Source organism: Sphingomonas sp., assembly GCF_017745215.1.
GTDB lineage: Bacteria > Pseudomonadota > Alphaproteobacteria > Sphingomonadales > Sphingomonadaceae > Sphingomonas.
This window is the reverse complement of the sequence record NZ_JAGHZV010000022.1, coordinates 1-57,449: the sequence shown is the minus strand read 5'-3', so window position 1 is coordinate 57,449 and position 57,449 is coordinate 1. Positions and strand designations below refer to the sequence as shown.

Genomic DNA, 57,449 nt, shown 5'->3' with positions numbered 1-57,449 from the left:
TTCGAAACCAAATACGACACCTTCGGCGACGCTCGCATCCTCCGAAACGAACTCTACACCGGCTCAAACCAAACCACCTCAGACCAACTCCAATCCTTCGACAAACTCGGCAACATCACCTCCATCACTCACCGCGGCGGCCTCCTTACCGACTATTACGCCTATGACGAGCTGGGCCATCGGCTGAGCGACACCCAGTCATGGACGAGCCCCACCACCGGCAGCGCGGTCGCGAAGACCGACTATGACGCGGCCGGCAGGGTCGTGCGCGAACAAGCCTTCGGCGGCGACGTCACGAGCTACAAATATGAGTGGCTCACCAGCCTGAACAGCGGCGTGCTCGGCGACTATGACGGGTGGAAGAAAACCGTCACCAACGCGAACACGCTCACGACGAGCGAGTCGACCGACTATTTCGGCCATGTGATCGCGCGCACCGACATGAGCGCGACGGGGACGAGCTTCACCTACGACCGCGGCGGGCGCCTGGCCAACACCGCGACGGGATCCGACACCACCAGCTACAGCTGGCTCAGCGCCGGCTGGATCGGCACCGTCACCGCCTATACCCAGGTCAACGCGACCACGACCATCCAGACTTCCGCCTATGACGCGGCCGGCAACAAGCTGACCGAGGCGCAGACGCGCAACGGCAGCTCGATCGAGACCGCGGCGGTCACCTGGGACGCGCTCAATCGCATGACCAGCTGGTCCGAGGCCAATGGCGGCACCGCGGGCTTCGCCGTGACCACCGCCTATGAATATGATCGGACGGGCAATATCCGCCGGTCGCACGGCACCTATGGCTTCTATGGCGACCAGTGGTTCCTCTACGACACGATGAACCGCGTCACCACCGATCGCGGCATCCTTTCGGGCGGCGCCATCGTCCGAGGCACGGCGAACGACGGGACCCCGTACGGAAACGGCGCGAACACCGGCACCAACTACACCTACGACAAGTCCGGCAATCGCATGACGGCCACGCACACCGTGCACACCGTCGTCGATTCGCTGTGGATCGGCGACGACGACGGCGACTTCGGTCACATCAAGAACTTCTACAAGGACCTGAACGTCACCGAGAGCTACAGCTACAACGGCGACGGCACGCTCGCGACGGTCTCGAACGCGACCGACACCTGGACCACGACGACGGGTGGGGTGACCGCCGGCGTGGTCGCCGGCGTCGCCCAGCTCCGTGCCAATTTCTGGTACGACGCGCGCGGCCAGGTGATCCACCAGACCGACTGGAACGGCAACGGCGTCAACGCTGCCTATGACCGCGTGGTGACCTACGACGCCGCCGGGCATGTGCTCACCGAGGTGGTCACCCAGAAGCAGGGATCGGACACGATCTACAGCACGACCACCAACCAATATGGCACCACGGGCACGACGGGGTACAAGCTCGGTGCAGTCACCTATTCGGAGACCGCGAGCCACAAGAATTCGGACGGCACGGTCACTTCGAGCACCACCAACACCTATGCGATGCTCGCAGGCCCGGTGCTCTCGCTGACGCAGTACAAGCCCGACAAGACCCAGTCGACGACCTATACGAGCACCTATTCGCTGACGGCGCTGGGCGTCGTCACCGCGGTGGCGATCGTCGACGGCCGCTCGCGCAACGTGAGCTTCACCAACGACATCAACGGCCAGGTCATCCGCCGCGAGGAAGCGGACGGCAACACTTTGGCGCCGGATCCCTACGACATCTACCTGCGCTTCGCCGGGCGCGAGATGGGGCACGTCACCAACAACGGCACCTTCGAAACCGATTATGCGAGCTCGATCGCCAATCGCCAGCAGGTGCCGGGCACGGGCGCGTTCCAGAACGGCAGCTCGACGCAGGTCAGCTACAATGATTTCTCGCAGAGCGTCTCGCCGATCAACAGCTACCAGCAGGGGAACGGCGGCGGCACCTATGTGGTGCAGGCGGGCGACACGCTGGCGAGCATCGCCGCGGCGACCTGGGGCGACGCGTCGCTCTGGTACAAGATCGCCGACGCCAACGGCCTGAGCGCCGCCTCGGCACTGGTCGCCGGCCAGCGGCTGACGATCCCCGACGGCGTGAGCCGCACGGGCAACAGCGTCTCGTCGTACAACCCCTACGACCCCACCGAAGCACTCGGCAACAACAGCCCGACCACGCCCAAGCCGGCGAAGAAGCCAAAGTGCGGGCTGATGATCCTGATGGTCGTGGTCGCCGTGGTGGTCACGGCGATCGCCACCGCTGGCGCGGCGGCGGCGATCAGCGGCAAAGCGTTCGGCGTGGTCCTGGGCTCGATGCTCGGCAGCGGAGCCGCGGCCGGCGTCACTACGGCGGCGTGGATCGCCGGCGGCGCGATCGGCGGCGCGATCGGCAGCATCGCGAGCCAGGGGTTCGGCATTGCGGTGGGAATCCAATCGAGCATCAACTGGAAAAGTGTCGCGATCGCAGGCATTTCGGGCGCGGTGGGCGGCGCCATGGCGCCAACGGGCGGCAGTTCGTTGCAAGGCGGCGTCGATGCGGCGAACTCGGCGGTTGTGGGCAGCGCGGTGCAGAACGCGGTCAATTTCGCGAACTCGGCCACCGTCGTCAGCGGAGCAGCCCGCGCGCTGAGCACCTTCGGAACCGCCCTCCTGCGCGGCGTCGCAAGCAATGCGATCACGCAGGGCATCGCCAAGATCACCGGACTGCAGAAGAATTTCGACTTCGCCAGCGTGGCCGTGGCCGGGTTGAGCAGTGGTGTGGGCGCTACGATCTCCGGGCAGTTCCATGGTGTGTCGACGTCGCTCCAGCGCGCGGAAGCCGGTCTCATCAGCGGGATGGCGTCGGAGATCGCGGGTGCTGCGGCGCGGTCCGTACTCACGGGTAGCGATTTCGGCGACACTATCGTGGCTGCGTTGCCGGATGTGATTGGGACTACGATCGGCAATTTGCTGATGAATTCCGTCACGACCACGGACGCCGAGAGAATTGCTCGGCAACGTCAGAAAATCGAAAAATTCTACCGAGGAAGGGACGACCTACCCGCTGGCTGGACGGATACAGTGAGCATGCTGGCGACAAGCGTTGATCAGGACAATGGTCTCGTGATCGGCTCTACATGGCGCACTATCTCAAAAGATCCTGAGATGCTGAGCGCGACAGAGGAGTTGTCACAAAGTATCTTCTTGAACGATGGTAGTCAGGAAGGAATTGGAACCTATCTCAACAATCTAGAACCGTTCCTTACTCGCGTTGCTGGGGTGGACAGGTCCACTGCAAGAGCCGTAGTCACTCGACTTCGCTCGATTCCAGTTTTCGAGAGGCCCGATTTACCTGAAACACCGAATTCCATGAAATTCAATGATACAGCAAGTACATCACTTGTAGAACGTGAGTTCCCCGGAGTTACCGTGACCGGAGATACCCACGGCGACATTTGGGCGCTTGGAAGTCGATATCTCGATCCGACGGCGATCTGGGCCGGCAGAGTCGTACGTGACACGCTGCAATTTATCGACGACAGGCCAATTCTCAAATATTCGCTCAAAGCTGCTTCGTGGATCGCCAACCCCGTTGGCAATGCGGTCGGGGTGCTCGTCGACGCGGTGGCAGGGAAGGAGATTCAAGAACTGGTGCAGGGCGCAATGTCGCCCATCATCGCGCGATTCACGGACCGCGGATATTCGGCGGATGATGCGGTCAGCGGCACGATGGGTGTGCTTCTGGCCCTGTCTGCCGGCTATATGGTGGCGAAGGGCTTCGACAAGGGCGTCGACCTGCTGCGGACCGCCCTACCCAATGCGAAGCGAATCGCCGGAGAACTTGTCGCCCTTGCCCGTCAAGCGGGGAAAACCGTTGTCGCCACGGCGAAGACCGCTGCACAAGACGCGAAGGCTGCGGTTCGCGCGCTTAGGGCCAAAATTTTACCGAGCGCCGCAAAGGGAGCGGGGGCCGCCGAAGATGCCTTTTCTCACGGATATACGTATGCCGACAGGGTTCGAGTCCGTGGGGTTCAGGACCCTGTGAGCCATAACTTCCCTTACTCGTTCGATGACGCTATTCTGAAGACCAATCCCATCCCAAAAGCCAACGGTTATAATATCTATCAAATGCCAGGAATTATGGGAAAAAAATCAGGCGTCTTCGAGATTGGCGTCACCAAGAACGGCGTAATTGATCACCGCTTTTTTAGGCCAGACAAATGACCGAACTCTCTCTCGTGATTGACGGAATGCTCTCTGGAACCGGCATCAGAGATGCTGCAAACGGCGGCTATCTGGAGCCCCAGGACGTAGGTTTGTCAGAAGCGTTGGTTCGCAAAATAGGCGCATGGCAATCCGCCTACGAGGACGCGCATTTCCATCAATACGAAGACGAAGCGAGAAATGAAGCTCTCGATCGCGAGGGTTTGGAGATAGTGCGCGCAGTCCGTGCGGAACTTCCCAAAGCTGAAGTCGGATATTTTTCAAGCGCCACTCTATCCGAGATAAAACTGTAGCGGCAATCAATCCCCCGCTTCCTCCACAGAAAAATCTCACCCCCTCCCCCGAGCCGCCTTGCAACCGATCCGCCGATCCGGGATCGTCCGGCCAAGGGGAATTCGGGGTTCCGGGGGGTTTGCGTGGAAGCGGATCGCGCGCTTAATCTGTTGAACGACATGCTGTGGAGCTGCGTGGTGGTCGCAGGGCCCGTGCTCGCGGTCACGCTGATCGTGGGCACCGTCGTCAGCGTGCTCCAGGTCGCGACCCAGCTCCAGGAAATGACGCTGAGCTACGTGCCCAAGCTGCTTGCCACCGCCGTGGTGCTGATCCTGCTCGGGCCGTGGATGATCGCGCGGATCACCGATTTCGCGCGCGGCCTTTATCTCGCGATCCCCGCGCTCGCCTCCTGACGGGCCGGGGCGGATGGGAGACTTCGCCGACCAGGCCGTGGCGACGCTGCTGATCAGCCTGCGCATCACGCCGGTGTTCGCCTTCGCCCAGCCCTTCACGCTGCTGCGCGTGCCCAGAACCGTGCGGACCATGCTGGGGATCAGCCTGGCCGCCTGGCTGGTCGCCGCCTATCCCGGCTCGACGTGGCGGGCACCCTTCTGGGATGCCGGACTGCCGATGGTCGCGCTCGGCGAGCTGTTCCTCGGCCTCACGCTCACGCTCGCGCTCCAGCTGGCCTTCGCCGCGCTGCTCACCGCCGGGCGGGCGATCGACATCCAGGCGGGCTTCGGCCTCGCCGCGCTCGTCGATCCGACGACGCGGAGCCAGATGCCGCTCGTCGGCACGATCCTCGCCTATGCCGGCGGCGCAGTCTTCTTCGCGACCGGCGGGGCCGGCGACCTGCTCGCGGTCTGGGCCGCCTCGGTCGAGCACGTCCCGCTGGGCACGGCTTCGATCGGCGGCGATCCGGCCGTGCTCGGCGACTATATGGGCGCCGTGTTCCTGATGGCGATGGGGCTGGTCGGGATCGTGCTGCTCGTGCTGTTCCTCATCGACCTGGCGATCGCTTTCCTCTCGCGGACCATGCCGCAGATGAACGTGCTCTTCATGGGCTTCCAGGTGAAGGCGCTCGCGATGCTGCTGACGCTTCCGGTCGCGCTGGCCTTCTCGGGTGCGATCTTCGCGCGGCTGATGCGTGCGGCAATCGACATCATGCCGCAGCTGATCTGATGGCCGAGCAGGAGCAGAACCGCAGCGAGGCGCCGACCCCGTTCAAGCTCAAGCGCGCCCGCGAAAAGGGGATGGTCGCGCGCAGCGTCGAGCTCGGCTTCCTCGGCGGCCTGATCGCGCTCGCTGCATTCAGCGCGATCGCGGGGCCCGCCGCGGTGACCCGGCTCGCCCAGCTCATGCGCGTCACGCTTTCCGCCGGCGTCAGCCGCGCGGCCGACCCAGAGCAGGCCCAGGCGATGATCGGCGAGGTCTATTGGGCCGCGCTCAGCCCGCTGCTGCTGCTGGGCGGCACGATCATGGGCGTGGTGATCTTCCTCGAGATCCTCCAGCTGCGGGGACTGATCTTCACCGCCCAGCCGCTCAAGCCCGATTTCAGCCGGCTCAACCCGGCCAAGGGAATCAAGCGGCTCTTCTCGATGCGGATGCTCAAGGAGACGCTCAAGACCATCGCCAAGGCGGCAGTCTATGCCACCGCCGCCTGGCTGGTGCTGCACGACGCCACCTCGCGCTACGCGCCGATCGCGGCAGACGGGGAGCGGCTGGCAAGCGCGATGGGCGCGGCGGGCCTGAGGCTGATCCTGGTGTTCGCGGCGATCGCGCTGGGCTTCGTGATCCTCGACCAGCTGCTGGTGCGCGGCGAGTTCCTCAAGCAGATGCGGATGAGCCGCCGCGAAGTGACGCGCGAGGCCAAGGACCGCGAAGGCGATCCCCGGATCAAGCAGAAGCGCAAGCAGCTCCATGCCGAGTTCGCCAAGCAAAGCAAGGGCCTGGGAGCGCTGCCCGGCTCGGACTTGCTGGTCGTCAATCCCGAACATTATGCCGTCGCGCTGCGCTACGATCCCGAGACGATGACCGCGCCGACGATTTCGGCCAAGGGCCGCAACAACTTCGCGCTCGCGCTTCGCGCCGAGGCGGCGCGCCTCGGCGTCCCCGTGCTGCGCCGCCCCGAGCTTGCCCGCGCGCTGTTCCGCGGCGGCGAGCCCGGGCGCGAGATCCCCACCCATCACTATGAAGCCGTAGCCGCGCTCTACATCGCGCTCCGCCACCCAGCCGCACGACCGGAAGGCACCTGATGCTCGAGAAAATCCTTAACAACCAGAAGGACCTCGCGCTGGTCTTCGCCGCGATCGCGATCCTGGTGATCCTGTTCGTGCCGATCCCGCCCGCCGCGCTCGACCTCGCGATCATCACCAACTTCGGCTTTGGGCTGACGATCCTGCTGCTCACCTTCTATGTCGGCAAGCCGGTGGAATTCTCGACCTTCCCGTCGTTGCTCCTGGTCGCGACGCTCTACCGCCTCTCGCTCAACGTCGCGGCGACCCGGCTCATCCTCACCGGCGGCAATGCCGGCGACGTGATCGGATCGATCGGCGCCTTCGCGGTGCAGGGCAATTTCGTCGTCGGCCTGGTGGTCTTCGCGATCCTCGTGGTGGTCCAGTACATCGTGGTGACGAGCGGCGCCCAGCGAGTCTCCGAAGTCGCGGCGCGCTTCACGCTCGATTCGATGCCCGGCCAGCAAATGAGCATCGACGCCGACCTCAACATGGGGCTGATCGACCAGAAGGAAGCGGTGCGCCGCCGCGAGGGGCTGCAGAAGGAAGCAAGCTTCTATGGCGCGATGGACGGCGCGTCGAAGTTCGTGAAGGGCGACGCGATCGCGGGGATCATCATCCTGCTGATCAACATCATCGCCGGCTGGATCATCGGCGTGACGCAGATGGGGATGGACTGGAGCCAGGCGCTCCAGGCCTTCACGCTGCTCACCATCGGCGACGGCATCGCGACCCAGCTGCCGGCGCTCATCGTCTCGATCGCGACCGGCATCATCGTCACGCGCTCCTCGGCCGACCGGCGGCTGAGCAGCGAAGTCTTCAGCCAGCTCGCCTCGGAGCCGAAGATCCCGCTGATCGTCATGGCGGTGCTGCTCGCGCTGCTGATGCTGCCGGGCATGCCCAAATGGCCGATCCTGGTGATCGGCGGGCTCGCAGCCGCAGGCTGGTGGCGCATCCGGCGGCTGCGCGCGGAGAGCGCCGCGCTCGGCACCGCGGACGACGACGCACCGGCCGCATCGGGCGCGCCGCCGGTGCCCGCGCTCGAGATCCGGCTCGGCGCCGAGCTCGGCAAGGCCTGGCAGCATGAGGAACCCGTTCTGCTCGAGCGGATCGCGAACCTGCGCCGCGTGCATGAGGAAGAGCTCGGCCTCGCCTTCCCCGCGGTCAAGCTGCTCGACGGCGAGGGCTTGGGCACGCACGATTATGAGGTCCGGCTGTTCGGTGCACGCTATGGCGCAGCCGAGCTGTTCCCCGACAAGCAGCTCGCCATCGCCAGCCACGGCACCAACGTGCGGTTGCAGGGCATCGAAACGGTCGATCCGGCGTTCGGCCTTCCCGCCTGCTGGATCGAGGACGCCACCGTCTCGGCCGCCCGCCAGGCAGGCTATTCGATCATCGATCCGATGACCGTGCTCACCACCCATTTCGGCGAGATCGTCCGGAGCGAAGCCGCAACCCTGCTGACCCGCGCGAGCGTGGTCGCATTGCTCGACGAGGTCCGCGGCCGCCAGCCCGGACTGGTCGAGGAGCTGATCCCCAACACGCTGATGATCTCCGACGTGCAGCGCGTGCTCCAGAACCTGCTCGGCGAAGGCGTGTCGATTGCCAACCTCGACCTGATCGTCGAGCACCTCGTTGACCTGGCGCGAACCCAGAAGGATCCGGCCGAGCTGACCGAGCTGGTTCGCCAGCGGATGAGCTACGCGATCTGCCACAAGCTGCGCGGCAGGCATCACGATCTCGCGGTGCTCAGCCTCGACCCGCGCGTCGAGAACCAGATCGCAGCCGCCGTCGGCACCAACGGCGAGCGCGGCGGCCTCATCGTCGACCCGCGGCTCGCCGAGCAAGTGATCCGCCGCCTCTCGCCGATGACCGAGGAGATGTTCCGCCAGGGCCGCGCGCCGGTGCTGCTCTGCGGCGGCGAGGTCCGCCGCCAGCTGCGCAGCCTCACGCGACGGACGATCCCCAAACTGTCGATCCTGTCGGTCGCCGAGATCCCGATGCGGATCAACCTGAAGTCGTTCGATGTGGTGCGGCTGGAAGGCTAGGCGATTTCGAGTCGGGGCGGGAGCCGGGACCGAAAAGTCACAAGAGTCGCAACCCGTCACGGCGATTCCGCTGGCTGATCCCAAGGCATTCAAGGAGCGGCCGGACTTTTCCGGCCGCTCCAGTCAAGCGACTCAATTCCTACATTGCAAGGCGCGGCCCATCGTCGCTCGGCCGTGGGTTCGTTGGCGCCGGACGGCGCCTATCCCAGCCGGGAGGCCATGCCGGCGAGCGACTTGGCGAGCGTGCGGCCCTTTTCGTCCATCGGCATGTTGAGCGCAGTCTCGAAGATCTTCGCCGCGCGCTCCTTGTCTCCCTTGCCTGCCGCGAGCAGCATCGCGGCAAGCGCTGTCGAGAAGCTTTCACGATCCAGGCGGCGTGCAACCGCGGTGCGGCGCGCCGCCTCGTCGACCCGGCCTTCGAGGATGTCGATCACCGCGAGCGAGCCGTGGCTTTCGGCAAAGCTGTCGTCGAGCGCCAGCGCCCTTTCGAACCGGGCCTTGGCCGAAGCCGCGTCGCCCGCGAGCAGATAGGCCCAGCCGGCCGCGATCCACGACCCGAGGTGGTCGCCCCAGATCTCCGCGCCACGGTCCAGCTCGTGTGCGCCGGCGAGCTTGTCGCCGCCGAGCAGCTCGCTCAGCCCGTGCCCGATCAGCGCCCGCGGCGAATTGGGCGACTGCGCCAGCGCCGCGGTGAACAGGCGTGCGGCCGTATCGGTATCGTCGTCCACCATCGCGAGCGTGGCGAGCGTCACCATCGCCTCGGGGTGATCGGGCGCCCTGGCAGCGGTTTCGGCGGCGAGCGCTTCGTCCTCCATGTCGATGGCGAGCGTCGAGACCGCCGCATTCAAACCGCGATGATCGGGGTGACGCGCGAGCAGCGGACGTGCGCGCTCCATCGCCCTATCCACTTCGCCCTTCTCGTGGAGCAGCTGGACCTCGAGTTGCGCGGCCTGGGGCAGCGCCTCGGACGTCGCCTCGTCAAGCGCTTCGAGCGCCTCGTCGAACCGCTTTTCCATGGCAAGCGACCAGGCCAGGTTGAAGCGCACCGGCGGCCCGTCCGCGCCGTTTTCGAGAAGCGCGGCATACCGGCCGGCGGCGTCTCCCCATTGCTCGCGGCGCATCGCCACCAGTCCGGCCAGGTGCTGCAGTTCCGGCGGCAACGGCGCCTGCGCCGAAGCGCGATCGAGGAGGTCGGCAGCGTCGTCGAACCTGTTCTCGGCAAATGCCGCTCGGGCGGTATCGGCGAGCAGGTTCGGGTTGGCCGGATCCTGGGCGAGCAGCGCGGCCATGCGGGCAAAACGGCTCGCGGAATCCGCGATCATGTCGGTCATGCCCTGTCCCCTTTCAGCTGCGCGATCGCGCGCTCCATCAAGTCCGCTCCGCCGGGCGTCTCCGCGATGATGCGCACGACATCGTCGACGATCGCCTGGAGCGGCGCGTCGTTTCCGATCGCTTCGCCGAGCTCCTCGGTCAACAGCCCGCGTACCACGGCGCGGCGCACCTCGTCCTCGCCGAGCGAGTCGAGCGCCGCCAGCGCGCGCGCCCGGTCGATGGGGCGCTCGGAGCGGGCGCGCGCCACGGTCCGGGTCCGCGCGACCGACCGCTCCTTGTCCGTGCGATGCAACTGCTCGCGCAGCAGCAACAGCACCTGGTCGACGTTGCCGATGCGCGTCATCTCAATGCTTCGTCCCACTCGCACCGAACTGGTCGAGCAGGAACGACGTCGCCGACCGTTCGGCCTCGGCCCGGGTTGCGTCGCTGCTCTCGCCACCCGCGAGCGGCGCGCATTCGTCGATGATCAGCTGCATGTCGCGATTGAGCGGCAGATTCTCCTGGTTGACCGCGATGCCCTCGCGCAGCGACGTGATCGCCTGGGCGAATTCGTCGCGGATCAGATGGCGAAGGCCGGCCACGAAATGGCCAAGATAATGGCCCTCCGGCAACGTATCGAGCGGTTCCCAGGTCTTGAGCGCGCGCGCCGCCTCGCCCGAGGTGAGTTCGAAGAAGCCGAGCTGGAAGCGCGCGATCGCGAAGTCCGGCGCGAGCGCGACGGCGCGGCTGAGCGACGCATGCGCCTCGATCGGCCGCCCCGATCCGGCGAGCAGCGAACCGCGCAGGAAATGCAGCCGCGGGTCCTCCGGATAGGCTTCGATCAGCTGGTCCGCGAAGGCGAGCTCGTCCGGGCGGTCGGACTGCATCGCCGCGATCAGCTGCTGGATTTCTTCATCGGAGCAAAGCGTCATATCGTCGTCTTTCCCTAGCGCGCATGGCCGATGCGCGTGCGCAATCGCTTGATCGCGCTCGCATGGAGCTGCGACACCCGGCCCTTCGACAAGCCGAGCATCTGCGCGATCTGAGTGAAGCTTACGCCATTTTCATAGTGATGCCGAAGGATCGCCGCCTCGCGATCGGGCAGGCGCGCGATCTCGGCCGCGAGCAGCGCGTTGAGCTCGCGCCATGCCAGGCTCTCATAGGCGTTGGGGCGATGATCCGCACCGTCGGCGCGATCGATCGTGCCCGTCCCCTCGAGCATCAGCCCGATCGCCAACCCGGCGGCAAGGTCGGCGAGCGCGCGCAGCGGATCCGGTATCTCCCCCTGCGCGGGCGCGAGCGAGCGGGCGCGCTCCGCTTCCGCCCGGCGGCGATAGCCGAATTGCGCACCCAGCTCGCTCATCCGCGACGCGCCGTCGAGGATCGAACCAAGGATGCGGCGCCGCGCGAAGGCGCCGAACGGCGCGCCCCGCAGCGGGTCGTAGCGGTCGATCGCGACGAGCAGCCCCTCATAGGCGAACTGCTCCATGTCACCGAGCTCCATCCCGTTCCTGGCGCGGCTGCGCAGCTGGCGAAGCGCGATCGAGCGCGCGAGCCCGCGGTAGCGCGTGAAGATCTGCTCGCGGCAGCGCACCTCCTTCTCGAACCGATAGCGCCGCCAGAGCGACGCCTCGACCCGAGGCGGGATGATCACCAGGTCGAGCCCGCCCCGCCGCGCTGCGCGCCTCATTTGAAACTGCCCATGACGCCCTGGAGGATCAGGCTCCAGCCGTCGATCAGCACGAACATCAGGATCTTGATCGGGAGCGAGATCGTGCTCGGCGGCACCATCATCATCCCCAGCGCGAGCAGGATGCTCGAGACGACCAGGTCGATCAGCAGGAACGGCAGCAGGATCACGAAGCCGATCGTGAACGAGACGCGCAGCTCGTTGAGGATGAAGGCGGGCGTCAGCTTGAGCAGCTCGACCTGCTCGGGCCGGTCGGGCACAGGCGTCTTGGCGATCGCATAGATCGCCTCGATGTCGCTGTCACGGGTCTGGGCGAGCATGAACGTCCGGAGCGGCGCGCTCCCCTTGTCGATCGCCTCCTCGACGCCGATGGTGCCCGCCATCAGCGGCTTCAGCGCCTGCGCATTGAGCGCCGTGAGCGTCGGCGACATGGTGAAGGCGGTCAGGAACAGCGCGAGGCTGACCAGCACCGGGTTGGGCGGCGTCTCGGGCATGCCGAAGGCATGGCGCACCATCGAGAGCACGATGATGATGCGGATGAAGCTCGTCATGCTGAGCAGGATCGCCGGCACGACCGCGAGCAGCGTGAGAATCACTGCCGTGCGCACGACATCGGTGCCGATCGGGCTCGCCGTCGCGGCGAAGGCCGGGAACGGCACTGCGAGCGCGGCCAGCGCCGCGGCGCGACGAACGAACGGCTTCACTCGGGCTTCTCCGCGACGGGCGCGTCGCGCAGCACGGTCAGATGCTGCTCGGCGCAAAGCACGAGATACTCCTGCCCGTCGCAGCGAAAGAGGCAGACGTCGGCATGCTGGCTGATGCGCCGTGTCTCGACGACGTCGATGCGGCGCGCGGGAGCCGCGGCCGCGGTCAGGCGGCGAAGCGCAGCGAGATCGATCCTGCCGCCGCTTCGCTTCAGCAGCAGCGCGGCCAGACCTGCGATCATCAGGCAGAGAAGCAGCGTCATGACGATGCGGGTGAGCGACAGATTCAGGTCGGAACCACCGCCCAGCCGCTGAGCAAACGCGGGCATCGGCATCAGCAGGAAGAGGATGGGAACGCATGCCCTCAGCCGGGCCATTGCACGATCTCCGTGAGGCGCACGCCGAACTTGTCCCCGACCGCGACCAGTTCACCGCGCGCGACCCCTACGCCGTTGAGCTCCAGCACCACCGTGGCATTGAGCGGCGTATCGAGCCTCACCACCGTCCCGGCGCCGAGCGCCTCCAATTCGGCCACGGTCATCTCCGCGCCGCCCAGGAATGCCCGCAGCTCGACGCCGACATTGCCGATCAGCTTGCTGCTCACCGTCGGCGACGCGACGGCGGCGGTCGGCTGGGCCTGGGCGGACTGGGGGTCCTTCACTTCTTCATCGATCACGCGCTTCATCCAATTGGAGCCTGAACAATCTCGAGTGCCAGCGCGTCGCCGGCCTGGATCACGGTGCAGCGCCCGCGCGCCAGCGCCGTGCCGCCAAGCGCGAGCGGGAGCGGGCCGCCGGTCTCCCGGTCGAGCACCAGCACATCCCCCTGTGCGAGCCCGGCGAGCTCGGCGACCGAGATCCGGCAGGTCCCCAGCGCCGCCGAAAGCCTGACCGGCAGCGATGCGAAGGCCTGGGCCGGGTCGCCGAGCTTCGGGCTCGCCGGCGGCGCGGGCAGGCTCGCGCGGACGAAAGCGGCGAACAATGTCTCGCCGAGCTCGAGCCTGAGCACTGCCTTGCGCTCCGGATCGGCGATCTCGAGCCGCTGCACGGCCTCCCCTTCGCGCCCGCCGCCCTCGCCCGCGCTCCACGCGGCACCACGCGGAAGCTTGAAGATCGCCGCCATGCGCAACTTCAGATCGTCGAGCGCGGCGCCGCCCAGCCGCTCGAGCAGGAGAAGATCCGCGTGCGGCCGTTCCGGGCCCTTGAGCGCGATACCGAGCACGCCGCCGCCCAGCGACGCAGTCGCGCCCGGCGATGCGCCGATCGCCAGCCCGCCCTCGCAGCGATGCCATACCGTCTTGCCGAGTTCCCGCTGCGGCTGGGCGATGCGCGTGAACGCGCCGGCCACCCGCATCGCCCGCGCGGGGAACCAGGCCTGCGACCAGGCGTCGACCAAGTCCGCCAGCGCACCCAGTGCGACGCGGGGCATCGCCGTATTCGCGGGAAGCCAGGAACGCGCCGTCGACATCAGCCCTGGCCCCGGATCCCGAACAGCTGCTGGATCATGTCGTTCGACACGCTGATGATCTGGGACGAGGCCTGGAAGCCGCGCTGGATCAGGATCAGGTCGCCGAATTCCTTCGACAGATCGACGTTCGACGCTTCGATCCGCTTGCCGAGTACCTGCCCGACGCGCGGATCGTCGCTGACCGCGAGCAGCCGCTCGCCGTTGCCTTCATATTCGAACAGCCCGCCCGATTTCTGCTTCAGCCCGTCGACATCGCGGAAGTCGGCGAGCGCGACCGAACCCAGAACCGTCTTCTGCGAATTGGAATAGCCCAGCTCGATCTGGCCCTTCTCGTTGATCGAGACGGTGGCGAGCGTGCCGAGCGCATAGCCGTCGGTCGAGCCGAGGCGCAGCTGCGACGTCGTACCGCCCGAGAAGGAGGTCACGCCCGTCATGTCGAGCGTGACCGAAAGCCCGCTCGCCGTGTCGCTGACCGTCATCGTGCTGCTCAGCGGATCGATCAGCCCGGCGGCATCGAACTTGACCGCGCCCGCACTGCCGACCGCGCTTCCCTTGTCGTCGATGATGGCGATCTTCCAGCTGCCCGTCTCGGCATTCTGGTCGGTGTTCTTGGTGAAGGTCACCTTCCAGACGTGGAGCGTGCCGGCGGCGTCATAGACCTTGATGTCGCTGACGCTCACCGGATCGGCCGTCGTCGACGAGAGGTTGTCGGCGAGCTTGATCGTGGTGGTCTTGTGCGGCGGGCTGTTGCGCATCCCGTCGATCGTCAGGCTGACGGGCTGGTTCGAGGCGCTGAGCGTGGCGAGCCGATAGTCCGTGCCCGAAAGGACGATATAACCGTCCTTGTCGACTTCGAAGCTGCCGGTCCGCGTATAGAGCGTGCGGTCACCGTCGAGCAGCACGAGGAAGCCGGTGCCGTCCACCGCCAGATCGAGGTCGCGGTCGGTGGTGCGGAGCTCGCCCTGCTTCAGGTTGAGCAGCTGGTCGCCGATGCCCACGCCATTGCCGGCGCCGCGCGTGTCGACGGTGTGCGACAGGCCGCCGCCATCGGCCGTCCCGAAGTAATTCTGGAAATTGACGGTCGAGCCCTTGAACCCCGAGGTGTTGAGGTTGGTCACGTTGTTGCTGACCTGTTCGAGGCCGCGCGAATAGGCGTCGAGCCCGCTCAGTCCGATATAGATGGCGCCGAACATCGTCCTAGTTCCCCTGTCTGACTTGCGAGATGCTGCTGATCGAGATGCCGCTGATCGTCTGTTTGTCGCTGGTGACGATGGTGATGCTCGGCACGCCGTCGGCGAAGGCGATCGACGTCACCTTGCCCGAGAGCGTCGTCGAGCCCGCCGGAACGTCGACCGTCGCGCCGAGCAGCGAGGTCGCCTGCGCCGTCGCCTGCGCACTCACCAGCGATTCCAGCTGGTCGTTGGTCGTCTGGCCCTGCTGAATCTGCGAGAATTGCGCGAGCTGCGAGACGAACTGGAAATTGTCCATCGGCTTCAGCGGATCCTGGTAGGTCAGCTGCGTCAGGATGATCTTCAGCAACGAGTCGAAGCCGAGGCCGAAGGCGGTCGTGGCCTGGTCCGACGCGCTGGTCCGGCCGGTCTGCGTCGTGCCGGCGGCTGCGGCCGCAGCGGCCATGGGTGCGATCACGTTCACTTCGCTTCCTCCTCGATCGTCGAACTGGCGCGGGGGCCATGGATGCGGATGCTGCGTGCCGCGAGCCCATGCCGCGAGAGCAGCGCGGCGATCTCGACATGGAGCCGCTCCGCTTGGCCCTCGCCGAGCGACCCGGCGAAGGCGGCGACGTGGAGGCCCCGCTCGAGCTCGTGGACCGCGACCTGGACGGATTGCTCGGCCGCCGCGCTACGCGGACGCGCGCGCTGCTGAAGCGGAGCACCGGGGTCGACCGGGTGGCCGGCCACGATCCTCGGCTGCGACACAACGAACGGGGGCGCGAGGACGAGGCGCGTCGCCAGCCCGCGCGCCGGCTCAGGCGATGCCCGGCTACCGGAGGCAGCGAGCGTCGATCCAGCGAGCGGAGCGGCGGACGGCCGCGTTGCGGCCGGACCGTCCTCCGGGGCAGCGATGGCCGCGGCCGCACCGGCAAGGTCGATTTCCGGCGCGGCAACGGGCTGGACGCGGGAAACGACGAGCGCGGCGCTCAACGCCTGGCCCGGCTCGAAGAAGCCGTCGCGATTGAAGCTGCGCGCGGCCGCCCGCTGCCGCGGATCAGCGACGACGGGCTGGAGCTGGGGCGCATCGGTGAGCGCGGCCGGTAACTCCGGAGTCCCGCTCCCCGGCAACGGAACACCGCCCGCGGGAGGCGACGAACCGGCAGCGAGCAAGGCCGCGAAGTCCTCGCCGGCTTCGACTGCGGGCGCCACGGGGGACTCGCCGCTCACCGGCGCGGGGGGGCTCTGCGACAAGGGACCGATCATGCACGCCTCCAGCGCCAGGTGATCCGATCGGCCTGGGCCTCGAGCGACCGCTCCTCGCGCGCGCGCCGAAGCGCGCGCCGGCTGGCCCGGGCCAGCGTCTCGGCCTGGCGGAGGCGCGCATCGCTTTCACGCCAGGCGGAGGTGCGCGCATCGGAATGTTCCGCCGCGCGCGCCGATGCGCCGCGCGCTTCCACGGTCTCCGCGGCTCGCGCGACCAGGTCGGCGGCGAGCGCACGCGCCAGCTCCGGCGCGAAACCCTCGGCGAGCTGCGCCTGCCAGGCCCCCACGGCCTCGTTCGTCCGAACCTCGGCGCGCCGGGCATCCGCCTCCGCGGCCTGCTGCGCCGCCAGCGCTTCCCCGAGTGCCTGCTGCGCGGCGACGCGTTCTGCCGCCCTCAACGCTGCGATCTGACCGATCGCCCGGCTTCGCGCGCGCTTATCCATGCGCGCCTCTCGGGGCCGATCGAAGCGAGGCGACGGTCTGCGCGAAGGCAACGCAGTCGCCCTGACCTTGTTGCAGGAAGGCCATGAGCCCCGGCCGGGCCGAGATCGCTCGATCGATCTCGGCGCTGGCGCCGGGCTTGTAGACACCGCTCTCGATCATCACCCGGGCCTCCTCATAGGTCCCGAGCAGCGCCTGCGCGGCCTGCGCGGCCTGCGCGTGCGCGTCGGTCATCAGCCTGCCGGCCTGGCGGCTGATGCTGCGCGACACGTCGATCGCCGGGAAATGGCCGCGGTCGGCGAGCGTGCGCGACAGCACGACATGCCCGTCGAGCAGCGACTTCATCGTCTCGACGATCGGATCGTCGACATCGTCGGTCTCGCTGAGCACGGTGAGCACCGCGGTGATCGCCCCGCCCCCCCGGACCGCGCCGCAACGCTCGACCACGCGGGGCAGCGCCGCGAAGACATTGGGCGTATAGGCGCGCACGGTCGGCGGCTCGCCAGAGGCGAGGCCGATCTCGCGCAGTGCCATCGCCAGCCGCGTGACCGAATCCGCCACGAACAGCACCTGCTCGCCCCGTGCCCGCCAATATTCGGCGAGGCACAGCGCGACGTTCGCCGCCCGCGCGCGCATCGGCGCGCTTTCGTCCGAAGTCGCGGCGACGAGCGTGAACCGCTCGGCATCGTCGCGTGCCGATAGCATCCGCCACATCGCCTCGACTTCGCGGCCGCGCTCGCCGACGAGGCAGACCACGCAGCGATCGCACTCGATCTGGCGCACGAGCTGGTCGACGAGGCTGGTCTTGCCGACGCCGCTCGCCGCGAAGATGCCGATGCGCTGGCCGGCACCGAGCGTGAGCAGGCCGTCGATCGCGCGAACCCCGGTCGCGACGATCTTCTCCGGAGTCACCCGGTCGAGCGGCGCCGGCACGTCGCCCGACGCGGGCACGCGCACCGCGGCTGGGATCGCCGCGCCCCCATCGATCGGCCGGCCGAGCGCGTCGATCGCACGACCCGCGAAGGCAGGCCCCACCGCCACTGCGCCGGCGCCCGGGAGCAGCCGGACCCTGGCGGCGCGCCGAACCCGGCGCTGCTGCTGGAGCGGGACGAGGATCAGCCCCTGCTCGTCGACCGCGGCGACTTCCGCGAGGACAGGATCCTGGCCCTCACCGACCTCGCAGAGATCTCCCACGGTGCATTCCGGGCCGGTCGCCTCGAAATGGCTTTGCGCGACCTTGCGGATCACGCCGTGCGGACGAACCAGCGCCGCCTCGCGCAGCCGGGTGATGAAGCGATGCTCGGTCACGCTTCCTCGCCCATCTGCTCGAGCAGCGCGGCTAGCGCCGACCATTGTTCGCGGACATCGATCTCGACCTCGCCCAGGCGGCATTCGATCCGGCAGGCGCCCCCACGCAGTCCCGCTTCCCGCTCTACACTCGCACCGGCGATCAGCGGCAGGCTCACGCCTTCGGGAAAATCGATCGAACTCACCAGCACGCGCAGGACGGCGTCCCTGCGAAGCGCATCGAGCTGGCGCGCAAGCGCCGCCTCGGTCATATCCCGCCAATCGGTGCGGTCCGCGAACAATTTGTCGAGCGCCGCCCAGGCCAGCGCCGGCGCAAGCGCTTCGAGCAGGTCGAGCCGCTTGCCGAAGGCGGCGAGCGCATCCTCGGCGACCCGTTCCAGGAGATCGAGGCGCTCCGCCTCGCGGACTTCGGCGTCCCGCAAGCCTTCGCCGCGGCCCTTTTCATAAGCCTTGAGGATCACGTCGTCCGTGCTCGCCTTGCCCTCGGCAAGCTCGGCCCCAAGGCGCGCGATCTCGCCGCGCAACCGGGCGATCTCGGCGTCGCGCGGATCGGCCGCAGGCACAGGCGCCGGCGCTCGAGGTTCGCGCTCACGCGCCGGCGCGAAAGCCCTGACCGCGCCGGGTGCGCCGGACTTGATCAACGCGCTCACAGCGGAATTCCCCATCGACGGAACCAGCCCGCGAGCGCGCTGGCGAGGCTCCGCGCTTCGATCACCGCGGCGCTCTCTTCGCCGCTGGCGCGAAGCGCGTCCGCGAGGGCCGCACGGCCGGCGACCGTCACTGCCGCGCCCTCCGGATCAGCGATCCGCGCCGCGATGTCGGCCGAATAGGGCGAGGCTTGACGCACGTCCCCCCAACCCGAGAGCCGCGCCCGAATCCGCTCGCGTTCGCGCGGGGTCAGCCGGGCGATGATCGCGCGACGGTCCGCGCCGGGCAGCTTGCCCAGCTCCTCGAGGAGCATATCGAGCCGAGGCTCAGGCGACAGCATCGCCGCCATCCTCGAGGTTCAGCTGCCTGCGGAGTTTCGCCGCGAACGCCTCATGGTCGCGCGCCTCGAGCACCAGCATTCCGCGCCGGCGGAGCAGCCAGACGAGCAGTGCGACCGCCACGAGGATCAGGCTTCCCCAGCCCAGCCATGCGAACCAGTCGAACCGCGGCACGGCGAGCGGCGCGGGCTGCGCAGCCGCGGTTGCCGGCGTCGCCGAACGCTGCACCGGAGCCGGCCCAGGCGCGGCGATCGGATCGACGGGGCCCGTCTGGAACTCAAGGCTGTCGCCCAGCGCAGCGCTCAGCGGCGTCGCCGCGGTGATCGCCTCGCGCACCACCGCCTGATCGTCGCCGCCCAGCGGCACCTCGGTCTCGAACTGCATGCGCAGGCGGAAATTCCGGCTCGGCCCGTCGCCCGAGGGGACCCAGCCATTGTCCGCCGCCTCGCCGCTCGCGGCGGACGACGGCGCGGCGATCGGCATCAGCAGCACGCGCACGGCGAAGTGCAGCCCCGGCAGCTGGCGCTCGACGGCGCCGCGCGCCCTGGCGCGATAGTAATTCTCCACCGCCGAACGCTCATCCAGGTCGGCAGGCCGGTCGAGCGCGGGCTCCGCGGCCACGACCGGGCTGATCACCCGACCAGCCGAATCGAGCACCACCACTTTCGACTGGGGAAGGTCGGGCACCGCCGCCGCGACCAGTCGCTGGATGCCTTCGACGCGGGCCGGATCGGCCTGCTGCCCCGGCTTCATCGCGATGGTGACCGCGGCGGTCGGATCTTCGCGCTCGCCGCGGAACAGGCTCCGCTCGGGCAATGCCAGGTGCACGCGCGCGCTTTCCACGCCGTCCATCTGCACGATCGTGCGCACCAGCTCGCCCTGGAGCGCACGCTGATAGTTGATCTTCTGCGCGAAGTTGGTGAGCCCCATGTCGGACTTATTGAACAGCTCGAAGCCGATCTGCCCCCGCTCGGCCGCGTCCGAGCCCGCGATCGCGAGCCGCGTCGCGTCCGCGCTGCCCTCCGGCACGAGGATCGTCCGCCCGCCGTCGCGGAGCTGGTAGCTCGCGTGCTTCTTGTCGAGCTCGGCGACGACCGCCTGGGCATCGGCCGGGCGCAGCCCCTCCGCCAGCACGACATAGCTGGTGCGCAGGAACAGGAAATAGCCGAGCCCCAGCAGGCTGCAGATCAACAGGAACACGCCGCCCAGGATCAGCAGCTGGCGCCGTGAACCGCGAGGTGAAACGACGTCGTTCATCGGGGGCGCATCACAGCTGCATGTTCATGATATCGCGATAGGCCTCGACCAGCCTGCCGCGGACCTGCATCGCCAGCTCGACCGAGACTCGCGCCTCGGCGAGCGCCATCGTCACCTGGTGGACAGGCACCGAATCGTCGAGCGCGAACTGCTGGACGAGCTTGTCCGCCGCCGCGACCTTGGCGTCGACGCCGTGCAGGCCGTTCATCAGCACCTGCGCGAAGTCCGCGCCGCCCACCGAGGGCGACGCGATCGGCTGCGTCGCCTGGCCGATCTGCATCGCCACCGGATCGGACTGGCCGGCGCCCACCGCCGCGATCGCTTCGATACCGGTCACGAGCCGCGTCCCAGCTCGGCGGCGCGCGTGTACATCTGCTGCGCGATCGACATCGCCGTGAGGTTGGCCTCATAGACCCGCGAGGTCTGGATCAGGAGCGTCATCTCCGCGGCGTGATCGATGTCGGGATACGTCACGAAGCCGTCGCCATCGGCATCGGGATGGCCCGGCTCGTAGACGCGCCGCGTGCCCGCCGCGATCGGCTCGAGCCCCAACACCTCGACCCCCTCGGGCCGGGAGGGAAGCTTGCCCGCGCGCAGCATCGCCGAGAAGTCCGCGGACGGTCCCGAGACGAGCCGCATCGGCTGGAACATGCCACCCGACGCCGTCCGGCTCGTGTTGATGTTGGCCAGGTTCTGGGCGATCACCTGAAGGCGCTGCCACTCGACGTCGAGCCCGGTGCGGCTGATCTCGATCGCGTCCATATCAGCGTCCTCCGTCGATCACGGCGCGCATCAGCGAGCCGCGTCCTTCGAGCACCGAGAGCAGCGCGCCGTAGCGCATCGCGGTCTGCGAGGCGGTCGCGATCTCGAGGTCGAGGCGCATCTCGGTGGCGAATTTGGGCTGCGGCGCGAATTCGGTCTCCGGCTTCACCGCGGCGACCGCGCCGGGTCCCTGCGCCGCGGCCGCGCGGAGGCTCTCCTCGAAGCGGACTCGCACCGGCCGATAGGTCCTGGAGTTGGCATTGGCGATGTTCTGCGCCGTCGCGGCCTGGCGCGCGTCGAGCCCGTCGAGCGCCTTGCCGATCAAGATTGCCGAAATGCTGGGCATTCGCTTGTCGCCTTATTGAACGAGGATGTCTGCGTGGAGCGCGCCCGCCGCCTTGATGGCCTGGAGGATCGAGATGATCCGCCGCGTGTCGACATGCGCGCGTGCGAGCGCCTGGACGAGATCGCCGACCGAGGTGCTCGGGAACTTGAAGGTCCGGTCGCCGACGCCCTGTTCGACGTCGAGCTTGGTGTTGGTGACGACCAGGCTCCCCACATCGCTCGCGAACCCCGAATAAAAGCTCGGCTGCGAAGCCGTCCGCTCTGCGGTGACCGTCACCTTGATGTCGCCTTGCGAGATCACGACGCTCGAGATCGTCACGCCGCCACCGGCGACCACCGTCCCGGTGCGCTCGTTGATCACGATGCGCGTCGCGGCATCGGGCTCGACGGTCAGGTTCTCGAGCGTGGCGACGAAGGCCGTCACTTGCTCGGGCGAGCCATGGAAGCGAATCCGGACCTCGTCCGCGCTCCTGGCCCAGGCGGCGCCATAGCCCAGCCGTTCCCCGATCCGTTCGGCGATCCGCTCGGCAGTCGAGAAGCTAGGCTCGCTCAACAGGAAAGAAAGCTCCCCGTTGGTCTGAAGCAGCGGCGACTCGACGCCCAGCTCCACCGTCGCGCCGCCCTGGAGGACCGCGGTGGTCGGATAGTTGCGCTGCTGCTGGTTCAGATCGGCGTCGAAGCGATAGCCGCCGGTCAGCAACGGCCCCTGCGCCACCGCATAGGTGCGCTGGTCGGGGCCCATCAGCGGCGTCATGATCAAGGTGCCGCCGGCAAGGCTGCGCGCGTCGCCGATCGAAGAGACCGTGGCATCCATCCGATCGCCGACATTCGCCGAGGGCGAAAGCACGGCGGTCACCATCACCACGGCGACATTGCGGCTGCTGATCTCGTCCTCGGTGACCGAGGTTCCCAGCCGGCTCAGCACGTTGCGCAGCGCCTGGCGCGTGACCGCGCTCCGCCGTGTATCGCCGGAGCCGGCGAGGCCGGTGACGATGCCATAGCCGATCAGCGCGTTCTGCCGCCAGCCGGCAAACCGCCCCAGCCCCTTGAGCGGCACTTGCTGCGCCAGCGCAGGCATCGGCAGCGCGAGGAGGAGCGCAACGGCGACAAGACGGGCGAACAGGCGCATCAGAGCAGCCCGAACAGGTTGAAGATGCGGCTGATCAGCCCCGGCTTGGCGCTGCGCGACACGAAACCCTTGCCGTTGTAGTCGATTTCCGCATCGGCGATCCGGCTCGAGAGGATGCTGTTGTCCGCGCCGATGTCCGCGGGGCGGATGCGCCCGCGCACGGCGATGGTCGTGTCCTCGCCGTTCACATGGAGCTGCTGGGTGCCGAGGATGCGGAAGTCGCCGTTGGGCAGCACTTCCTCGATCCGCACGCTGAGCTGCGCGACCAGCCGCTCGCTGCGGCGCACTTCGCCGCGTCCGGTGAAGCCGCCGCCGAAGCCGAGATCGCCCGACTCGTTGAGCGATCCGCCGCGGATGCTGCCCGAAAGATCGGTCGTCTTACGCGCGCTGTTCTGAGTCGCGTTCGAGGATTCGGAGACCTGCGATACGACGACGGTGATCGTGTCTCCCACCGCCGCCGCGCGCCGGTCCGAAGCCATCGCCGCCCAGTTGCCGCCGCTGTACAAATCCTGCGCGGCGGCGGGGGTCGCCGCCGCCATCGCGAGCGCAAGCGCCGAGAGCTTGAGCCCGGTCACTGGCGCCCCTCCACGACATAGCGCACCGCAAACACCTGGCCCGAACCGTCACGCACGAAGAGCCGCCCGCCCGGCCGACCGGCCTGGAGCGCGACCACCTGCCGCTCGATCGTCACCGGCCCCGCGCTCGAGCGCAACGTCAGCGCCTCGCCCTTCCGCACGCCGCCCTCCACCGGCAACGCGACGCGGCCGAGATAGTCGCCCTGCCGCAGCGCCCTCGTCGCGACGGCCGCCGCACTGCCGCGATCGTAGCGAACCGGCGCTCGCCCCTCCGCCTTCCGGCACGCGGCGGGCACGAGCGCTTCGCCCGAAAGCGTCTCGCCCTCGGCGACATCGTGCGCCGCGATGAAGCAGCCGGGCACCGGCGCCAGCCCCATCACGAGCGTCGAAAGCAGATGGGCGACGGCCATCGCTCAGCGCCTCAAGCCATTGGCGATCGCCATCATCTGATCGGCGGCCTGGACGATCTGGGCATTGGCGGCATAAGCGCGCTGGACGAGCATCAGCTGCACCATCTCGTCGGTCAGCGCGACGTTCGACCGCTCGATCCCACCCTGCACGAATTGCCCGGCGCCGTCCTCGCCCGCCGTGGTCTCGCGCACGGGCGAGCCGTCGAGGACTCGATAGAGGCCGCCATCCAGCCGCTCGATCTGCGCGGGGTCGTCGAGCTGCACGAGCTGGAGCTGCCCAAGCTCCACCGGCTCCGCCTGGTCCGGCATCGTCGCGCGCACCGTGCCGTCGGCGGCGATCTCGAGCTTGCTGGCGTCGGCCGGCACGGTGACCGAGGCGCGCAACGCAAGCCCCGAGGCGGAGGCGGCGAGCATACCGTCCTCGTCGAGCTTGAGCGCGCCGCCGCGCCACAACAGCGTCTGTCCTCCCGGACCCATCAGCTCGATGAAGCCGTTGCCCTCGATGGCCAGGTCCATCGCGTTGCCGGTCCGGTCGATCTCGCCGGCCTGGTTGAGCATGAACTCGCTGTCGAGCCGCACCCCGGCCATCGCCGCCGTCTCGGAGCTCGCCGTCACTGGCGCGTCGGGATCGACGCGACTCGCGACGACGTCCGCGAAGCGGATCTGCGAGCGCTTGAACGCCGGCGTGTTCACATTGGTGATGTTCGCCGCGATCCCGTCGAGCGCGCGCTGCTGCGTGCCGAGCCCGACCGCGCCGATCGAAAATGCGTCGCTCATCGCCCGCCCTGCCCGAAGTTCGTGATCGCCCGGCCGATCAGGTCGTCGTAGATCTGCACGAGCCGCGCGCCGGTCTCCGACTGGCGGACCGCGGCCGTGACCGCGACCATCTCGTCGCCGAGCGAGACGTTGGAATTCTCGACCGCACCCTGGCGGAACACGGCGCCGCTCACTTCGTGCATCGCACCTTCAGGCGAAGCGAAGAAGGATTCGCCCACCGCGACCAGCTGCGAGGGGTCGGCGGGCGCATAGACCGCGAGCCGCCCGACCGGTGCTCCCTGGTCGAGCACCGTACCGTCGTCGAGCACCGATGCGTCGGGATGGTCGACCACGAGATCGCCCCCGCCCGCCTGCTGCAGCACATAGCCTTGCGGGGTGACCAGCGTTCCATCCGCCGAGAGTCGGAACTGACCCTGGCGCGAATAGATCATGCCCTGCGGCGCGCGGATCTGGAACAGTCCAGGTCCGCTTATTGCCAAGTCAAATGGATTGTTTGTCGGCTTGATCGATCCTTGATCAAAGTTACGCACAACAGATATACTCGGATCGTAATGATCCGATCCGGTCGATGAATTAATCAAATGCGCGAAGCTGATCTGGCGCTTGAAACCCGGTGTCGAGATATTCGCGACATTGTGCGCGTTGATCTCTAGCCGCTTTTCAGAAGAACACAAAATCGCTGTCGCGGACTCTATAAGCCCCGACATATACCCCCCTGAACTGCCTCCAAAAAGAGACAGATATTCAGCAGAGTCGTCAAGACGCAGAATCAGGATATCCACATCTAAAATTACATCTTCACGTTTTCCGTAATTTATTGAATCCGATCGCGATAATGCTACGACTCATGCGCGGAACGGCTGCCGCCGTTACGGTCAAGCGATTAATCTGGATCCAGGCATTTTTGCCGGAAGCTGAGCAAGCGCGATTAAGTCCATTTTCGAGCTATTTACCGCCTGACCTTGCAGTCTTGCGACGTCAGTCCGGCGCTGCTTCGCGCGACTGGCGCCAGGACAATCCGGCCGCCCGGCAAATCCGCGGTTGCATCGGGGGGCGCTCGCTCGCTTAGAAGAAACGGATGGGCGCCATTCTTTCGCTGCTGAAGACCTTGAGCGCGCGCCGTCAGCGTCAGATCCTCATGCTGCTCTCGGCGCTTCTCCTGGCGACCGTCGCCGAAGTCGCCAAGATCGGCGCGGTTCTTCCGGTCGTCGCTCTCGCGGCGAGGCCGGGCACCGGGGCCTCTCACCTGACGAGTTTCGTCCGGGCGGCCGGGGGTGCGAATCCGCTGCTGCTCGCGTCCGCGCTGCTGATCCTCTTCGCGCTGCTCTCGGTCGCGACTCGACTGGTCCTGGTGTGGCTGACCCACCGCTTCGTCGTGGGCGTGGGCGAGGACATTTCCGAGCGGATCTTCGCGCGCCTGCTCCGCCAGCCTTACGAGGCCTATAAGACTCGCAGCAGCGGCGAGATCCTCGCGGGCTTCGAGAAGGTGCGCGGCCTGCTCTTCTACGTGCTTCTCCCCGCGATGCAGGCCGTGACTGCCGCGGTCGTCAGCGTCGCGATCATCGTCATGCTGCTGGCGATCGATCCGGTGGTGGCGTCGATCGTCGCAAGCGCGATCGGCGGCATCTTCCTGGCCGCGCATTTCGCGACGCGGCGCATGCTCGACGAGAATTCGCGCACGGTCGCCACCATGGCCACCGCCAAGATGAACGTCGTCCAGCAGGCGCTCGGCAATATCCGCGACATCCTGATCGACCGGTCCCAGCCCGTGTTCGAGCGCGACTTTCGCGAGATCGACTCGCGGCTGCGCTGGGCGCAATCGGTCAACATGCTCGTCGCAGCGGGGCCCCGCGCCTTCATCGAGTCGGCGGCCGTCGTCGCGCTGGTCGGCGCCGCGCTGCTCGCGACGGGACGACCCGGTGGCCTGGTAGGCGCGCTGCCGGCGCTCGGCGCGCTCGCGGTCGGGGCGCAGCGGCTGATCCCCTTGCTGCAGCAAGTCTACGCGGGATGGGCGATGGCCGCCGGCAACGTCCATTCCGTCGCGGATGTGATCGCCTTCATGAACCTGCCGACCAGCCCCGACGCCGACATGCCCGAAGGCGGCGCGGTGCCATGGGGCGATATCGTCCTGAGCGACGTATCGTTCGGCTTCGGCGGCGCCTCCCCGGTATTGCGCGGCATCGACCTGCGCATTCCACGAGGCGCGCGTGTGGGGATCGCCGGCGAGAGCGGCAGTGGGAAGAGCACGCTGGTCGATATCCTCATGGGCCTGCTGACGCCCACCTCGGGCACAATCTCCATCGGCGGCACCCCGATGGACGAGGCACTGCGCCGGCGCTGGCAGGCGCAGGTCGCGCACGTGCCGCAGGCCGTCTATCTCTCCGACGGCAGCATCGCGAACAACATCGCCTTCGGCCTCCCGCCCGAGGCAATCGACTTCGATCGCATCGCGGCCGCTGCGGAAGCGGCGCAGGCCGCCGGCTTCATCGCCCGGCTCCCCCATGGCTACGAGACCCGGGTCGGCGAGGGTGGCGCGCGGCTTTCGGGCGGTGAGCGCCAACGTATCGGCATCGCGCGCGCGCTCTACAAACGGGCCGATATCCTCATCCTCGACGAGGCGACCAGCGCGCTCGCGGAAGACATGGAGGCGGCGCTGCTCGCGGCGCTCGATCGCGAGAGCATGACGCTGATCCTCGTCTCGCACCGGCGCTCGTCGCTTCGAAACTGCGATCTCATCGTCCGGATGGCCGACGGCAGGGCGCACGCAAGCTTTTGACTTGGTGGCGTCTTCGCCTGTAACCACCGTCACGTGGATGGGATCGCAGCCAGCTCGGAACGGCCGGAGCCCTCGATCGCTCGATATCTGTATCGCGCTCATGGCGTGACGCTCGCGGTGGACCGCCCGGCACCCAGGCTGTCGCCGCTGCCTTCGCCGGGCCGCGACGAACCGATTTCGCTCGCATTCGGGGCGGTTCCGCTCGCGCTCGATCGTCCCGAGGTGCAGGACGAATATTTCCAGGCGACGGCCCGCTCCTATCTCTTCCGCCAGCCGAAGCAATGGGCGGTGCTCGTCGAAGACGGCCGCGAAGCGCTGTTCGAGGGTGGGCCGGCGCTGAGCGAGGAGCAGTTCTGGTACAGCGCCGTGACGAATGCGGCAGGCGTCGCAGGATATCAGCGCGGTATGTTCCCGCTGCACGGATCCGGCGTCCTGTTCCCGGCAGGGATGGTCGCCTTCACCGGACGATCCGGCGCGGGCAAGACGACGCTTACCGCCGGCCTTGTGCAGCGGGACTATCCGTTGTTCGCCGACGATCTCTGCCTCATCCGGCCCGAGCGCGGCACGTATCTCACCGGCCGCGGCGCGCCCGAGATCCGCCTGCTGCGCGATGCCGCCGAAGCGCTCGGCTGGGACCATGACGATTCGTTCGGCCACCAGCCGGCGCGCGACAAATTCGCCTTCGTCCGCGAACAGTCCCCGATCGACGATGCGCCGATGCTCGCGATCGTCGAGCTCGATTTCGCCGATGGCCCTCCGAGGCTGGAACGGCTGGAGGGCGTGGCGCCTTTCACGGCGCTGGTCGCGGGAATCCGGCTGCGGATGGGGCTGCCGAGCTTCCCACGCGCCCAGCGCGGCCCCGCCTTCGCGCTCGTGACCCGGATGGCCCGGGACATCCCGGTTTATCGCTTTACGCGCCCTCGCCGCTACGAGGCCTTCGCGGCGGGGCTGGACCTGCTCGTCGGCGCCTTCGGGAGATAGGGATGGATCATTTCGTACGCGTGGCGGATATCCCCGCCGCCGAATTCGGCGACGAGCTGGCGGTGATGGATCTCAAGAGCGGCGCCTATCTCACCTTCAACCGGACCGCGGCCGAACTGTGGTCGCTGCTCGAGGTGCCCCGGCCGCTCGAGGCGCTCGTCCGCGAGCTCGCGGCGCGCTACCCCGCAGTCGAACCAGATCGATGCCGGAGCGAAGTCGAGGCTTTGCTGGCGCAGCTCGTCGGCATGGGCGTGGTGGAGCGGCGTGGCGGCTGACCGTGGCCTCGCTGTCGAGGCGGCGCTGGGACGGTTCGCGGCGCATGCCCTGCTGCGGCTGCTGGGTTTCAAACGGCTCGTGCGGACGCTGGGACGCGGCACCGGACGACCGCCGGACCCCCTATTGGTGACACGGATCGCCGCGGCAGTGAACCGGAACGCGAAGGGCGGCGCCAACAGTTGCCTCCGCCGCGCCTTCGCCGCGGCCTGGATGCTGCGGATGCGCGGCATGATGCCCAGGCTGCACTACGGCGTGCGCCGGTGGGAAGGCGAGATGCAGGCGCATGCCTGGCTCGAAGTCGAGGGCCTGCCCGTCGTGGGATATGACCAGGCGCCGGACTTCGCGCTGCTGGCGAGTTTCCCGCCGGACAATCCCTAGGCGTCGCGATCGAGAGCGCCCGGAACCGGCCTTCCCGTCACGATCGAGCCGTGCCGCAGCCGCTCGCGCAGCGAACGCGGCTGCAGCGCATATTTGCGCGCGAAGTAGAAGAGCCGGACGAGGCGATCCGAGCGTCGCCAGTCCCGGCCCATCACGCGCCGGAAACGATCGTGGAAGAAGCGCCGGCGGATCTCGCGGTTGCGCTGCGACCCGGTGATGGATTCCCGATGGATGCGGAAGCCGCTGAGGATCTCGTCGAGCAAGAGGTGGCTGCGGGCATATTGCATCATGTCGAGGAACAGCTCGCTATCCCACGCGATCCGATTGGCACTGTTGAACCCGCCGGCCTGGCGGAACAGCGCGGCGCGGAAGAAGGTGGACTGCTGGCAGATGGTGCAGCAGCCATAGGCATAGGCGCGCGGATGGAAGCGATCCGAAAAGGACCGCCGCACTCGCCGGCCCTGGGCATCGACGATCCACATGTGCCCCGTCACGAGATCGACCCGGGGACCGTCCGCAAACGCCTTCGCGACCCTGGCGATGGTGCCGGGCAGGAGCAGGTCGTCCGAATTGAGGAAGCCGAAGATCTCGCCGGTCGCCGCAGCGAAGCCGTTGTTGAGGCCCTCGGCAGGTCCTTCGTCCGCGCGGTACAGAATCCGGTCGAGGCGGTCGCGATAGCGTTCGATGATCTCCCGCGTCCCGTCGGTGGAGCCGGGGTCGACCACGATATATTCGATGTCCGGATAGTCCTGGTCGAGCACCGATCGCAGCGCCTGCTCGACGAATTCGCGCTGGTTGTAGGCGATGGTGACGATCGTGAAGCGCATCCGCGTCACGGCCCGGCTCGACTGGCTTCCGCCGCATAGCCGTGCGCCGCCAGCCAGTCCCGATAGCGCCGCGTGACGAAGCGACGCAGCCGCGGGTCACCGCGATCCGCCGTCGTGCCGAGATGTCCGGGGTGCAGTTGCGTCTCGTGATCCGCGCCGCCCCCCTCGGGCGGCCGGAGCGCCGCCAGCTGCGCTGCGATCCGCTGCGCCTGCGTCTCGTCGATCGCCGCTCCGATCGCGCGGGCCAGGTGGTGGACCTCGTCGACGGGCGACCGCACCATGTCCTCATAGCGCATCATGTGGATCGCCCGGCCAGTCCAGTCCGCGTGGCTGCGGACATATTCATCGAGGAACCGCCGGACCGTGAGATAGCGGTTGAGCGGCAACATCCGATCGACGAGGCGGCGCAGCGTCGCGGCCCGCCCGTTGCCGAGCCAGCCCATCCGATCGAGCGACCTCACGACGTCGCGCAGGTCGCGGTAGCAGCCGACCGCCAGCGCATCCGGGAAACGGGCCGCGAGGCGATAGCGGTGCAGCTTGACCACATGCGCAGGTTCGGGGCGCGCCGGATCATAGTCCTCGATCCATGCGCCATAGGCGGGTGTGCCGGCCTCGCGCAGGATCGCCCGCACGGCGTTATATTGCCAGGTGCTGCCGGACCGCGAGCCGCCGCCGCACAGGATCACCCTCGCGGTCATGTGAGGGGCGTGTCGCGATCGAAGGCGCGGCGCATCGACGCGGCGAGGCGCCGGTAGAAGCCCGGCGTCAGCAGCTTGCGCAGCCGCGCCGGCTCCCTGATCGCGAACAGGCCGCGCCGCCTGATCGCGGAGGACGCGAGTCCCAAGCGGTTGACCAGCGGATGATCCGCTCCCAGGCGATACCAGAGGAGGATGGCGCGGCGTCTCGCCCAGCCGATCGGGGCGCCCGTCAGCGGCACGCCGAACAGGTGCGCGAACAGCGCTTCGGCGTGCAGCAGGGCCCGCCGCTCGCCCATGGCCTCCAGCCGCTCGCGAACCCCCTGCCACGAAACCACCCCCGCCACTCGCAGCGCGGCGAGATCGAGCATCGTCTTGAGCGGGACATGTGCCTTGTCGCAGCATTCGTCCCAGACGAAGGAATGCGCGATCACCAGGACGGCGTGCAGCGTCCAGTCGGGCAGCAGGATCCGGGCGCCGTCGATCTCGGCCGGCGTCGCGCTGTCGAGCAGCATCGCGGCGGGCAGGTTGCTGCGCCCGTGCCAGCGCGTGACGCGACGGTGCAGCTCGAGCAGGGCCGAACGGGCTTCGTGATATTGCTGGTTCGCATGATGGTGTTCGATCGGCTTCACGCGGTCGAAGCCGATCCGCGCCGCCGCTGCCTCACAGGCGAGATACTGCGCTTCCGGAACCAGCAGGTCGATATCCGCCATGAGACGGAATCCGGGATCGGGATAGATGCCGCCGATCTGCGCCGCCGATCCCTTGAGCAGCAGCGGCGACACCCCGACCGCGTTCATCGCCGCCGCCAGCGCGTGAAGGTCGTCGCGGCGCCGCGCGGCTCTTTCGCGCCCGTACAGCAGCGTGAGCCGGGCATAGGCCGCGGTTTCGGCGGTGAGCCTGGTTTCGCCCAGCAGCCATGCGAGCGCGGGTCCGGTGCCGTAGCGTTCGGTGACGTCGACCAGCGGCGCAAGCCGATCGCGGCCGATCGTCTCGTCCGCGGGCAGCGTCGTGCCCGACACCCAGGGCGCGAAAGCGGCGCCATAGGCCTCGAGCTTGCGCCACATCAGCCGGCGTCCGCCGAGAGAGGTTCGGCCAGCGCCACCGCCCAGCCGGAATCATATTTGCCGCGCCCCTGGGGCTCATAGCGCGCGAGCCGGAAACCGGCATCGCGAAGCTCCGCCTCGATTTCGTCGCGGCTGAAGCGATGCACGAACGTGGGGATCAGGTCGTCGCCGAATTCGGGCGGCGGCCGCCGCAGCAGCCGGCGCATCGCCCTTGCCACGCGATAAACCGTCTTCAGCCGCGTGGCGGGCTCCCGTTCGGTGAAGAAGGACAGCAGCAGGGGCGCATCCGGCGGGAGCGACGCGCGAAGCCCGTGCAGCAAAGCGATACGGCGCGTCCGCCCGACGATCAGCGCATAGGCACTCCATCCGATGATCGCCCCTTCATAGGCGGCCGGCGCCGGAGCCGCGTCGCGCGCCAGCGCGCGCACCGTTCCGGTGGCGCCGTGCCGCGACAGGAAACCCTCGGCGAAGGCGACGAGCGCGGGGTTGCACTCGAAACCGTCGACTGCATGGCCGCGCCGTTCCAGCGCCAGCAGTTCGCGCCCGCCGCCCGCACCGATGACCGCCAGGCGTCCCGCTCCCTGGAAGAACGCGTCGATCGCGAGCGCCTCCCAATCCATGAGGCCGCTCGAATTGTGGCGCTCGCCGTTGTAGCTGGGGTTGGAACGATAATGGAGGTCGTCAACCGCCTCGAAATGGCGAGGCCTGAGCAGCCCAAGCCAGAGGCCGGCATAGGCTCCGTCCAGCGCATGGATGAGCGTCTTCCAGCGGCGCCCCTGCCACAGGTAGAAACGGATGAACGTAGGATGCCCGGCCGGCGTCACGGCGAAGGGCTCGACAGCGCCTGTCGGAAACCGCAATCCCGGACCGCTCCCTCCATAGCGCTCTCCCCCGCCTCCCGCGGCACCGGGACCAGATGCGCCGGAAAGCTCGACCCCGCGCCCGTCCCGCATGGAGGGCGACCCGAAGTTCAGATGGTTTGCTGCGCGGTTTCGAGCTCGAGCCGGATCACTTCGGGCGTGATCCATTCCGGGTCCGCGCGATGCGGTTCTCCCTTCGATCCATCCTCGACTTCGGGGCGAACCAAAGGCTCAGCCATGACACAGCTCCACTTTGCCCGAGACCCGAAATGCAACGCGGCCGCGTTGCCTCGGTTCCCGGACAGAGCCGAAATGGCTTCGAATTATAGCACGCCGCACATGGGCGGCGCCGGATCAGCCGCCCGGGATACCGGTCTGCTGCGCCGTCTCGAGATCGAGCTTGCTGACCTGAGGCGTAACCCATTCCCGGTCGGCCCGCGACGTCTCGATTTCGCGGGCGGCATCGGCTTCGGGGCGGGGGTTTTCGGCCATGTACACGCTCCAATTCTTTGCAGGGGATTCCATAACGCAGCAGGTTCGATCTTTGTTGCGGTGACCGCCGCGGCGCGCAGCCCCGCTCCTTTTCAGTGTGCGAAAAGATAGCGAGTCAGGGTGCGACCCACCGCGGCTAGGCTCTCGGCGCGACATTTGTCGAGCGTGTCCTGCGTGGTGTTGAACCAGGGCGTCGGGCGAGCGTCGATCAACAGGATCGCCGGAATCCCTGCCTGCCAGAAAGGCTTGTGGTCGTCGCCCACTCCGCTCGAACGCGCTCGCCAGGCGAAGGTGGCGGGTGCGACGTTCGCGCCGATCCGCCACATCCGCACGAGTTCGGCGCGGCCCGTTCTCAGCGAATTGGGTTCGGGCTGGAGGCGCAGCCCCTCGCGGCAGACGAGGTCGAGGATCACGACGGCCGCGGGAGGCTCGCGGTAGAAGTCGCCCAGTCGTTCGACGAAGCGAGTCGAGCCGAGCGGCTGCCACCGCGTCTCGCCGCCGCCCAGCGCATAGGCGCCTTCCTCGCCATCGAAGAAGACGAGATCGATGCCGATGCTCCGCGGCCTATCGGCCGCCCCGAGCACGCGTGCAGTCTCGAGCAGCACCGCGACGCCGGAGGCTGAATTGCTCGCCCCGGGCATCGGCGCCTGCGGGTCGACGGGATCGCGGTAGGCGCGGATCAGCGAATCATGGTGCGTGCCCAGCAGGACCCGGCGCTGCCGACCTGGATTCGATCGCGCCACGACATTGACCAGCGGCACCGGAACCCCGTCGTCCCGGACCCACGTAAAGGCCTGGCGATGGAGCTCGAAGCCGCCGATGCGAGCCAATTCCCGCTCGATGTAGGCGATCGTCGCGGCCTGGCCGGGCGTGCCGGGGGAACGAGGCGCATGCGGAAGCAGGGCGGCGATGTCCGCCAAGGCTCGCTCGCCATTCCACGCGGCTTCGGCCCTCGCCGCCGCATCGGCGTGCGCGATCGGGGGCGGCGCCCCCCCGAAGCCGATCGGATAGGCGCGCCACACTCGCGCGGCCATCCAGATCAGCGCCAGAAGGATGCCGCCGAACACGGCGATCCCAATCAACCATCGCATCGGCATGGCCTCCATCGCGGCGTCCGGCCGCGAGGAATAGGGCAAGAACGGCTCGGCGCCTACCGCGCGACGGCCGGACTCGATCGCGACCCTTGGGGGGGGCGCGGCCGCGCGCCAGCACCGCGGACCCGCACTCGCTGACCCGATCGGCTCTACCTATTACCCTAAAGTGTAATAACTTACGGTTGCACTCGGCGCGGGCGCGTGCACAATGCTGCACATGCGAAATGTAGGGCCATCTCGCAGCGAACCGCTCGCAGCCGGTGCGAGTTCCGTGGCGCCGCTCGCCGCGCACGGATCGACAGGCGTGTCCGGCGGGAACCGGCTGGCGTTCGGCGATTTCGAATATGCGCCGGCGCGGCAGGCGCTGTTCCGAAATGGCGCAGCGGTGCCGCTGAGCGGGCGTATCGCTGACGTGCTCGACGCGCTCCTCGAACGGCCGGGGGAGCTCCAGGCCAAGGAAGAGCTGCTCGCGCGCGTCTGGCCCGGCCGGATCGTCGAGGAAGTGAACCTGCGCGCGCAGATCGCCGCGCTGCGGCGCGTGCTGGGCTGCGGTCAGGGCGGCGCGCGCTATATCGCGACGGTCGCCGGGCGCGGCTATCGGTTCGTCGCACCGGTTCACCCCCTCGTCGAGGGCGACGCCCGCACGCCGGTGGTCGACCTTGCCCAGACCCCGGCCGTCCAGCGGCCGCTGACGCCGATCGTCGGCCGTGAGGCGCCGCTCGCCGAGATCGCGGATGCGCTGCGCCATCGCCGCCAGGTGACGATCACCGGCCCGGGCGGGATCGGCAAGACGAGTGTCGCGCTGACCGCCGCCGCGGGCGCGGCCGGCGAATTCCCCGGCGGCACGCTGTTCATCGATTGCAGCACGGCACTGGCCGGACTGCCCGAGTTGCTGCTCGCCGCGCTGGGCATGCGGCACGAAGCCGGCGACTGGCACGCGTTGCAGGGCGCGCTTCCGTCGACCGCGCACCTTTTCGTGCTCGACGGATGCGAGGCGCGCCTCGACGAGGCGGCCGACGTCGCCACGCTGGTGCTCCGCAGGGCACCGCGCTCCGCAATCGTCCTCACCAGCCGCGAGCCTGTGGGCGCCGAGGCCGAGACGGTGCTGCGCCTGGGCCCGCTCTCCTATCCGGGCCGCGACGACCTGCCCGCCGACGAGCTGATGGGCTTCGGCGCGGTCGAGCTGTTCTTCGCGCGCGCACCGCTCGGCTTCACCGCCGCGGCGGCCGGGGATCTGGCGACGATCGCCCGGATCTGCCGGCTGCTCGAGGGCAATCCGCTCGCGATCGAACTCGCCGCGTCGCAGGTCGATCGGCGTGGGATCGAAGGGCTCGCGGAGATCATCGAGCAGCCCGGCGCGCTGCGCATCCAGGGGCCCCGCACCGCTTCCCCGCAGAACCGGAGCATCGAGGCGTCGATCGAATATGGCTTCGATCGCCTCTCCGAAGTCGAACGGGGGCTGATGTTCTCGCTCAGCGTCTTCACGCGTGCCTTCACGCGCGAGGCTGCGCACGCCGTGGTGGCGACGCCCCTGCCCGACCTGTGCGACCACATCACCAACCTCGCTGCGAAGTCGCTGCTGATCGTCACGCGATCGGTAGCCGGCACCACTTTCGCCATGCCGCGGCTCGTGCGCCTCTATTCCTTCGAGCAACTCAAGCGGTCGCCGCATTATTCGAGCGCGATGCGCCGGCTCGCCCAGCAGCTCCGGCGCGAGCTCGAGGAGCGCACCGTCTGGCATTGCGTGAACAACGACGAGCTCGCGCGGGCGCTCGACTGGTGCTTCGCCGATCCCGAGCGCGAGGAGCTGTCGCTGGCGCTCACGCTCTCTGCGGTTCCCTATTGGTTCGATCAGGGCGCGTTCGGCGAGGCGCTGGGGCGGCTAGGTCACGCGATCGCGCTCGTCGCCAACGGGCCGCGGCGGCGAGTGGAGCTCGACCTGCGCTCCGCGCTCGTCACGCTCCTCGTCTCGCGGATCGCGCGCACCGAGGTCCAGGTGGACGCCGCACGGACGCTGATCGCATTGGCCGAGGCGGTGGGTGACCCGGCAGCGCGGATCCGCGGCGAATGGGCGCTCTGGTCGGCGCACGTCTGGACCGGCGAATTCGCCGCCGCCCGCTACCATGCCGAACGTGTCGAGGCGATCGCCGAGGCCGAGGGCGATGTGGAAGGCCGGATCGCCGCGCACCGGCTGATGGGGATCGCGCTGCACTTCGCGGGCGAGCATGCCGCCGCCCTCACCCATCTCGACCGCGTGCTCGGCTATTTCCCGCTGCCCGAACGCAGTACCCAGAACATTCCGTTCCAATATGATCAACGCATCGCAGGTCTCTGCTATAGGGCGCGAATCCTTTACCTTCAGGGCGATACCGAACAAGCGCTGCGGGCGGCGGAGACAGCGCTGTCGGAAGGCGAAGCGATCGGCCATCTGCTGAGCATCATCTATATCCTGGCGATCGCGACCTGCCCGATCATGATCCTGACCGGCCGCGCGAAGGACGCGCGCATCGCCATCACGCGCCTTCGTGCGGCGGTCGACGCGCTGCGCATCCCGGCATGGCAGGAAGTCGCAAAGCTGTTCGAGGACTGGCTGGCCGTGGCGCACGATCCCGCGCCGCGACTGACCGACGTGAACCGCGCGCTCGCCTCGGTGCGCGCCAGCGCCTTCGGGCCGGTGTGCACGATGGCTGCCGCCTCGCTCGCCGAAGCGCTCGCGCGTGCCGGAGCAGTCCCCGAAGCGCTCGCGCTCGCCGATACGCTGATCGAACGCGCGGAGAATGCCGGCGAGCTTTGGATCCTGCCCGAAGTGATGCGGATTCGCGCCGAGATGCAGCTGCGCGTCCATGGCCAATCGCACCGTCGCGAAACGCTCGCTGCCCTCCACCGCGCGCTCGCGCTCGCTGAGGAACAGGGCGCGACCTGCCCGGCGGCGAAGATCCGGGCGGCGATCGCTGCCGCCGATCCCGGCATCACCAAGGCGGCCTAGGATTCCAACTCACTTGGATTCGTCGCCAGGACGTCGACCCTGACCCCAGGGCCGGATACACGTTCCGTGCGGTCCTGGTCGCGGCGGGACCTGCGCTCGAAAAGTCACAAGAGTCACGACCCGTCGCGGCAATTCCGGCCCCATCCCTGCAAGCTTCAAGAGCGGCCGGACATGTCCAGCCGAGCAGGCGAGTTCCTACATTGCAAGCCATGCGTCCAAAGGGGCGCCGAACCGTCGCGCGCCGGACGTCGACCCGGCCTCATTCTCATCTCCCCACGGAACGCAGCGCCAGCCGGGCACAGGCAAGCGCGTCGTAGAATTCCCGCGTGCCGATCACCTGGTGCGCGCAATGGGGCGCATTGGCCTCCAGCGTGGCACGCATCGCGTCCCAGTTCGCCGCTGCGGTCGCGTCGCGGACCAGCGTGACGTGGAAACCCTGGTCGACCGCCGCACGCGCGGTCGCCTCGAGCGCTTCGTTCGCGATTCCGCCGACTACGACGAGCCGCACGATATCGAGCGCGCGGAGCTGGAGACCGAGATCGGTTCCCGCAAACGCGCCGACCGCCACGCGCTCCGAGGCGATGATGTCGCCCGCGCGCGGGGCGAGATCCGGAAACCACTCGGCGCCCCAGCTGCCGCGCACGAACCATGAGGCGTCCGCCGCCGCACGCTGCGAAGGCGTGAGATAAGCCCCGTTCCGAGGCACACTGCGCTTCGGCAGGTAGACGATGCACAGCCCCGAGGTGCGGGCTTCCTCCACCACCCCCTTCAGATTGGCGAGCAGGCCGACATCCGCCGCGACGTCGGCAATCGCCGGCCATGCCTTTCCCTGGCTGTCGAGCAGGTCGTTGTACGGATCGATCAGCAGCACCGCGGTCCGCGCGAGCTCGCGGGGCGGCAGATATTCCTTTTCCAGCGTCATCAGCAGCTCCGAGGCGGCTCCCGTCGCATCCTCGCCGCCGTCTGCATCGAAGCTGCGCCGGGGGCCATTGTCTCCTCGGATAGTCATCGGCTCCCGGCGCATGGCCTGTCCTCAGAAGCCCAGCCGGACGCCGAGGCGGCCGCCAGTGCCCTTGTAGGCGGAGCCGAAGGTGGCGCTGCCTTCGACAAAGGCCGAAAAGCCGCCCAGCCGCGCCACGTCGACGCCGCCGGTCAACTGACCATGGGTGGGTGTGCGCAGATTGGCGACATGCGCGCTGGTGCCGCCGGAGACGAGCGTCGCCCCATCGGTTCCGGCGAACTCGTGCAGCACCTTGCCCGAGAGGTAGACGCTGCCGGCCTGCCTGCCCCCGATCGCGAAGGGATGCGAGACACGTACGCCGGCGCTTCCGCGCAGCCCGCTGGCCTCGTCGAGCTCCACGGTCTGGCCGAAGGCGGCAAGATCGCCGAGGTCGGTGCGCGTCCACGCGAGCGACGCGACCGGTTCGATCGCGAGCGCCTTGGTGCCGAGCCGATAGCCGAGGTCGAGCTTGGCGCCGACCGACGAGCCATGAAGATCGGCCGAATAGCCGAGCGTCGGCGAGGTCAGCCCGACCCAGTGACGATCATATTTCGCTTGGAAGGCGGCAGAGAAGGCGCCGGCGCCATAGCCTGCGTAGACGCCGATGTTCGCGGTGTCGAACTTGAGCCGGTCACTGCCCTGCCGCAGCTTCGAGCTCAGATAACCGCCGGTGACGCCATAGGCGAAACGCCCCACGCTGCCGAGGTCGACGCCGATCTGGCCGCCATAACTGGTCTGGCGATACGCGATGTCGACGCCCGCCGCGCCACCGCCCGGCAGCGCGACCGAGGCAGTGCCTTCGCGCTTGTCGATCCCGCCGATCAGCTGGGCCCAGATGCCGGAACTCTTGCCTTGCTGCCGGAGCGAAGCGACGTGGCCGCTCACGGCGTCGGCCGATTTGAGCCACAGCGTCTGCGCCGCCTCCGAGGCCTGGGCGATCCGATAGACGGGCGCCCCCGCCGCCGAGACGAGGCTGTAGCTGCGGTTCGCCGCGTCATAGGTCAGGCCATATTGGACGAAGCCGACCAGCGAGGCGGCCGGATCGAGCACGAAGGCATCCGCCGCCGAGCCCGCGCCGACCCTGACCAATGGGCTCGATGCGGCGCCGAGCAGGGCCGCCTGGCCGGTGCCGGTGAGCTGGATCCGCGTGGTTCCCGTCGCGATGCCGCCGATCACCAGCGCGTCGGCCGCACCCGAGGGATCGACGTCGAGGGCCAGGCGCGCGTCGCCGCTGGCGGCATAGGCGCCCGAAAGCGTGAGCACGTCACCCGCGGCGCCGTTGCGCAGGTCGATCACGCCGCCGCTGTTGCGGAAGGTCTCGAGCCCGAGGAAGCCGACCGCTGCCGGCGTGCTGCCCGCGCGGGCGAGGCGGACGATACCGGTGTTGACGAACAGGTCGTCGCCCTCGCCGAAGCTGCTGTCCTTCGCCGAGACGAACAGCCCGGCGTTGGTGAAGCTGTCGTTCGCGTCGGAAAGCTTGATGGCGTTGAGGATCTGCCCGGTGTTGACGATCGTCGCGCCGTCGCTCGCCTTGCCGGAGGGGACGAGGCTCGTCTCGATCGCCCAGCCGCTGCCGGTGGTGCGGATGGTACCCGCATTCTGCACGTTCATCGTCGTGCCGAGGATGAACACGCCGTCGCTGCCGGGGAAGAAGGTGCCGTTATACTCCGAATGTTCCGAGCCGGTGACGACCGCGCCCGCACCGATCACCAGGTCGACCGTCGGGCCGCCCAGCGTGATCGCGCTGCCCCCGGCCGAAGTGGTCGCGCCCGTGACGGTCACGCCCACGCCGCGCGTGCCGCCGAGCGCCATGATCGCCGAGTCATATTTCGAATAGGCGAAGCCGCTCTTGACCTCCGCGCGGTCCTGCGAGAGCGCGCGCACCGCCGCGGAGAATTTGCCGTGCGCTTCGGCGTGACCGGATTCGACCGTGACGACGGCCGCATAGCCGTTGGGATCGATCGCGTTCGAGAAGTCGCCGGTGGTGATCACGGTGCCGGCATGGACGTTGATCGCGCCGTTGGTCGAAAGGCCCGCGATCCCGGTCGAGCGGTTGCCGGTGGTGCGTACGCTGTCGACCGTGATGTTGGCCACGCCGCGGCTGGTCTCGATATCGATGCCCGAAGCATTGTCGCCGTGCGTCTCGACCGTGCCCGCGGTCAGGTTGAGCACGCCGAAGGCTTCGACCGCTTCGATGCCCGCGGCAAGATTGCCGTCGGTGCGGACGTGGTCGACGCTGAGGTCGATATTGCCCGAGAGCGTGAACAGGTCGACCGCCGCCGAGTTGATCCCCTTGGTGGTGATCGTGCCGAGGTCGAGCGTCGTGTCGCCGAGGCGGTTGTAGAAATAGATGCCGGGCGACGTGATGCCCTCGGTCGCGATCGTGCCCACGGTCACCTGCGCGTCGCCGGCGACGACGGTGGCATAGACGCCTGCCGAATATTCGCCCTTGGTGGAAAGCGTGTTCGAGGTGATCAGCGTGTCGGCATAGCTGTGTACTTCGATGGCGACGGCACCGAGCCCCTTGGTCGAGACTTCGCCCGTCGTCACTTCGACGCCGCCGAGCCGGCTGATCGCGATGATGCCCGGCGAGTAGCTGCCCGAGGTCGCGACCTTGCCCGCGTTGACAAACACGTTGCGCGTGCCGGTCGCCGCGACGATGCCACCGGCGAAGGTGCCGGTTGTGGTCACCGTCCCCGCGTCGACTTCGATGTGCGCGTCGGGCGAGAAGACCAGGATGCCATAGGCCGCCTTCGAGCCGTAATAGCCCGAATAGCCGTTGCCGGTGGTGGTGACCGAGTCGACATGGACCGACGTGCTGCCGTGCAGCCCGCCATAGACCTGGTTCACGTAAACGCCGGCCGAGCCCATCCCCTTCACGCTGATGTCGCCGGCATCGACGATCGTCGCGCCGTACAGATTCTCGACGTGGACGCCGTCAGAGAAGAGGCCGGTGGTGGTGATCTTGTCGGCGGCGATCTCGAGATAGGCGGCATAGGAAGCGACGTTGATGCCGGCGGAGCCGAGGCCCGAGGTGTTGATCGTGCCCGCGTCGACCTTGGTCCAGTTGAAGCGCGAGTAGACTGAGATGCCGCTCGATTCCTCGCCCTTGGTGGTGACCGAATCGACGTTGATCCGGTTGATCGTATAGCCGCCCGAGAAATAACCGATGTCGCCGCTGGTCGAGACGCCGACGCCAAGGGAATTGTCGCCCTCGGTCGAGACCGTGCCCAGGTTCACTTCGGCGAAGCCGTTGTAGGCGTCGCTGCGCGCCACGACGCCGTTCGACTGATCGCCGTGCGTCTTCACCGTGTCGGCGGTGATCCCGATCTTGGCGCCGAGGAAATAGGGATCGCTGTTCGGAAGCGCGTGCGCATAGATGCCCGGCGAGGCAGTGCCGAAGGTCTCGACCGTACCCGCGGCGATGGTGATGTCGCCCTGCGAGAGCGCGACGATCCCGGTAGCGGGCACCGGACTGTCGGCCGCGCTGCGGCTGTCGGTGGTTACGCTGCCCGCGTTGATCGTCACCGAGCCGCCGGCGAGCGCGACGAGGCCCGCATCCTGGCTCGTCACCGTGTCGACGTCGATCGAGACGTTGCCCGCACCGCTGCCGAAGCCGGCGCTCGCCTGGACGCCCGTCGAATTGCCGACGCTGAGCGTCGCGAGATCGATGAGGATGTCGCCCGAACCGGTGGTCGCCGAGACGCCCGTCGAGACAGGACCGCTCGTCCGGACGGAGTCGGCGGTGATCGAGATGTTGCCGGCGGGCGTCGTCGCGCTGATACCGAGCGAATAGTCGCCGGTGGTCGAGACGTGATCGGCAGTGATGGTGATGTTGCCGTCGGTCGGCGCGGCGTCGATCGCAGGGACATTGTCCGCGCTCTGGCTGACGTCGCCATAGACGAGCGTGAGGTCCGCGGGCGCGGGCGTGCCTGGGTCCGCAGGGTCCGCGGGATCGACCGGGTCGTCGGCCGGAGCGACGGCGATGCTTGTCAGCTTCTTGAGCGCATCGAACGCGGTGAGGTCCCGCGTCGGTGCGTGCAGCGCATGCCAGGCGCCGGCGCGGGTCAAGATGCCGGGCTGGTAGCGCACGATACCGGCGCGCGACACCGCTGCGTTCGGTACGATCGGGCTAGCGGCGCCTTCGGGCGCGGCAAGCGCCGGCGAGGCGCCCGCCATGGCGATCAGCACGCCGGCCATCGCGGTGGAGCGCGCAAGCCGCTGGCGGCCACGCATTGCCGTTGCAAGTCGCGTCATCTTGTTTCCCCTGGATTTTGAGCCCGCGCCGCGTCGCGCCGCGAGCCTGGAAGAGCATGGATGCCCCGGCGCGCCTCGAACGGCGCGCCGGGAGCGATCGGTCAGAAGCGGAAGGTCGCGCTGCCGGTCAGCGTGCGTGTGCGGATGTCGTCGCGGCCGATCGAGGTCTGGCCCGAAAGCGCCAGGTCCACCGAGCCGGTATGCACGCGCAGGCCGCCGCTGACTTCGGCCCAGCCCTTGTCCCAGCTCGTGAGCGCAAACGGCGCACCGGTGCCGGTCCCGCCAGCGAAATCGGCGACGAAGGTCGCGCTGCTGTCGTCGAAGCGATGCACGACCGCCGCGGTTGCGAAGGGCCGTACGGTGCCGCGATCATAGGCGAAGGTCACGCTTGCGCGGCCCTCGACGCTCTTGAACGCATCGCGGCGGATCGCCAGCGCGCCCGCGCCGCCGCTCTCCTCGACGTCGCCGAAGGCGATCCGCTCGCCGCGGAGCGCCGCGCGCGGTTCGATGCTGAACGCACCTTTCTTGATCGTGCCGCTGAGGCCGATCTCGCCCGAGACGGTCATCGCGTTGCTGCTGCCCTTAAGCTGGCCGGGACCGACCGGCTGCTGGGTGCGGCTGGTGTCCGACGAAAGGCTGCCCAGCGCCACCTGCGCGTCGAGCGCGAGCTTGCCGGTGCCGTAGCGGCCGTAGAGCGTTCCCGCGAAGTGCGTGCCCTTGGCCTTGCCGCCGAAGCTGTCGCCCTTGAGGTCGGTGTAGCTCGCCGCGAGGCCGATCGTGGCGTGCGTGCCGATCAGCTTCTCCACGCCGGCGGCAAGGCCAAAGCCGGTGAAGCTGTCCTTGCCCGCGAGCCCAGTTATCCGCGCCCCGCTGCCGTCGACATAGCCCGCAGCGAGGAAGGCGCTCATGTCGTCGGGGAGCTTGGCCGGCCGCACGTCCTGCACCGCGTCCATCGCCGTCGCCGATCCACCGAGCGCATTGAGCGAGGTGTTCGCCTGGGCAAGCTGGATCGGCTTGCCGAGCAGCGTCAGCGTCCCGCCCGAATTGCCGCCGGCGATCGCGGTCAGTCGGTCGCGGACGAGGTTCGAGGCAGTCTCGGTCGCGGCGATGCCGATCTCGGTCTTGAGCGTCTCGGCCGCCGGCGTCAGCGCGTCGAGCGTCGCGCGGATCTGGTCGGGAGCCTCCATGTCGAGCGGGCCGTAGAGATCGGCGAGCGCCGAATAGCGGCTGCGGTTCTGGTCGAGCAGCGCCGCATAGCTCGCCTGCACCGGCGAAGCGGGATCGATCACCGTGCCGTAGCTCGCGGCGTCGATCTTCACGTCGACCGAATTGGCGCCATAGACGAACACCGACTTGAGGATCGCGCTGAAGCTGTTCACGCCCGAGAACGCGCCGTCGATCCCGCCCTCCGCCGTGACGATGTGGTAGACATCGCCATATTTGACGCGCGTCCCCGCCGTCGGCAGCAACCCGACCTGCCCGCCGAGCGAGGCGATGCCGTCGCTGCCCGCGGCCTTGTTCGCCTTCACCGCGAGCGTGTCCGACGCGCCGTTGGCGCCGATGTCGATCGCGAGGATCGACTTGGAGGCGAGGACGACATTGCCGTTGACGGTGAGCGTGCCCAGGCTCCCGGCGCCGGCCGGGGCGATCGTGCCCATGGTGTTGGTGAAATAAGGTGCGGTGATCGTGCCGTGGCCGCGCAGCAGGCCCGAGACGAGCATGAAGTCGCCGACGCTGGTCAGCTTGCCGTCGACCACCATCTCGCCGGTGAACTGGGTGGTATCGATCAGGCTGGTGAGCGATCCCGCGTCCTTGATCTCGAGCTTCGCCGCCGCATTGCCGATCGCGAACCGGTCGACCGTGACGTTGCTCGACAGGGTCGTGGTGCCGGCCGTGGCGAGGGTGACGTCGAAATAGGCCGCGTGGACGCCGTTCGCCGGATCAGGATCCTGGTTCGCGGGGCTGAAGCCGCTCGCGCCGGGCAGGCCGTTCGACAGCGTCGCCGCGGGGAGCACATAGACCAGCGGATCGCCCGCCGCATCGGCGCGCGCCTTGAGCTCGGCGAGCATCTGGTCGCCGGTCTCGGTCTCGTCGGTCTGCGGGACCACGACGCCGTGGTCGTAGAGCGTCTCGGTCGCGAGGTCATAGCATTGGTCGACGTCCTGCGCCTTGCTCTGCTGGCAGATCTGGCCATAGGGATGGTCGGTGCCGCCGGTGCCGGTACCGGCCGTGCCAGGGATGCCGTTGACCAGCTTCCCGTCGGCGTCGATCACGCGGTAGCTCGGATCGAGCACGGTTACCCAATGGTCGGGATCCTCCCAGGCGCCGTTGCCCGCCTTGGCGTCGACATAGTGATAGGCATTGTTCGCCGCGATCCAGTCCCAATAGAGGAACAGCGGCTGGTAGAAGCTGATGCTGCCGTAGGAGCCGGGGGCGAAATCGGGGCCGCCGGCGCTGCCGCCCGAGAGCACGCCCAGGATCACCGGATCGGCGAACAGCTTGTCGAGGATCAGCGGACCGCCCGAATCGCCCTGCGCGGTGATGCCCTCGATCGGCTGGGCATCGTCCTTGAAGAGGTTGTAGTCGTTGGGCGCATCGCGCGTGGGGCTGTCGAAATCGAGGAAATAGAGGCTCTGCTTCAGGCCCTCGGCATCGAAGCCGAGCGTGACGTCGAGATCGTCGAACGAGCCGAACATCCCGATCATGTTCTCCGCGATGCGGCGGCGATAGTCGATCTGTTGATAGGCGCCGTAGACGCCATCGCCGGTCAGGCCGTAGCCGCCGATGGTGACGTGATAGCCGGTACCGTCCGTATCGCTGATCGAGCCCGGCGTGGGCAGCGCCGAGAAGAGCATCGCCCAGGTCGGCACGCCCGCCGCGGGCGTGTCGAGCGTCGCCATCGCGATGTCGCCCTGGAAGAAGTTCGTTTCGAGGTCGCCGGTTGCCTGCGCGAGCTCGACCGAGACCGGATTGTAGACGACCTGGCTGATATTGTAGAAGAAATTACCGAGATCGGTGCGATGGTAACTGGGCGAATAGGGATTGGTGAAGTCGCGGAAGCCCTGCATGTTGTCGGCCCGCGCGCCGAAGCCGATCGAGATGCCGCCGGCGCCGTAGCTGTTCGGATCGGCGATGCCCGTCGGCACCGCGACATATTGTCCCGTCGCTTCGTCGAGGACGAGCTCGATCTTCTCGTTCACGCAGTGCGCGGCGAAGATGATCGTGCGCGGGTTGATCAGCGACGCGGTGCACGAGCTGCTGCCGAAGCCGAAATCGACGATCAGCTGGCCGACGCCGGTGACGTCGTTCGGATCGACGATCTCGCCCGAGGTGCTGCCGCTGCCCGGGATCGTCTGCGCCTCGACGCTGCCGGCGATCGACTGCGACGCCCCGTCGGCAGCCGGATCGGCCATCGCCGCCGCCGGACAGGTCGCGAGCCCGGCGAGCGCCACCGTGGCCGAGAGAGCCGCACGCAGCGCACGGCGCCTGGAGCGAGTTGCGAAGGGAGGAGTCGCCATGTTCGTCTTCGGTCCTTCTCACAAGGGAGCTGCCGCCACGGCGCACGGTTTCGCGTTCCGGAAAGCGGGCATCCCCGCTCCCCGGCCCGGCAGCCGACACTGTCGAGACCGGCGGGCGCTGCGCGGATCGCGCGGATCTCTCCGCGCCGGGGCGCATGCGCTCGCCAGGCTCTTCCCATGGCACCCGCCCCTTCGAGCGGCGTGACAGCACGATCGGGGAATTAAGCACCGGAATGGCGCGAACCGTGAGTTGAACGTTGTGAAACGATGCGCGAATCCAGCGAAAAATACGCGCGCGCCGCATCGATTTGTGGGAAGCGCTCAGACCCCGGCCCCCACGGCCTGCCGAGGGATCGGTTCGAAGGAAATCGTGTCGTGGATCCTCGCGCTCTCGGGCCCGATGGCCATCGGGCAGCGCACCCCGGGCAGCACGGCGACGTCGAACAATTCGGTGATCGCCCCGTCGAGCGCGATCCACTCGACCGTCTCGCCCGTCGCGAGATTGACGATCAGCACGCCGCACCACGGCTCCTCGCCCCGCATGCGCAACGCCTCGGCGATTTCCGCGCCCCGGGGATCGTCGAGGCGCGGCCTGGAGATGGTCACCACGGCGTAGCCCGCATGGATCGCCAACCCCCTGAGGAAGCCGGGGCATGCCGCGACGAAGTGCCGCTCCCCGTTCGCGGGATCGATCCGCAGGATGCGCCCGCGCCCGCTCTCGAGCAGATAGAGACAGCCGCCCGAAAGACGCGGGCTATGGGGCAACGCCAATCCATCGGCGATGACGGCGTCGCTCGTCACGTCCACCAGGATTCCGCTCGGCTGCGGCAGGTCGCGCCAGCCTCGATCCGAAGCGCCAAGCGCCGTCGCATAGCGAGGGGAGCCGTCCAGCGTCGCGAGGCCGTTGAGACGGCACCGGTCCTCCGCCGCGATCCCCGAGATGAAGCCCGGCTTCCACAGCGGCTCGAAGCTGTGCGTCGGGTGATGGCGGCAGAGGCAGCTGTAGCGACTGCTCACGAAGACGACGCGGCCGTGCGCATCGACGCCGAGCTCGCGGATGCCGACATCGCCGATCGTCTGCGCGTTGCGCGCCACCAGCACCTGGTCGAACAGGCGATCGCCGAGTTCGCCGGGCCGCAGCCGATTGTCGAGCCGCCACAGCTGATGGCGCGTGCCGAGGTAGAGACGGCCCGTCCGCCAGCAGAGACCCATCGCCTGGTCGAACGCCTGGCGATCGACCCATATACTGCCTTCCGGGTGCGCGCCGACGAGGAACAACGTGCCGGTGCGATAGCTGGTGAAGGCGAGGCTCAGCTGATGGACGCGCAGCCAGGTCTCGAAGCCGCGCGAGAAGGAGATGCGCGTTGCCAGCGCGGCGTCATGCAACCCCCGCGTCGCCACGGTATCTTGCGTCCCTGCAGTCCGGCTCGCGTCCGCCTCAGCCCTCGGCAAGCTGGATCAGCACGGCGGGCGTGGACGGGGTCCGGTGCGGCGCTGCGCCGCGCACCGCGATCGGCCTGGACAGTCGACCATTCGCGGTCGTCGTGCGCGGAAGCCTGACCACGCTGCCCCCGGGGTCGTTCGCGCCGCCGCGTCCGGCCAGCAGCATCGCCTTGGCGGCATCGATGCGCGAGAGCCACCAGGGGCCCTGCGTCGACGCCTCGGCACGGCCGAGCTCGACCAGCGCCAATGCGCCTTCGTGCGCGCCCATCCGCGCAAGCGCCAGAGCCTGGATCCGCATCCATTCGGGCCGGAGCCAGCGCTCGCCTTCCGACGCGCGCGCAAGTCCGGCTTCGACCGTGTCGAACGCCGCGAACAGCGTCTGGCCCGACACCATCGCCTCCGCCCGCGCCGTCGAGGCCCAGGCGCGGATCATCCCGATCGGCGAGCCGGCGAGCGCGCGCAGCGATGGCTCCATCGCTTCGGCGCTGGCGCTCGGCTCCACCGCCATCGACACCCAATGCTGGAACAGCTCGGCCACCGCACGCCAGCGTGGCAGGGCCAGGTCGGAAGACAGCGCTGTCAATCGCTCGCAAAGCGAAGCCGCGAGCGGATGTCGCGCCAGCGAGATGGCGACCGGCAACGCGGCGAGCGCGATCACGCGGGCCAGCGCGTGCGGATCACCGGTCTCGCGGGCCTCTTCCACCGCCTGCGCCGCCGCTCCCGAGGCCTCGTCGGTGCGGCCGAGCAGGAGCAGGAGGCGCGCTCGGAGCGCCAGCGCCTCGGTCCGCAACGGGGGCCAAGCGAAGTCCGCGAGCCCGGCGGGAACGAGTCTGATCACGCGATCGACGAGGTCGAGCGCCTCGCGCGGACGACCCTCGAGGTGGAGCACGGTGCTCGTCATCAAATCGGCAAGCGCCCGGTCCGGCTCGCCGAGCCGCGCCGCCTCGACACGCGCCGCGGCGGCAGTGACGCGGGCCGCGTCGATGCCGCCGGTCGCGACCTGGGCCACCCAGACCGCCCGCAGCGCTGCGAGACGCGAGGCACCGTCTTGCGCCGCCTCCAGCATCGCTTCGCCGGTGCGCCGAAGATTGGCTGCCGACCCGCTTCCCGCCGCCTGGAAGCTCGCGCACGCCTCGAGCAGCGAGAACCGCAGGACCGGGTTCGCGGCGGCGAGCGAGCGGTCGAGCCAGTGATCCGCCTCGGCGTGGCGATTCCCCATCCGCCATGCCGGAACCGAAGCGAGCACCAGGGCACCGAAATCCTCGCCCTCCGTGCCCGCGGCCAGTAGAGCGCGATGCAGCACCGGCTCCCTCGCGATACGGTCCGGGCATTCGATCAACCAGCGGCGCAGCCTCGCGATCGACCCGCGGTGCTCGCCGGTTTCGCGAAGCCGTTCGGCGGCAAAGGCACGGACCGGTTCGGGCAGCCGATAGCGGATGCCGTCGCCGGCCTCGCGGATCTCGACCAGCGAGCGCGCCGCCAGCGCCCGCAACAACGTCGCGACACGGCCGGGCTCGAGCGCGGCGGACCGCGCCGCGATCTCGAGCGTGAAGCTGCCGGTGACTGCGCCGAGCCGATCGAGCAGCGTCACCGTGTCTTCGCAAAGGCCGGCGCAGGCAGATTCGATCGTGGTCCGCAGCGACCCCGCCCGACGGTGCAGCGAGAGCAGCAGCGAGTCGTCGAGGGCATGGAGCAGCGTGCCCGCGCCGATCAGCGCCGCCTCGGCGGCGACGAGTTCGATCGCCAGCGGGTTGCCGCCGGTGCGGCGCGCGAGCGAGGCGAGCTGCGCCGGCGAAGTCGCCGCAGCGTCCCCGCGGACGTGCGCCATGCGCTCGCGCAGCAGCTTTACCGCGGCGCAATCGAGGATCGCATCGGCGTCGGCTTCGTCCTCCGCCGGCACGGGCAGCGCGGCCACGCGCAGCACGGTCTCGGACTCGCTGCCCAGCGCCTCGCGGCTCGTGACCAGCAGCGCGCAACGCGGAAGCTCTGCGAGCATCGTGTCGGCCAGCGCGGCGACGGCGTCGAGATTCCGCTCGGCCGCGTCGACGACGATCAGCATCTCGCGATCGGACGAGGCAAGACCGCGCCCGGGGAGGTCCGCATCGGGCGAGACCAGATGCACCCCATCGGCAAAGTCGCCCGCGACATGCGATGCCACCGCGTGCGCGAGCGCGGACTTCCCACCACCGGGCTGCCCGAGGATCGTCAACTGCCGCCGCTCCAGAAGGCGTTCGGCGGCCGCGGCAATCTGGGCCTCGCGCCCGATAAGCGTCTTGGCTCGCCAGGGCTGGGCGACGGCGGGCCGCTCGGGCGCCGCCGCAGAAGGCCGGTGCGCGTCCTCGCCGACGCGTACCGGCGCAACGAAACGGTAGCCCCGCCCCGAGGACGTCACGATGAACCGCTCGGCCCCCTTGCTGCACCCGAGCGCGCGCCGCAGCGCTGCCACCTGCGAACGGACGTTGCACGGATCGATGATCCGGCCCGGCCAGACGCGCTTCATCAGTTCGTGCTGGCCGATGAGCTCGCCCGGCCGCTCGGTCAGCACGAGCAGGAGCTCGAACATCGTGCCTCCCATCGGCACGCGCTCCTCGCCGGCGAACAGCATCTGGCGACGCGGGAACAGCCTGAACCGTCCGAACGCGATCACGGGTTCCTGAGCAACACCAATCATCCCACACATGCCCCGTTGCGATGGTCGATGGATGGCGCGTCGACGCCTTGTCCAGCCGCCTTTTCCCAAGCGGCGGAAGGGAGCATTGCTCGGACAATTGCTGTTAACGAGGCGAATGACAGCTTTTAACAACTTTTATCGCGTGGCTCGCGGCGTTAACGCCGGTCTCGCTCCAACCTGTTGTTCAAGCGTACGAATCCGACCGCGCGGATGCGGATGGCAGCGCGATCTGACAGGATGATGACGTGAAACGGGGCCGATTCCGCACGCGGCGGAACCGACCCCGACGTCGTTCGCAGCGGCAGCCCGAGCCGGACCGCCGGAACCGGGTCAGGCGGCCTTGAGCACGGCCTCGTCGATCGGCGGGAAGCTGATCGCGTTGTGGATCTCGGCGCTCGCCGGCCCGATCGACATCGGGCAGGCCACGCCGGGCATGGCGGCCACATCGAAGAGCTCGGTGATGTGCCCTTCGAGACGGATCCATTCGACGATATCGCCGTTCGCGAGGTTGACGATCAGCACGCCGCACCAGGGCTCGGCATCGCGGGCCTTGAGCTCGCCGTCGAGCAGCAGCCCCTTGAACGCGCCGTTGCGCGGCTTGGAGACGGTCACGACGGCGTGGCCGTCATGGATCGCGAGCCCGCGCAGGAAGCCGGGGCAGAAGGCGACGTCCTCTTTCGCGCCCGTCTTGGGATCGATGCGGATCAGCTGGCCGCGGCCGCTGTCGAGCGCATAGACGTGCGCACCATGGACACGCGGGCTGTGCGGCATCGAAAGCTGGTCGGTCACCACCCGGTCGGTCTCGACGTCGATCAGCATCCCGCCTTCGTGGCGCCGTTCGCGCCAGCCCGTGACGACATCCGAGCGGCTGACGCAGGTGACATAGCGCGCCCTCCCCTGGTCCATCGCCAGCCCGTTCAGGTGGCAGCGATCCTCGGGCGCGAGCTTCGAGATGAAGCTCGGCTTCCACAGCGGCTTGAAGCTGTGGGTGAGGTCGAGCGTCGCAAGGCAGGAATAGCTGGTGTTGACGAAGATCACCCGGCCCTGCGCATCGACGCCGAGTTCATGGATGTCGACGTCGCCCGTGGTCTGGGCGTTGCGCGGCACCAGCGCGACGTCGAACGCCTTGTTGGCGACCTCGCCGGGCTTGAGCATGTTCTCGAGCCGCCAGAGCTGGAACAGCGAGCCGAGATAGAGCCGCCCGGACCGCCAGCACACGCCCATCGCGCGGGTGAAGTTCTGCTGGTTGAACGACACCGTGCCGTTCGGATGCGCGCCGACCAGGAACAGCTGGCCGGTCTGGTAGCTGGTGAAGGCCAGACTCAGCCGGCGGCTGCGGAGCCACGCGTTGAAGCCGCGCGAAACCGTCAGGCTGGTGGCACCCGGCGCGGCGGGCTCGGGCGCCTCGCCGGGCGCGAAGGCGGTTCCGGTGTTCGGCTCGTCGTTGATTGCGTCGCTCATCGCTGGTCACCCGGTCTGCTGCGAGGGCCATGGGCCCGGTTCGACGTTGGAATATGACAGCAATTTTGCAGTGGCGAAGGACGTATTTCGCACTTGCACAATTATTCACAATCTTCGACGAACCGGGCCCGCGACGGACCGTCAGAAGGCGAGCCGCAGTCCCACACGGCCGCCCCCGCCGCTCTGCCCGCCGCCAAAGCGCGCGTCGCCTTCGACGAAGCCGTTCCACGCGCCCTTGCCGAGGAGGTTCACGCCCAGCGCCGCTTCGCCGTGATCTCCCGCACGCACGCCCGCGACCGCCTCGCTGGTGCCGCCGCTGCGAAACACCAGCCCGGTATCGCCGCTGAACGCATGGACATAGGCCCCGCGCGCGTACAAGACCGCCTCGCTGCCGCCCAGCCGAACGCTGCCGCCGATGCGCGCGCCGAGCTTGCCGGTCACCGCATCGCCGTCGTCAGGGTCGATCGACTGGCCCAGCGCGGTGATCGCGCCGATCTTGCCGTGCTGCCAGGCGAGCGTCGCCACCGGCTCGACGAACAGGCCGCGAGTAGCGAAGCGCGCGCCGAGCTCGGCCTGCGCGCCATAGGTATCGCCGCTCGCGTCGTCCGTCCAGATCGCACCGGGCGTGCCGTCCTGGAGCTTGATCCAGCTGTGATCGAGCTGCGCGAGCAGGTTGGTGAAGACCACGCCCGAACGGAGGCTGCCATAGGCGCCAAAGCTCAGCGTATCGAAGGTCGCGCGCGTCGCGCCGCCCTTGAAGCTCTGGCGCGCGTTCAGATAGCCGCCGGTCAGGCCGAAGCTGGTCCGCTTGCCACCGCCGAGATCGATGCCGATCCGGGCGCCGTAGAAGCTCTGGCGATAGGCGAGCTCGGCCGGGCCGTCATGGTTGGCCACGCTGCCGAACGTCTGGCCCCAGAGCGAGCGGCCGCTGCCGGCCGCATCGCGAAGCTCGGTCATGTGTGCGCTCGCCGCCGCGGCGGACTGGCCCCAGATCTCGCGCGCGCCTTCGCCGATCTTGGTGAGCCGGCGGACCGGCGCACCGGCGGTGCTGGTCAGGCGATAGCCGCCCGACGCCGCGTCGAATGCCATGCCGTAGTCGATCAGCCCGACCTGGGCGTTCGCGAGGCTGAACGCCGCGGCCGAGGAGCCCGCTCCTGCCTGCACCAGGGTCATCGGCTCTGCGAGCAGCGTCGCGCCGGTCGCGTCGACGTTGAGCACGATCGTCGTGCTGCCGGTCGCCATGCCGCCGATCACCAGCCGGTCCACCTTGCCGTTGCCAAGGTCGAGCCCCAGCCGCGCGCTGCCCGAGCCGGTGTAATTGCCCGACAGCGTCAGCGTGTCGCCCGCCACGCCGTTGCGCAACTCGACGATGCCGCCGGTGTTCTGGAAGCTCTCCAGCCCCAGCATCGATACCGAATGGCCCGACGCGGCGAGGCTCGCCTGCGTGCCCGGCGATGTCGCCGCGGCACCGATCGCGAAGGTGCCGCTGTTCACGAACACGTCGGCGCCGCCGCCGAAGTCGCTGTCCTTGGTGGCGACGAAGCTGCCCGAATTGACGATGCGGTCGGCGAGCCCGGTAAGGTGGACCGCGCCTTCGATCCGGCCGCCGTTGCTGATCGCCAGGCCGGTGAGCGGCGGGTTGGTCCCGCCGTCGACGGCGAAGATCGCATAGCCATCGCCGACATTGGCGATCGTCCCCGCATTCTCGATCGTCATGGCGGTACGGCCGCCGATCACGATAGTGTTGCCGGTCTTCGCGCCCGTGGGATCGGCGGGATCATAATGGCCGCCGCCCACCACCGTGGCACCCTTCGCCACGCTCAGCGACGATATTCCAGCCGACGACGCGAGTTCGATCGCGATCTGGTTCGGCGTCCTGACGGCCCCGCTCACGCTGACCGAGTCGTTTCCGCTCGCCGACGAGCGAAGGCCCACACCGTCGGACTCGAGCGTGCCGATCGCGATCGTCGCGCTGCCCGTGGTCGCAGTCACGTCGATGCCGATCACGCCCGCGCCCAGCGCCGTCACCTTGCCGGCAGTGATGCTGACATCGCCTTGGTGGCTGAGTGCGACGATGCCGGCGGCGTTGGTGCCGGCCACGTCGACCGCGGCGACGTTCAAGGAGAGCAGCGTCGGCGGGGTCGCGAGCAAGGTCACGGTCTCGGCGGTCTTCGTGCCGCTCGCCACGGCGGGAGGCGTCTGCGGCGGCTGGGGCGTGACGATCGCGACGACGCCCGCGCTGTTGTCCCCCTTCGCCGAAATCGTGCCGGTGGAGGCGACCTTGATATCGCCATGGCCGAGCACGCGGATCGTGTCGGCATTGGCGCCGGTCGTGGCGACGCTGCCGGCGTTGGTCACGGTGATCGCGGCGTGCGAAATAGCGTCCGCCGAGGCATAGAGGCCATGGCTCGTCTCGCCCGCCGTCGTGACGCTGCCGTTGTTGACGATCACCAGCGGGCCGTTGCCGAATATCTCCACGCCGTGGCTCTGGTCGCCCGTCGTGGCGATCCTGCCGCCGGTCGTGACGTCCACGCCCGTCAGGAAAGCATAGCCGCGGATCGCCGAGGCGTGGTCGCCCGAGGTCGAGACATTGTTGGCGACGACTTTCGCGACTGCCTGCAGGCTAACAGCGTAGATGCCCGCCGACCCGTCGCCCGCCGTCGTCACGTCGCCGGCTGCGGTCACCAGCGTGGCGCGGCCGATCGCGACCACGGCTCCGGCATTGTCGCCGGTGGTGCTCGCGTCCCCGACCGTCACCTCGGCGTTGCCAAAGCTCGAATAGGCATAGACGCCGATCGACTTGGCGCCAGCCGTCGAGACGCTTCCGACATCGACCGACACGTCCGAGGTGAGCGAAACGCCCAGCACACCCACCGAATTGTCGCCGCTCGTCGCGATCCCGTCCGCCTTGATCGAAACGCCGCCCCCCAGCGTGGTGTTGATGGCGGTGATGCCCGCGGCTTGCTCGCCCGAGGTCGTGATGCTCTTCACGTCGATGTCGATAAGACCGTGCATCCCGGTGCCGTCATGATCGAGCGCGCGGGCATAGATGCCGGCCGAAGCTTCGCCCTCGGTCGTGATGTTGCCCAGGCCGATGGTGATGTCGCCACCGTAGGAAATCGAGAGGACGCCCGCGGAATAGACACCGGAGGTGTGGATGTCGGCGCCGCCGTCGATGGTCTGCGGAGCGAATGCCACCGAGAAGACGCCCTGCGCATTGTAGCCGGAGGTCGCGATCGGCCCGCCGACGTGCACGGCGGCGCCGCCGTCGCTGAGCACCTTGATCGCCTTCGCGACGTCGCCATGCGTCGTGATCCCGCCAGAGACCGAGACGGTGGCATAATAGCCGGGATGGAAGGTCGTCGGAACATAGCGGAAGCGCGGTGCGATGGTGCTGGCACCGATGCCATAGGCGTGATCGCCATAGGTCAGGATGTCGCCGGCGTAGATCGAGACATGGCGTGCGCCGGCCTCGATCGCCGAGGAATAGATGCCGGTCGTGCGGACGAGATTCGAGTGGATCGTTACCTGGTTCACGCCCGCGGCAATGATCCCGCGCGCGTCGTCGCCGGTGAGCGTGATCGAATCGGCGTCGACCGCGACCGTCAGCCCGTCGACGCGGATGCCGCCGACATTGCGGCCGCTGCCATTGAGCGTCCCGGCCTCGATGACGATGTCGCCGCGGCCCGAGGCCTTGATCGCCGAATAATAATAATGGCTGGCGTTGACCGCGCCCGCGGTAATGTGGATGTCGCCATAGGCCGTCCTGGCGACGATGGCCCCGCCGTTGACCGAATCGGCAGCGATGTTGACATTGCCGTCATAGGCATAGGCGAAGATGCCGACGCTCGAAGTATGCAGCGTCGCGATGGTTCCCGCCGTGATGTCGACGTTGCCGGCGACGGAGAAATTCTTCGCGTAGATGCCGTCGGCGTACAATCCGTCGGTCACCACGGTCTCGGCGTTGATGTTGATCATGTCGTGCGTGCCATAGGCATAGGCAGCGACACCCTTCGAATAGGCTCCGTGCGTGTAGACGGTACCGACATCGACATTGCTGGTCTCGCCACGACCGTTAAGGACGGCAAGAACCCCGTCGGAATTGTTGCCGCTCGTGGTGATCGTCTTGACGTCGATGTTGTTGCTGATCCCTTGGTTGATGAAGGCGGCCACGCCGGCGGAATGGTCTCCGGAGGTGGTGATCCGGTCGACCGTGACGAAATTGTCGCTGCTAAGGTTCTGGACCACGACGCCGGTGGCATAGTCTCCCGAAGTGGAAACCGCCCCGCCCTTGACCACGATCGCCCGGTTCGTCGCCAACGCGTTGATGCCGAGCGAGCTGTCGCCGCTGGTGGCGACGGAGTCGAAATAGATGAAGGTGTCGTCGAACCGCGTATTGACCGTGTCGATGCCGTCGGAATGATAGCCGCCGGTCGAGACCGTGCCGACGTCCACGAGGATTCGCGGGCCGGCGCCCGAGTAGAGATAGGCGCCGTCGTTGCTGTGCGCCGAAACCGCTGCCGCGTTGTCGCCGGAAGTCGTCACGCGGCCCGCATGCACCGAGACCCGGCCGCCGACGGCGGCGATGCCCACGCCGCGGGTCTCCACATCGCCGGCGGTGATATCCGTGGTCGTGGTCGAATTGGCGAGAATGCCCTGCCCCGCGCTGCCGACCGTCGCGACGTCGATCCGGACGTCGCCGAGCTGGCTCGAGCCATAGACTGCCGTGCTGTAGCTGCCGTTGGCGGCGACCGAATCCGCCGTGATCGAGATCGCGCCCGCGTAGCTCGCCGCCCAGACGGCGTTCGAGACATAGCCGCTCGTGCTCACGGCGCCGGCATTGATCGTGATGCCGCCCGATTGCGCGCCCGCCGATCGGTTGTCCGCCTCGATGCCGAAGGCGTGGAAGCCGCTGGTCGAGACCTGCGAGGCATCGATCACGATGTCGCCGTAGCCGCTGGCATGGATGCCCGTCGCGAAAGCGCCGGTGGTGGTCACGCTTCGCGCCTCGATCGAGGTGGTGCCGGTCGCAACGGTGTCGACGCCGCGCTCGCCGTCGTTCCCGGTGGCGACCGACCCCACCCGCACGACGACATCGCTCCCGGTGATCGTCCCGGTGCCATGGTCGTAGTCGGGCGCAGGCGGAAGCGCGGCTGCGGCCTGGCTGATGACGGCAACCGCGACCTTCGCCTCCGGCGCGACGATCGTCGGGTCCGAGGGCGCGGCCACAGGCGCGGGCAGCGACGCCAACACCGGCAGGTCGCTCGACAGCCCGAGGCTGGCCACGACCGGCGCTCGCGCGACCTGGGCCTGGGCCTCTGGCGCGAGCAGCAACGCCGTCGCCGAGCCCGACAGGCAGGTCCCGATGGCGAGGATCGAGCGAAGCGGGCGCGCGCCGCGTGCCAACATGGCCAAAGGGCGCGCGCGTCCTGCGCCCGAGTCATTGCTCGACGAGCGTGTCATCCCATACCCCAATTGTGTAATTCAGGTTACAGGCTGACGCAGAGCACCCGCTCACGGCAAGTATAATATTGTGGAAAAACGAGAAACGATCTTAAATTCTGCGACTTGCCTCTGAGCATTATTTGAATGATGTCTCGTGAATCTCAAGATTGTCGCAAGTATTGGGGATAATATTTTCGATAATCGAGATGTCTCGAAATAAATATGTCGTATCAAGGTCGACGGCCGCGATCGGACGGCGCGGCCGCAGACCTGCGATCACTGGCCGCCGGTCGCCGCCTTTTCGATGAAGGCAGTCACTTCGCGCGGGTGCGACAGCATCACGGCATGGCAGCTGTCGATCTCCACCACCTCGCCGCCCGTCCGCTTGGCCATCATCCGCTGGATGCTCGGCGGGATCCTATGGTCCTGCGCGATGAACAAGTTGAAGTCGACGTCGTCGCGCACATGGAAGCAGATGCGCATCGAGCGCGGATAGGCCGGGCTCATATGGTCGCGCGGCTCGGCGAAGCTGCCGCCGCTGCCGCTGGGCTGGGCGGCGTCGCGATACGGCAGCAACTCGATCACGACATTATCGAGGTGGATGAAGCGTACGGCGTCCCAGGCCGGCCGCGTCGCCCCCGGTGTCGTTGCTCACGTCTGTCTCCTTCGCGGACCGGGCGGCGGCGCATCCGCGCCAGCCGGCCGGCCGGTCAATCGAAGGAAACCGCGCGAATGGCACGCCACCCTATGTTCAGCGACACCGTCACTTGGTCTAGGTGTTTAGTCCCGAGGAGAGGCGGTACGGGTCGATTTTGAATCGGGCCGGGTCTTCTGTCCAGATGCGTGCGACATATTCGTAGGGTGTGAAGCCGCGGAGCGTCTTCAAGCGGC

At 68.3% G+C, this 57,449-nt stretch carries 50 protein-coding genes and 1 pseudogene; 11 read left to right on the top strand and 40 right to left on the bottom strand.

Annotation, left to right across the window (positions count from 1 at the left end):
* The 6 genes from J7495_RS18095 to J7495_RS18070 all read left to right on the top strand — a co-directional run.
* On the top strand, positions 1–4,179 hold a 4,179-nt coding region (locus J7495_RS18095; protein ID WP_294058295.1), incomplete at its 5' end, for a LysM peptidoglycan-binding domain-containing protein.
* Complete coding sequence (locus tag J7495_RS18090; protein ID WP_294058294.1) at positions 4,176–4,472, top strand: hypothetical protein; 297 nt, start codon at positions 4,176–4,178, stop codon at positions 4,470–4,472. The genes J7495_RS18095 and J7495_RS18090, both read left to right, overlap by 4 nt.
* Positions 4,473–4,622: 150 nt before the next feature.
* Positions 4,623–4,865, top strand: a complete 243-nt coding sequence (locus tag J7495_RS18085) for a flagellar biosynthetic protein FliQ (protein WP_294058293.1) — start codon at positions 4,623–4,625, stop codon at positions 4,863–4,865.
* A gap of 13 nt (positions 4,866–4,878) precedes the next feature.
* A complete protein-coding gene (locus J7495_RS18080; protein ID WP_294058292.1) occupies positions 4,879–5,634 on the top strand; it encodes a flagellar biosynthetic protein FliR in 756 nt (251 codons plus the stop codon).
* Complete coding sequence (locus J7495_RS18075; RefSeq protein ID WP_294058291.1) at positions 5,634–6,707, top strand: EscU/YscU/HrcU family type III secretion system export apparatus switch protein; 1,074 nt, start codon at positions 5,634–5,636, stop codon at positions 6,705–6,707. Before J7495_RS18080 ends, J7495_RS18075 begins: the two co-directional genes overlap by 1 nt.
* Positions 6,707–8,734 carry a flagellar biosynthesis protein FlhA gene (locus J7495_RS18070; protein ID WP_294058290.1) on the top strand — a complete coding sequence of 676 codons (2,028 nt, stop codon included), beginning with the start codon at positions 6,707–6,709 and terminating at the stop codon, positions 8,732–8,734. Before J7495_RS18075 ends, J7495_RS18070 begins: the two co-directional genes overlap by 1 nt.
* A gap of 200 nt (positions 8,735–8,934) precedes the next feature.
* Here the strand turns inward: J7495_RS18070 and J7495_RS18065 are convergent, their stop codons facing one another.
* Genes J7495_RS18065 through J7495_RS17950 form a run of 24 tightly spaced genes read right to left on the bottom strand, consistent with a single transcriptional unit; the run spans position 8,935 to position 25,038 of the window.
* Complete coding sequence (locus tag J7495_RS18065; protein WP_294058288.1) at positions 8,935–10,065, bottom strand: tetratricopeptide repeat protein; 1,131 nt, start codon at positions 10,063–10,065, stop codon at positions 8,935–8,937.
* Positions 10,062–10,409, bottom strand: coding sequence for a hypothetical protein (locus tag J7495_RS18060; protein ID WP_294058287.1), 348 nt, complete (start codon positions 10,407–10,409; stop codon positions 10,062–10,064). The genes J7495_RS18065 and J7495_RS18060 overlap by 4 nt, the downstream gene beginning before the upstream one ends.
* A gap of 1 nt (position 10,410) precedes the next feature.
* A complete protein-coding gene (locus tag J7495_RS18055) occupies positions 10,411–10,977 on the bottom strand; it encodes a hypothetical protein (RefSeq protein ID WP_294058286.1) in 567 nt (188 codons plus the stop codon).
* A gap of 14 nt (positions 10,978–10,991) precedes the next feature.
* Positions 10,992–11,735 carry a sigma-70 family RNA polymerase sigma factor gene (locus J7495_RS18050; RefSeq protein ID WP_294058285.1) on the bottom strand — a complete coding sequence of 248 codons (744 nt, stop codon included), beginning with the start codon at positions 11,733–11,735 and terminating at the stop codon, positions 10,992–10,994.
* Complete coding sequence (fliP, locus tag J7495_RS18045) at positions 11,732–12,439, bottom strand: flagellar type III secretion system pore protein FliP (protein ID WP_294058284.1); 708 nt, start codon at positions 12,437–12,439, stop codon at positions 11,732–11,734. Before fliP ends, J7495_RS18050 begins: the two co-directional genes overlap by 4 nt.
* A complete protein-coding gene (locus J7495_RS18040; RefSeq protein WP_294058283.1) occupies positions 12,436–12,816 on the bottom strand; it encodes a hypothetical protein in 381 nt (126 codons plus the stop codon). Before J7495_RS18040 ends, fliP begins: the two co-directional genes overlap by 4 nt.
* Positions 12,804–13,124 carry a FliM/FliN family flagellar motor C-terminal domain-containing protein gene (locus tag J7495_RS18035; RefSeq protein WP_294058282.1) on the bottom strand — a complete coding sequence of 107 codons (321 nt, stop codon included), beginning with the start codon at positions 13,122–13,124 and terminating at the stop codon, positions 12,804–12,806. The genes J7495_RS18040 and J7495_RS18035 overlap by 13 nt, the downstream gene beginning before the upstream one ends.
* Positions 13,121–13,867: a FliM/FliN family flagellar motor switch protein gene (locus tag J7495_RS18030; RefSeq protein ID WP_294058280.1), complete on the bottom strand. Its 747-nt coding sequence runs from the start codon at positions 13,865–13,867 to the stop codon at positions 13,121–13,123. The genes J7495_RS18035 and J7495_RS18030 overlap by 4 nt, the downstream gene beginning before the upstream one ends.
* A 38-nt stretch (positions 13,868–13,905) precedes the next feature.
* Positions 13,906–15,099, bottom strand: a complete 1,194-nt coding sequence (locus J7495_RS18025; protein WP_294058279.1) for a flagellar hook protein FlgE — start codon at positions 15,097–15,099, stop codon at positions 13,906–13,908.
* Between the two features lie 4 nt (positions 15,100–15,103).
* On the bottom strand, positions 15,104–15,559 hold the full coding sequence (locus tag J7495_RS18020; RefSeq protein ID WP_294058278.1) for a flagellar hook capping FlgD N-terminal domain-containing protein: 456 nt from the start codon (positions 15,557–15,559) through the stop codon (positions 15,104–15,106).
* Positions 15,556–16,341: a hypothetical protein gene (locus J7495_RS18015; RefSeq protein ID WP_294058276.1), complete on the bottom strand. Its 786-nt coding sequence runs from the start codon at positions 16,339–16,341 to the stop codon at positions 15,556–15,558. Before J7495_RS18015 ends, J7495_RS18020 begins: the two co-directional genes overlap by 4 nt.
* Positions 16,338–16,784: a hypothetical protein gene (locus J7495_RS18010; RefSeq protein ID WP_294058274.1), complete on the bottom strand. Its 447-nt coding sequence runs from the start codon at positions 16,782–16,784 to the stop codon at positions 16,338–16,340. Before J7495_RS18010 ends, J7495_RS18015 begins: the two co-directional genes overlap by 4 nt.
* Entirely contained in the window at positions 16,777–18,090 is a 1,314-nt protein-coding gene (locus tag J7495_RS18005; protein WP_294058273.1) for a FliI/YscN family ATPase, read from the bottom strand. The genes J7495_RS18010 and J7495_RS18005 overlap by 8 nt, the downstream gene beginning before the upstream one ends.
* Entirely contained in the window at positions 18,087–18,740 is a 654-nt protein-coding gene (locus J7495_RS18000) for a hypothetical protein (RefSeq protein ID WP_294058272.1), read from the bottom strand. Before J7495_RS18000 ends, J7495_RS18005 begins: the two co-directional genes overlap by 4 nt.
* A complete protein-coding gene (locus J7495_RS17995; protein WP_294058270.1) occupies positions 18,737–19,078 on the bottom strand; it encodes a hypothetical protein in 342 nt (113 codons plus the stop codon). The genes J7495_RS18000 and J7495_RS17995 overlap by 4 nt, the downstream gene beginning before the upstream one ends.
* Positions 19,065–20,333, bottom strand: a complete 1,269-nt coding sequence (fliF, locus tag J7495_RS17990) for a flagellar basal-body MS-ring/collar protein FliF (protein WP_294058269.1) — start codon at positions 20,331–20,333, stop codon at positions 19,065–19,067. The genes J7495_RS17995 and fliF overlap by 14 nt, the downstream gene beginning before the upstream one ends.
* Before the next feature lie 10 nt (positions 20,334–20,343).
* A complete protein-coding gene (fliE, locus tag J7495_RS17985; RefSeq protein ID WP_294058268.1) occupies positions 20,344–20,670 on the bottom strand; it encodes a flagellar hook-basal body complex protein FliE in 327 nt (108 codons plus the stop codon).
* On the bottom strand, positions 20,667–21,095 hold the full coding sequence (flgC, locus tag J7495_RS17980) for a flagellar basal body rod protein FlgC (RefSeq protein ID WP_294058267.1): 429 nt from the start codon (positions 21,093–21,095) through the stop codon (positions 20,667–20,669). Before flgC ends, fliE begins: the two co-directional genes overlap by 4 nt.
* A gap of 1 nt (position 21,096) precedes the next feature.
* Complete coding sequence (locus J7495_RS17975) at positions 21,097–21,441, bottom strand: hypothetical protein (RefSeq protein WP_294058266.1); 345 nt, start codon at positions 21,439–21,441, stop codon at positions 21,097–21,099.
* 12 nt (positions 21,442–21,453) lie between these two features.
* On the bottom strand, positions 21,454–22,569 hold the full coding sequence (locus J7495_RS17970) for a flagellar basal body P-ring protein FlgI (protein WP_294058265.1): 1,116 nt from the start codon (positions 22,567–22,569) through the stop codon (positions 21,454–21,456).
* Positions 22,569–23,144, bottom strand: a complete 576-nt coding sequence (locus tag J7495_RS17965) for a flagellar basal body L-ring protein FlgH (RefSeq protein ID WP_294058264.1) — start codon at positions 23,142–23,144, stop codon at positions 22,569–22,571. Before J7495_RS17965 ends, J7495_RS17970 begins: the two co-directional genes overlap by 1 nt.
* Complete coding sequence (locus J7495_RS17960; protein WP_294058263.1) at positions 23,141–23,554, bottom strand: flagella basal body P-ring formation protein FlgA; 414 nt, start codon at positions 23,552–23,554, stop codon at positions 23,141–23,143. The genes J7495_RS17965 and J7495_RS17960 overlap by 4 nt, the downstream gene beginning before the upstream one ends.
* Positions 23,555–23,557: 3 nt before the next feature.
* A complete protein-coding gene (locus tag J7495_RS17955; RefSeq protein WP_294058261.1) occupies positions 23,558–24,331 on the bottom strand; it encodes a flagellar hook-basal body protein in 774 nt (257 codons plus the stop codon).
* The gene (locus J7495_RS17950) at positions 24,328–25,038 is read right to left on the bottom strand and encodes a flagellar hook-basal body protein (protein ID WP_294058298.1); all 711 of its coding nucleotides are present in this window, start codon (positions 25,036–25,038) and stop codon (positions 24,328–24,330) included. Before J7495_RS17950 ends, J7495_RS17955 begins: the two co-directional genes overlap by 4 nt.
* A 371-nt stretch (positions 25,039–25,409) precedes the next feature.
* On the opposite strand from J7495_RS17950, the gene J7495_RS17945 reads away from it, so the two are divergent.
* The 4 genes from J7495_RS17945 (at position 25,410) to J7495_RS17930 (ending at position 28,742) form a co-directional block, all read left to right on the top strand.
* Positions 25,410–27,107 carry an ATP-binding cassette domain-containing protein gene (locus J7495_RS17945; RefSeq protein ID WP_294058259.1) on the top strand — a complete coding sequence of 566 codons (1,698 nt, stop codon included), beginning with the start codon at positions 25,410–25,412 and terminating at the stop codon, positions 27,105–27,107.
* A gap of 105 nt (positions 27,108–27,212) precedes the next feature.
* Positions 27,213–28,088, top strand: coding sequence for a hypothetical protein (locus J7495_RS17940; RefSeq protein ID WP_294058257.1), 876 nt, complete (start codon positions 27,213–27,215; stop codon positions 28,086–28,088).
* Positions 28,089–28,090: 2 nt separating this feature from the next.
* Complete coding sequence (locus J7495_RS17935) at positions 28,091–28,363, top strand: PqqD family protein (protein WP_294058255.1); 273 nt, start codon at positions 28,091–28,093, stop codon at positions 28,361–28,363.
* Entirely contained in the window at positions 28,353–28,742 is a 390-nt protein-coding gene (locus tag J7495_RS17930) for a lasso peptide biosynthesis B2 protein (protein WP_294058253.1), read from the top strand. The genes J7495_RS17935 and J7495_RS17930 overlap by 11 nt, the downstream gene beginning before the upstream one ends.
* On the opposite strand, the gene J7495_RS17925 is transcribed toward J7495_RS17930, so the two are convergent.
* From J7495_RS17925 to J7495_RS17895, 7 genes are all read right to left on the bottom strand, one after another.
* A complete protein-coding gene (locus J7495_RS17925) occupies positions 28,739–29,569 on the bottom strand; it encodes a glycosyltransferase family 2 protein (RefSeq protein WP_294058297.1) in 831 nt (276 codons plus the stop codon). The genes J7495_RS17930 and J7495_RS17925 overlap by 4 nt on opposite strands.
* Positions 29,570–29,574: 5 nt before the next feature.
* Positions 29,575–30,267, bottom strand: coding sequence for a sulfotransferase (locus tag J7495_RS17920; RefSeq protein ID WP_294058252.1), 693 nt, complete (start codon positions 30,265–30,267; stop codon positions 29,575–29,577).
* Entirely contained in the window at positions 30,264–31,331 is a 1,068-nt protein-coding gene (locus J7495_RS17915; protein WP_294058251.1) for a nucleotidyltransferase family protein, read from the bottom strand. The genes J7495_RS17920 and J7495_RS17915 overlap by 4 nt, the downstream gene beginning before the upstream one ends.
* The gene (locus J7495_RS17910; RefSeq protein ID WP_294058250.1) at positions 31,331–32,155 is read right to left on the bottom strand and encodes a hypothetical protein; all 825 of its coding nucleotides are present in this window, start codon (positions 32,153–32,155) and stop codon (positions 31,331–31,333) included. The genes J7495_RS17915 and J7495_RS17910 overlap by 1 nt, the downstream gene beginning before the upstream one ends.
* 146 nt (positions 32,156–32,301) lie before the next feature.
* Complete coding sequence (locus J7495_RS17905; RefSeq protein ID WP_294058249.1) at positions 32,302–32,430, bottom strand: hypothetical protein; 129 nt, start codon at positions 32,428–32,430, stop codon at positions 32,302–32,304.
* A gap of 115 nt (positions 32,431–32,545) precedes the next feature.
* Positions 32,546–32,683, bottom strand: a complete 138-nt coding sequence (locus tag J7495_RS17900; RefSeq protein WP_294058248.1) for a hypothetical protein — start codon at positions 32,681–32,683, stop codon at positions 32,546–32,548.
* Positions 32,684–32,775: 92 nt separating this feature from the next.
* Positions 32,776–33,789: a M28 family peptidase gene (locus J7495_RS17895; RefSeq protein ID WP_294058247.1), complete on the bottom strand. Its 1,014-nt coding sequence runs from the start codon at positions 33,787–33,789 to the stop codon at positions 32,776–32,778.
* A 292-nt stretch (positions 33,790–34,081) separates the two neighbouring features.
* Between J7495_RS17895 and J7495_RS17890 the strand changes: the two genes are divergently transcribed.
* Positions 34,082–36,763, top strand: coding sequence for a winged helix-turn-helix domain-containing protein (locus J7495_RS17890; RefSeq protein WP_294058245.1), 2,682 nt, complete (start codon positions 34,082–34,084; stop codon positions 36,761–36,763).
* Positions 36,764–37,028: 265 nt separating this feature from the next.
* On the opposite strand, the gene J7495_RS17885 is transcribed toward J7495_RS17890, so the two are convergent.
* The 9 genes and pseudogenes from J7495_RS17885 to J7495_RS17845 all read right to left on the bottom strand — a co-directional run.
* A complete protein-coding gene (locus J7495_RS17885; RefSeq protein WP_294058243.1) occupies positions 37,029–37,772 on the bottom strand; it encodes a cysteine hydrolase family protein in 744 nt (247 codons plus the stop codon).
* Positions 37,773–37,796: 24 nt separating this feature from the next.
* On the bottom strand, positions 37,797–41,999 hold the full coding sequence (locus J7495_RS17880) for an autotransporter domain-containing protein (RefSeq protein ID WP_294058242.1): 4,203 nt from the start codon (positions 41,997–41,999) through the stop codon (positions 37,797–37,799).
* A 122-nt stretch (positions 42,000–42,121) separates the two neighbouring features.
* The gene (locus J7495_RS17875; protein ID WP_294058240.1) at positions 42,122–45,538 is read right to left on the bottom strand and encodes an autotransporter domain-containing protein; all 3,417 of its coding nucleotides are present in this window, start codon (positions 45,536–45,538) and stop codon (positions 42,122–42,124) included.
* Between the two features lie 321 nt (positions 45,539–45,859).
* Complete coding sequence (locus tag J7495_RS17870) at positions 45,860–46,939, bottom strand: TIGR03032 family protein (RefSeq protein WP_294058238.1); 1,080 nt, start codon at positions 46,937–46,939, stop codon at positions 45,860–45,862.
* Positions 46,940–46,976: 37 nt separating this feature from the next.
* Positions 46,977–49,721, bottom strand: coding sequence for a winged helix-turn-helix domain-containing protein (locus J7495_RS17865; protein ID WP_294058237.1), 2,745 nt, complete (start codon positions 49,719–49,721; stop codon positions 46,977–46,979).
* A gap of 261 nt (positions 49,722–49,982) precedes the next feature.
* On the bottom strand, positions 49,983–51,113 hold the full coding sequence (locus J7495_RS17860) for a TIGR03032 family protein (protein WP_294058236.1): 1,131 nt from the start codon (positions 51,111–51,113) through the stop codon (positions 49,983–49,985).
* Between the two features lie 141 nt (positions 51,114–51,254).
* Positions 51,255–56,522, bottom strand: a complete 5,268-nt coding sequence (locus J7495_RS17855; RefSeq protein ID WP_294058234.1) for an autotransporter domain-containing protein — start codon at positions 56,520–56,522, stop codon at positions 51,255–51,257.
* Positions 56,523–56,834: 312 nt separating this feature from the next.
* Positions 56,835–57,143, bottom strand: a complete 309-nt coding sequence (locus tag J7495_RS17850) for a hypothetical protein (protein ID WP_294058232.1) — start codon at positions 57,141–57,143, stop codon at positions 56,835–56,837.
* 187 nt (positions 57,144–57,330) lie between these two features.
* Positions 57,331–57,449, bottom strand: a pseudogene (locus J7495_RS17845) (IS481 family transposase); the annotation flags it as partial.

What these genes read in the sequence shown, in the direction of transcription:
- J7495_RS18090 (WP_294058294.1), top strand. Translation starts at nt 4,176, where the DNA reads ATGACCGAACTCTCTCTCGTGATTGACGGAATGCTCTCTGGAACCGGC.
- J7495_RS18080 (WP_294058292.1), top strand. Translation starts at nt 4,879, where the DNA reads ATGGGAGACTTCGCCGACCAGGCCGTGGCGACGCTGCTGATCAGCCTG.
- J7495_RS18075 (WP_294058291.1), top strand. Translation starts at nt 5,634, where the DNA reads ATGGCCGAGCAGGAGCAGAACCGCAGCGAGGCGCCGACCCCGTTCAAG.
- J7495_RS18070 (WP_294058290.1), top strand. Translation starts at nt 6,707, where the DNA reads ATGCTCGAGAAAATCCTTAACAACCAGAAGGACCTCGCGCTGGTCTTC.
- J7495_RS18065 (WP_294058288.1), bottom strand. Translation starts at nt 10,065, where the DNA reads ATGACCGACATGATCGCGGATTCCGCGAGCCGTTTTGCCCGCATGGCC.
- J7495_RS18060 (WP_294058287.1), bottom strand. Translation starts at nt 10,409, where the DNA reads ATGACGCGCATCGGCAACGTCGACCAGGTGCTGTTGCTGCTGCGCGAG.
- J7495_RS18055 (WP_294058286.1), bottom strand. Translation starts at nt 10,977, where the DNA reads ATGACGCTTTGCTCCGATGAAGAAATCCAGCAGCTGATCGCGGCGATG.
- J7495_RS18050 (WP_294058285.1), bottom strand. Translation starts at nt 11,735, where the DNA reads ATGAGGCGCGCAGCGCGGCGGGGCGGGCTCGACCTGGTGATCATCCCG.
- J7495_RS18040 (WP_294058283.1), bottom strand. Translation starts at nt 12,816, where the DNA reads ATGGCCCGGCTGAGGGCATGCGTTCCCATCCTCTTCCTGCTGATGCCG.
- J7495_RS18035 (WP_294058282.1), bottom strand. Translation starts at nt 13,124, where the DNA reads ATGAAGCGCGTGATCGATGAAGAAGTGAAGGACCCCCAGTCCGCCCAG.
- J7495_RS18030 (WP_294058280.1), bottom strand. Translation starts at nt 13,867, where the DNA reads ATGCCCCGCGTCGCACTGGGTGCGCTGGCGGACTTGGTCGACGCCTGG.
- J7495_RS18025 (WP_294058279.1), bottom strand. Translation starts at nt 15,099, where the DNA reads ATGTTCGGCGCCATCTATATCGGACTGAGCGGGCTCGACGCCTATTCG.
- J7495_RS18015 (WP_294058276.1), bottom strand. Translation starts at nt 16,341, where the DNA reads ATGATCGGTCCCTTGTCGCAGAGCCCCCCCGCGCCGGTGAGCGGCGAG.
- J7495_RS18010 (WP_294058274.1), bottom strand. Translation starts at nt 16,784, where the DNA reads ATGGATAAGCGCGCGCGAAGCCGGGCGATCGGTCAGATCGCAGCGTTG.
- J7495_RS17995 (WP_294058270.1), bottom strand. Translation starts at nt 19,078, where the DNA reads ATGCTGTCGCCTGAGCCTCGGCTCGATATGCTCCTCGAGGAGCTGGGC.
- fliF (WP_294058269.1), bottom strand. Translation starts at nt 20,333, where the DNA reads ATGAACGACGTCGTTTCACCTCGCGGTTCACGGCGCCAGCTGCTGATC.
- flgC (WP_294058267.1), bottom strand. Translation starts at nt 21,095, where the DNA reads ATGGACGCGATCGAGATCAGCCGCACCGGGCTCGACGTCGAGTGGCAG.
- J7495_RS17975 (WP_294058266.1), bottom strand. Translation starts at nt 21,441, where the DNA reads ATGCCCAGCATTTCGGCAATCTTGATCGGCAAGGCGCTCGACGGGCTC.
- J7495_RS17970 (WP_294058265.1), bottom strand. Translation starts at nt 22,569, where the DNA reads ATGCGCCTGTTCGCCCGTCTTGTCGCCGTTGCGCTCCTCCTCGCGCTG.
- J7495_RS17960 (WP_294058263.1), bottom strand. Translation starts at nt 23,554, where the DNA reads ATGGCCGTCGCCCATCTGCTTTCGACGCTCGTGATGGGGCTGGCGCCG.
- J7495_RS17955 (WP_294058261.1), bottom strand. Translation starts at nt 24,331, where the DNA reads ATGAGCGACGCATTTTCGATCGGCGCGGTCGGGCTCGGCACGCAGCAG.
- J7495_RS17950 (WP_294058298.1), bottom strand. Translation starts at nt 25,038, where the DNA reads ATGTCGGGGCTTATAGAGTCCGCGACAGCGATTTTGTGTTCTTCTGAA.
- J7495_RS17945 (WP_294058259.1), top strand. Translation starts at nt 25,410, where the DNA reads ATGGGCGCCATTCTTTCGCTGCTGAAGACCTTGAGCGCGCGCCGTCAG.
- J7495_RS17935 (WP_294058255.1), top strand. Translation starts at nt 28,091, where the DNA reads ATGGATCATTTCGTACGCGTGGCGGATATCCCCGCCGCCGAATTCGGC.
- J7495_RS17925 (WP_294058297.1), bottom strand. Translation starts at nt 29,569, where the DNA reads ATGCGCTTCACGATCGTCACCATCGCCTACAACCAGCGCGAATTCGTC.
- J7495_RS17920 (WP_294058252.1), bottom strand. Translation starts at nt 30,267, where the DNA reads ATGACCGCGAGGGTGATCCTGTGCGGCGGCGGCTCGCGGTCCGGCAGC.
- J7495_RS17915 (WP_294058251.1), bottom strand. Translation starts at nt 31,331, where the DNA reads ATGTGGCGCAAGCTCGAGGCCTATGGCGCCGCTTTCGCGCCCTGGGTG.
- J7495_RS17905 (WP_294058249.1), bottom strand. Translation starts at nt 32,430, where the DNA reads ATGGCTGAGCCTTTGGTTCGCCCCGAAGTCGAGGATGGATCGAAGGGA.
- J7495_RS17900 (WP_294058248.1), bottom strand. Translation starts at nt 32,683, where the DNA reads ATGGCCGAAAACCCCCGCCCCGAAGCCGATGCCGCCCGCGAAATCGAG.
- J7495_RS17895 (WP_294058247.1), bottom strand. Translation starts at nt 33,789, where the DNA reads ATGGAGGCCATGCCGATGCGATGGTTGATTGGGATCGCCGTGTTCGGC.
- J7495_RS17885 (WP_294058243.1), bottom strand. Translation starts at nt 37,772, where the DNA reads ATGACTATCCGAGGAGACAATGGCCCCCGGCGCAGCTTCGATGCAGAC.
- J7495_RS17880 (WP_294058242.1), bottom strand. Translation starts at nt 41,999, where the DNA reads ATGCGTGGCCGCCAGCGGCTTGCGCGCTCCACCGCGATGGCCGGCGTG.
- J7495_RS17875 (WP_294058240.1), bottom strand. Translation starts at nt 45,538, where the DNA reads ATGGCGACTCCTCCCTTCGCAACTCGCTCCAGGCGCCGTGCGCTGCGT.
- J7495_RS17860 (WP_294058236.1), bottom strand. Translation starts at nt 51,113, where the DNA reads ATGAGCGACGCAATCAACGACGAGCCGAACACCGGAACCGCCTTCGCG.
- J7495_RS17855 (WP_294058234.1), bottom strand. Translation starts at nt 56,522, where the DNA reads ATGTTGGCACGCGGCGCGCGCCCGCTTCGCTCGATCCTCGCCATCGGG.